Origin of the sequence: Halosimplex rubrum (genome assembly GCF_013415885.1) — an archaeon.
GTDB classification, from domain to species: Archaea; Halobacteriota; Halobacteria; order Halobacteriales; family Haloarculaceae; genus Halosimplex; species Halosimplex rubrum.
On record NZ_CP058910.1, the window covers coordinates 2064848 to 2120642 of the forward strand.

53 protein-coding genes and 2 tRNA genes (2 of these 55 cut by a window edge) are annotated in these 55795 nt (G+C 69.1%); 40 read left to right on the forward strand and 15 right to left on the reverse strand.

Features of this window, described 5'->3' with window-relative positions; genetic code table 11:
• The 8 genes from tuf to HZS55_RS10300 form a co-directional block, all read left to right on the forward strand.
• Nucleotides 1-262: the 3' end of a translation elongation factor EF-1 subunit alpha gene (gene tuf / locus HZS55_RS10265; protein WP_179911583.1), read on the forward strand. The gene continues 1007 nt to the left of window position 1, outside the view; the window shows 262 of its 1269 coding nt (coding positions 1008-1269); the start codon falls outside the window, past its left edge; the stop codon is at nt 260-262.
• A gap of 3 nt (nt 263-265) precedes the next feature.
• The gene (gene rpsJ, locus HZS55_RS10270; protein ID WP_006885248.1) at nt 266-574 is read left to right on the forward strand and encodes a 30S ribosomal protein S10; all 309 of its coding nucleotides are present in this window, start codon (nt 266-268) and stop codon (nt 572-574) included.
• A 122-nt stretch (nt 575-696) separates the two neighbouring features.
• Nucleotides 697-768 (forward strand) — tRNA-Ala (locus HZS55_RS10275).
• Between the two features lie 829 nt (nt 769-1597).
• Nucleotides 1598-4816: an adenosylcobalamin-dependent ribonucleoside-diphosphate reductase gene (locus HZS55_RS10280; RefSeq protein WP_179911584.1), complete on the forward strand. Its 3219-nt coding sequence runs from the start codon at nt 1598-1600 to the stop codon at nt 4814-4816.
• A 5-nt stretch (nt 4817-4821) separates the two neighbouring features.
• Nucleotides 4822-5502, forward strand: coding sequence for a rhomboid family intramembrane serine protease (locus tag HZS55_RS10285; protein WP_179911585.1), 681 nt, complete (start codon nt 4822-4824; stop codon nt 5500-5502).
• Nucleotides 5503-5578: 76 nt separating this feature from the next.
• Entirely contained in the window at nt 5579-6646 is a 1068-nt protein-coding gene (locus HZS55_RS10290) for a Gfo/Idh/MocA family protein (protein ID WP_179911586.1), read from the forward strand.
• Nucleotides 6647-6740: 94 nt separating this feature from the next.
• Complete coding sequence (locus HZS55_RS10295) at nt 6741-6935, forward strand: hypothetical protein (protein ID WP_179911587.1); 195 nt, start codon at nt 6741-6743, stop codon at nt 6933-6935.
• Nucleotides 6936-7007: 72 nt separating this feature from the next.
• The gene (locus HZS55_RS10300) at nt 7008-7373 is read left to right on the forward strand and encodes a DUF5658 family protein (protein WP_179911588.1); all 366 of its coding nucleotides are present in this window, start codon (nt 7008-7010) and stop codon (nt 7371-7373) included.
• Nucleotides 7374-7432: 59 nt separating this feature from the next.
• On the opposite strand, the gene trpG is transcribed toward HZS55_RS10300, so the two are convergent.
• Genes trpG through trpD form a run of 4 tightly spaced genes read right to left on the reverse strand, consistent with a single transcriptional unit; the run spans nt 7433 to nt 11431 of the window.
• Nucleotides 7433-8056: an anthranilate synthase component II gene (trpG, locus tag HZS55_RS10305; protein WP_179911589.1), complete on the reverse strand. Its 624-nt coding sequence runs from the start codon at nt 8054-8056 to the stop codon at nt 7433-7435.
• Nucleotides 8053-9723, reverse strand: a complete 1671-nt coding sequence (trpE, locus tag HZS55_RS10310; RefSeq protein WP_179911590.1) for an anthranilate synthase component I — start codon at nt 9721-9723, stop codon at nt 8053-8055. The genes trpG and trpE overlap by 4 nt, the downstream gene beginning before the upstream one ends.
• Nucleotides 9720-10409, reverse strand: coding sequence for a phosphoribosylanthranilate isomerase (locus HZS55_RS10315; RefSeq protein ID WP_179911591.1), 690 nt, complete (start codon nt 10407-10409; stop codon nt 9720-9722). Before HZS55_RS10315 ends, trpE begins: the two co-directional genes overlap by 4 nt.
• Nucleotides 10406-11431 carry an anthranilate phosphoribosyltransferase gene (gene trpD / locus HZS55_RS10320; RefSeq protein ID WP_179911592.1) on the reverse strand — a complete coding sequence of 342 codons (1026 nt, stop codon included), beginning with the start codon at nt 11429-11431 and terminating at the stop codon, nt 10406-10408. Before trpD ends, HZS55_RS10315 begins: the two co-directional genes overlap by 4 nt.
• 243 nt (nt 11432-11674) lie before the next feature.
• Between trpD and HZS55_RS10325 the strand changes: the two genes are divergently transcribed.
• Complete coding sequence (locus tag HZS55_RS10325; RefSeq protein ID WP_179911593.1) at nt 11675-13141, forward strand: methyl-accepting chemotaxis protein; 1467 nt, start codon at nt 11675-11677, stop codon at nt 13139-13141.
• A gap of 330 nt (nt 13142-13471) precedes the next feature.
• Nucleotides 13472-14563 carry a M24 family metallopeptidase gene (locus HZS55_RS10330; RefSeq protein ID WP_179911594.1) on the forward strand — a complete coding sequence of 364 codons (1092 nt, stop codon included), beginning with the start codon at nt 13472-13474 and terminating at the stop codon, nt 14561-14563.
• 102 nt (nt 14564-14665) lie between these two features.
• Here HZS55_RS10330 and HZS55_RS10335 read toward each other — a convergent pair whose 3' ends face one another.
• Nucleotides 14666-14836 carry a hypothetical protein gene (locus HZS55_RS10335; protein ID WP_179911595.1) on the reverse strand — a complete coding sequence of 57 codons (171 nt, stop codon included), beginning with the start codon at nt 14834-14836 and terminating at the stop codon, nt 14666-14668.
• Between the two features lie 202 nt (nt 14837-15038).
• Here HZS55_RS10335 and HZS55_RS10340 point away from each other — a divergent pair, with 202 nt between their 5' ends.
• Nucleotides 15039-15230, forward strand: coding sequence for a hypothetical protein (locus HZS55_RS10340; RefSeq protein ID WP_179911596.1), 192 nt, complete (start codon nt 15039-15041; stop codon nt 15228-15230).
• Between the two features lie 15 nt (nt 15231-15245).
• On the opposite strand, the gene HZS55_RS10345 is transcribed toward HZS55_RS10340, so the two are convergent.
• Nucleotides 15246-16280 carry an acetate and sugar kinases/Hsc70/actin family protein gene (locus HZS55_RS10345; RefSeq protein ID WP_179911597.1) on the reverse strand — a complete coding sequence of 345 codons (1035 nt, stop codon included), beginning with the start codon at nt 16278-16280 and terminating at the stop codon, nt 15246-15248.
• Between the two features lie 286 nt (nt 16281-16566).
• Here HZS55_RS10345 and HZS55_RS10350 point away from each other — a divergent pair, with 286 nt between their 5' ends.
• Together HZS55_RS10350 and HZS55_RS10355 are read left to right on the forward strand one after the other, a co-directional pair.
• Entirely contained in the window at nt 16567-20451 is a 3885-nt protein-coding gene (locus HZS55_RS10350; RefSeq protein WP_179911598.1) for an MMPL family transporter, read from the forward strand.
• Nucleotides 20444-21226, forward strand: a complete 783-nt coding sequence (locus HZS55_RS10355) for a TrmB family transcriptional regulator (RefSeq protein ID WP_179911599.1) — start codon at nt 20444-20446, stop codon at nt 21224-21226. Before HZS55_RS10350 ends, HZS55_RS10355 begins: the two co-directional genes overlap by 8 nt.
• A 68-nt stretch (nt 21227-21294) precedes the next feature.
• Here the strand turns inward: HZS55_RS10355 and HZS55_RS10360 are convergent, their stop codons facing one another.
• Nucleotides 21295-21822, reverse strand: a complete 528-nt coding sequence (locus tag HZS55_RS10360; protein WP_179911600.1) for a FlaD/FlaE family flagellar protein — start codon at nt 21820-21822, stop codon at nt 21295-21297.
• 227 nt (nt 21823-22049) lie between these two features.
• Here HZS55_RS10360 and HZS55_RS10365 point away from each other — a divergent pair, with 227 nt between their 5' ends.
• From HZS55_RS10365 to HZS55_RS10375, 3 genes are all read left to right on the forward strand, one after another.
• A complete protein-coding gene (locus HZS55_RS10365) occupies nt 22050-22946 on the forward strand; it encodes a ParA family protein (protein ID WP_179911601.1) in 897 nt (298 codons plus the stop codon).
• Entirely contained in the window at nt 22943-24028 is a 1086-nt protein-coding gene (locus HZS55_RS10370) for a chemotaxis protein CheW (RefSeq protein ID WP_179911602.1), read from the forward strand. The genes HZS55_RS10365 and HZS55_RS10370 overlap by 4 nt, the downstream gene beginning before the upstream one ends.
• Nucleotides 24029-24097: 69 nt before the next feature.
• Nucleotides 24098-24892, forward strand: a complete 795-nt coding sequence (locus HZS55_RS10375; RefSeq protein WP_179911603.1) for an HpcH/HpaI aldolase family protein — start codon at nt 24098-24100, stop codon at nt 24890-24892.
• A gap of 145 nt (nt 24893-25037) precedes the next feature.
• Here the strand turns inward: HZS55_RS10375 and HZS55_RS10380 are convergent, their stop codons facing one another.
• Entirely contained in the window at nt 25038-25373 is a 336-nt protein-coding gene (locus HZS55_RS10380; RefSeq protein ID WP_179911604.1) for a hypothetical protein, read from the reverse strand.
• Nucleotides 25374-25520: 147 nt separating this feature from the next.
• Here HZS55_RS10380 and HZS55_RS10385 point away from each other — a divergent pair, with 147 nt between their 5' ends.
• From HZS55_RS10385 to HZS55_RS10405, 5 genes are all read left to right on the forward strand, one after another.
• Nucleotides 25521-26009, forward strand: coding sequence for an Lrp/AsnC family transcriptional regulator (locus HZS55_RS10385; RefSeq protein WP_179911605.1), 489 nt, complete (start codon nt 25521-25523; stop codon nt 26007-26009).
• Entirely contained in the window at nt 26006-27151 is a 1146-nt protein-coding gene (locus HZS55_RS10390) for a pyridoxal phosphate-dependent aminotransferase (protein ID WP_179911606.1), read from the forward strand. Before HZS55_RS10385 ends, HZS55_RS10390 begins: the two co-directional genes overlap by 4 nt.
• Before the next feature lie 134 nt (nt 27152-27285).
• Entirely contained in the window at nt 27286-29808 is a 2523-nt protein-coding gene (locus HZS55_RS10395; RefSeq protein WP_179911607.1) for a type II/IV secretion system ATPase subunit, read from the forward strand.
• Nucleotides 29805-31898 carry a type II secretion system F family protein gene (locus HZS55_RS10400; RefSeq protein WP_179911608.1) on the forward strand — a complete coding sequence of 698 codons (2094 nt, stop codon included), beginning with the start codon at nt 29805-29807 and terminating at the stop codon, nt 31896-31898. Before HZS55_RS10395 ends, HZS55_RS10400 begins: the two co-directional genes overlap by 4 nt.
• Before the next feature lie 91 nt (nt 31899-31989).
• Nucleotides 31990-32232: a hypothetical protein gene (locus HZS55_RS10405; protein ID WP_179911609.1), complete on the forward strand. Its 243-nt coding sequence runs from the start codon at nt 31990-31992 to the stop codon at nt 32230-32232.
• A gap of 46 nt (nt 32233-32278) precedes the next feature.
• On the opposite strand, the gene HZS55_RS10410 is transcribed toward HZS55_RS10405, so the two are convergent.
• On the reverse strand, nt 32279-33202 hold the full coding sequence (locus HZS55_RS10410; protein WP_179911610.1) for a hypothetical protein: 924 nt from the start codon (nt 33200-33202) through the stop codon (nt 32279-32281).
• Nucleotides 33203-33289: 87 nt separating this feature from the next.
• On the opposite strand from HZS55_RS10410, the gene HZS55_RS10415 reads away from it, so the two are divergent.
• Entirely contained in the window at nt 33290-33538 is a 249-nt protein-coding gene (locus HZS55_RS10415; RefSeq protein WP_179911611.1) for a hypothetical protein, read from the forward strand.
• A 200-nt stretch (nt 33539-33738) separates the two neighbouring features.
• Here HZS55_RS10415 and HZS55_RS10420 read toward each other — a convergent pair.
• A tRNA-Ala gene (locus tag HZS55_RS10420) sits at nt 33739-33810 on the reverse strand.
• 232 nt (nt 33811-34042) lie between these two features.
• On the opposite strand from HZS55_RS10420, the gene HZS55_RS10425 reads away from it, so the two are divergent.
• From HZS55_RS10425 to HZS55_RS10445, 5 genes are all read left to right on the forward strand, one after another.
• Nucleotides 34043-34642, forward strand: coding sequence for a DUF7287 family protein (locus tag HZS55_RS10425; RefSeq protein ID WP_246308407.1), 600 nt, complete (start codon nt 34043-34045; stop codon nt 34640-34642).
• Between the two features lie 83 nt (nt 34643-34725).
• The gene (locus HZS55_RS10430) at nt 34726-35289 is read left to right on the forward strand and encodes a DUF7288 family protein (protein WP_179911844.1); all 564 of its coding nucleotides are present in this window, start codon (nt 34726-34728) and stop codon (nt 35287-35289) included.
• Entirely contained in the window at nt 35277-36179 is a 903-nt protein-coding gene (locus HZS55_RS10435; RefSeq protein ID WP_179911612.1) for a DUF7261 family protein, read from the forward strand. Before HZS55_RS10430 ends, HZS55_RS10435 begins: the two co-directional genes overlap by 13 nt.
• Before the next feature lie 64 nt (nt 36180-36243).
• Complete coding sequence (locus HZS55_RS10440; RefSeq protein ID WP_179911613.1) at nt 36244-36750, forward strand: DUF7266 family protein; 507 nt, start codon at nt 36244-36246, stop codon at nt 36748-36750.
• A complete protein-coding gene (locus tag HZS55_RS10445; protein ID WP_179911614.1) occupies nt 36747-37523 on the forward strand; it encodes a DUF7289 family protein in 777 nt (258 codons plus the stop codon). Before HZS55_RS10440 ends, HZS55_RS10445 begins: the two co-directional genes overlap by 4 nt.
• A 51-nt stretch (nt 37524-37574) precedes the next feature.
• On the opposite strand, the gene HZS55_RS10450 is transcribed toward HZS55_RS10445, so the two are convergent.
• The gene (locus HZS55_RS10450) at nt 37575-38993 is read right to left on the reverse strand and encodes a DUF7289 family protein (RefSeq protein WP_179911615.1); all 1419 of its coding nucleotides are present in this window, start codon (nt 38991-38993) and stop codon (nt 37575-37577) included.
• Nucleotides 38994-39420: 427 nt separating this feature from the next.
• On the opposite strand from HZS55_RS10450, the gene HZS55_RS10455 reads away from it, so the two are divergent.
• From HZS55_RS10455 to HZS55_RS10470, 4 genes are read left to right on the forward strand one after another with little or no spacing between them, the layout of a single operon-like run.
• Nucleotides 39421-39885, forward strand: a complete 465-nt coding sequence (locus tag HZS55_RS10455; RefSeq protein ID WP_179911616.1) for a 30S ribosomal protein S15 — start codon at nt 39421-39423, stop codon at nt 39883-39885.
• Nucleotides 39886-41055 carry a hypothetical protein gene (locus HZS55_RS10460; RefSeq protein ID WP_179911617.1) on the forward strand — a complete coding sequence of 390 codons (1170 nt, stop codon included), beginning with the start codon at nt 39886-39888 and terminating at the stop codon, nt 41053-41055.
• The gene (locus HZS55_RS10465; protein WP_179911618.1) at nt 41052-41339 is read left to right on the forward strand and encodes a KEOPS complex subunit Pcc1; all 288 of its coding nucleotides are present in this window, start codon (nt 41052-41054) and stop codon (nt 41337-41339) included. Before HZS55_RS10460 ends, HZS55_RS10465 begins: the two co-directional genes overlap by 4 nt.
• Nucleotides 41336-41986: a 30S ribosomal protein S3ae gene (locus HZS55_RS10470; protein ID WP_179911619.1), complete on the forward strand. Its 651-nt coding sequence runs from the start codon at nt 41336-41338 to the stop codon at nt 41984-41986. The genes HZS55_RS10465 and HZS55_RS10470 overlap by 4 nt, the downstream gene beginning before the upstream one ends.
• A 43-nt stretch (nt 41987-42029) precedes the next feature.
• Here the strand turns inward: HZS55_RS10470 and HZS55_RS10475 are convergent, their stop codons facing one another.
• The gene (locus tag HZS55_RS10475) at nt 42030-42488 is read right to left on the reverse strand and encodes a plastocyanin/azurin family copper-binding protein (RefSeq protein WP_179911620.1); all 459 of its coding nucleotides are present in this window, start codon (nt 42486-42488) and stop codon (nt 42030-42032) included.
• A 108-nt stretch (nt 42489-42596) separates the two neighbouring features.
• Between HZS55_RS10475 and HZS55_RS10480 the strand changes: the two genes are divergently transcribed.
• The 3 genes from HZS55_RS10480 to HZS55_RS10490 all read left to right on the forward strand — a co-directional run bounded on the left by HZS55_RS10480 (nt 42597) and on the right by HZS55_RS10490 (nt 46610).
• Nucleotides 42597-43508 carry a M48 family metalloprotease gene (locus tag HZS55_RS10480; protein WP_179911621.1) on the forward strand — a complete coding sequence of 304 codons (912 nt, stop codon included), beginning with the start codon at nt 42597-42599 and terminating at the stop codon, nt 43506-43508.
• An 84-nt stretch (nt 43509-43592) separates the two neighbouring features.
• On the forward strand, nt 43593-44876 hold the full coding sequence (locus HZS55_RS10485) for a HEAT repeat domain-containing protein (RefSeq protein ID WP_179911622.1): 1284 nt from the start codon (nt 43593-43595) through the stop codon (nt 44874-44876).
• Nucleotides 44877-44945: 69 nt separating this feature from the next.
• On the forward strand, nt 44946-46610 hold the full coding sequence (locus HZS55_RS10490) for a phospholipase D-like domain-containing protein (protein ID WP_179911623.1): 1665 nt from the start codon (nt 44946-44948) through the stop codon (nt 46608-46610).
• 57 nt (nt 46611-46667) lie between these two features.
• On the opposite strand, the gene HZS55_RS10495 is transcribed toward HZS55_RS10490, so the two are convergent.
• The gene (locus HZS55_RS10495) at nt 46668-48578 is read right to left on the reverse strand and encodes a DHH family phosphoesterase (RefSeq protein WP_179911624.1); all 1911 of its coding nucleotides are present in this window, start codon (nt 48576-48578) and stop codon (nt 46668-46670) included.
• A gap of 422 nt (nt 48579-49000) precedes the next feature.
• On the opposite strand from HZS55_RS10495, the gene HZS55_RS10500 reads away from it, so the two are divergent.
• The 4 genes from HZS55_RS10500 to HZS55_RS10515 all read left to right on the forward strand — a co-directional run bounded on the left by HZS55_RS10500 (nt 49001) and on the right by HZS55_RS10515 (nt 52316).
• The gene (locus HZS55_RS10500; RefSeq protein ID WP_179911625.1) at nt 49001-50176 is read left to right on the forward strand and encodes a Fic family protein; all 1176 of its coding nucleotides are present in this window, start codon (nt 49001-49003) and stop codon (nt 50174-50176) included.
• A gap of 317 nt (nt 50177-50493) precedes the next feature.
• Nucleotides 50494-51039 carry a Mov34/MPN/PAD-1 family protein gene (locus HZS55_RS10505; protein ID WP_179911626.1) on the forward strand — a complete coding sequence of 182 codons (546 nt, stop codon included), beginning with the start codon at nt 50494-50496 and terminating at the stop codon, nt 51037-51039.
• Nucleotides 51036-51497, forward strand: coding sequence for an adenylyltransferase/cytidyltransferase family protein (locus tag HZS55_RS10510; RefSeq protein WP_179911627.1), 462 nt, complete (start codon nt 51036-51038; stop codon nt 51495-51497). The genes HZS55_RS10505 and HZS55_RS10510 overlap by 4 nt, the downstream gene beginning before the upstream one ends.
• A 96-nt stretch (nt 51498-51593) precedes the next feature.
• Nucleotides 51594-52316 (forward strand): hypothetical protein, encoded by a 723-nt coding sequence (locus HZS55_RS10515; RefSeq protein ID WP_179911628.1) that lies wholly within the window; start codon nt 51594-51596, stop codon nt 52314-52316.
• Nucleotides 52317-52367: 51 nt separating this feature from the next.
• On the opposite strand, the gene HZS55_RS10520 is transcribed toward HZS55_RS10515, so the two are convergent.
• Both HZS55_RS10520 and ribH read right to left on the reverse strand, forming a co-directional pair.
• Nucleotides 52368-53555: a pyridoxal phosphate-dependent aminotransferase gene (locus HZS55_RS10520; RefSeq protein ID WP_179911629.1), complete on the reverse strand. Its 1188-nt coding sequence runs from the start codon at nt 53553-53555 to the stop codon at nt 52368-52370.
• 41 nt (nt 53556-53596) lie between these two features.
• A complete protein-coding gene (gene ribH, locus HZS55_RS10525) occupies nt 53597-54007 on the reverse strand; it encodes a 6,7-dimethyl-8-ribityllumazine synthase (RefSeq protein WP_179911630.1) in 411 nt (136 codons plus the stop codon).
• A 121-nt stretch (nt 54008-54128) separates the two neighbouring features.
• Here ribH and HZS55_RS10530 point away from each other — a divergent pair, with 121 nt between their 5' ends.
• Together HZS55_RS10530 and purE are read left to right on the forward strand one after the other, a co-directional pair.
• Entirely contained in the window at nt 54129-55346 is a 1218-nt protein-coding gene (locus HZS55_RS10530; RefSeq protein ID WP_179911631.1) for a 5-(carboxyamino)imidazole ribonucleotide synthase, read from the forward strand.
• A 63-nt stretch (nt 55347-55409) separates the two neighbouring features.
• On the forward strand, nt 55410-55795 hold the 5' portion of the coding sequence (gene purE / locus HZS55_RS10535; RefSeq protein WP_179911632.1) for a 5-(carboxyamino)imidazole ribonucleotide mutase. The gene runs 268 nt beyond the window's last position; only the first 386 of its 654 coding nucleotides appear in the window; the start codon lies at nt 55410-55412; its stop codon lies off the right edge, out of view.

Genomic DNA, 55795 nt, shown 5'->3' on the forward strand with positions numbered 1-55795 from the left:
GGTCTTCCACGCCCACACGTCGCAGGTCGCGTGTACCATCGAGTCCATCGACCAGAAGATCGACCCCGCGACGGGCGAGGCCGAGGAGGAGAACCCGGACTTCATCCAGAACGGCGACGCCGCCGTCGTCACCATCCGCCCGCAGAAGCCGCTCAGCATCGAGTCGGCCAACGAGATTCCCGAGCTGGGGAGCTTCGCCATCCGCGACATGGGTCAGACCATCGCGGCCGGGCAGGTCATGTCCGTCAACGAGCGCGAGTAACTCATGCAGCAAGCACGCGTCAGGCTGGCCGGCACCAGTCCCGAAGACCTCGACTCGATCTGCGGCGAGGTCAACGACATCGCCAACAAGACCGGCGTCGAGCTGTCGGGGCCGATCCCGCTCCCGACCAAGACGCTCGAGGTCCCCACGCGCAAGTCCCCCGACGGCGAGGGAACGGCGACGTGGGAGCACTGGGAGATGCGCGTCCACAAGCGGCTCATCGACATCGACGCCGACGAACGCGCGCTGCGCCAGCTGATGCGGATCCAGGTCCCGAACGACGTCTCCATCGAGATCGTCCTCGAGGACTAGAGGGGACGGTGGCGCCGGCCACCGCCGTCGCCCGGTCGCCCGACGGCGCGACCGTGTGACCGATTGCCGAAGCCGCTCTCACGCGCAGGACTTATCCCCTCCGCGCTGCGAGCGATATACGCGGGCTCGTAGATCAGTGGCAGATCGCTTCCTTCGCAAGGAAGAGGCCCGGGGTTCAAATCCCCGCGAGTCCATAATTGCTGTCGCTCGCAAACTCGCGAGCGACGCAATTTTGTTTGTCTGAGCGGGGATTTGAGCCTGGAAGTCGCAGCGCCGAGCGAAGCGAGGCGACCGTCTTCCTTCGTTCAAATCCCCGCGAGTCCATCCCGGTTTCTCGTCTCTGCGAACTATCCAGTCGTCGGTCGAAGACGAGAGTCGTACGGTAGTCTGATCTGGGTGGTCAATAGTTGTCGTCGATCCACTCGCACCACGCGCGGAAGTCTTCGGTACCGCGCTGGCTAGCTTGACTGGAGCGTCCCCGTCGGAATCTCGTCTCCCGATCTCATCGGAACGGTCACCACCCGTACCTCGTCTCACGACGCCAAAACCACCACAATTATTATATAAAAGATCGGCCTGTTCGCAGACTCCCGAAGTCGGGTGACTACAACCCCGCCCAATCAATTGTATAAGATCAATTATACACATAGATCGTGTGTCGTGGTATTTCGTCACGGAGGGGCCCCGAGGTAGTCCCGCAGTCGAAACCCCCGATCGCTTCCACTGCAGATCCGGCCGCTATCACTCGATCTCCGGGGATTCGAAACTACTTTCGCCGCGGTCCACCCATGTTTAAGAGGGAGTCACCGTATGAAACGTAACGCACGGATACATAGCGAGGGACGCCTGTAGCGGCGCGATTGCTCGGCGATCGGACACTTGAAGCGCGCGACAAATTCCCGCAACCAAAGGGTTATTTGGGACCGATACAAACAGAAATTCCGTCACAAATGATAGGTATGAGGCCACAGCGGACACGCTCTCGATCCGGCGCTGGAACCGCCAGTGGGAGGGGTACGACACATGAGTAGCGGCGATCTCGGGGTCGGCGACATCGACCTGCCGATCAAGCGCACCGAGGGGAACACGCTCGAAGACCGCTTGACGGGCAATGCGTACCACAACATTCTGCCCGCGCGCTATCTCCGCAAGGACGCCGACGGGGAACTCGTCGAGGAGCAGGAGGACCTGTTCGTCCGCGTCGCGAAGAACATCGCGCTGGCCGAGGCCGTCTACGAGGCCGACGAGCGCGGTGTCGAGGTCACGGTCACGCCCGACCAGCTCAAGCCCGACCACCCGCGCCGCGACGAGCTCGCCGCGGAGGTCTTCGGCACGGGGACGACGGCCGACGACGACGCCGAGACGACCCTCGACCAGTACAACGTCAACAAGTTCGCCTACGAGACGGTCGTCCCGGAGCTGCCCGACGAGGTCCGGAGCCACGTCGAGGAGACCGCCGAGGAGTTCCAGCGGCTGATGGCGGATCTCTCCTTCATGCCGAACTCGCCGACGCTGATGAACGCCGGCGACGAGCTCCAGCAGCTGTCGGCCTGTTTCGTCGACTCGCCCGAGGACGACATCACGAACATCCACCAGACCGCCAAGGAGGCCGCCGAAGTCTTCCAGTCCGGCGGCGGCATGGGCTACGCCTTCTGGCGGCTGCGACCGTACGGGGACGCCGTCGGGTCGACCGGCGGTATCGCGTCCGGCCCGATCACGTTCATGCGCACGTTCGACCAGATGTGCGAGACCATCGCCCAGGGCGGCGCCCGTCGGGGCGCCCAGATGGGGGTCATGCGCGTCTCCCATCCGGACGTGATCCAGTTCATCCACGCGAAGAACAAGGACGTCTCCCTGGCGCACACCCTGCGCCTGAACGACCCGGACGACTTCACGCACAACTCGTTCGCCGACGCGCTGGAGGAGGCCCGGGAGCTCATCGACGACGACGGCAAGGTGCCCAAACACCTCCGCAACGCCGTTGAGGGCCACCTCTCTAACTTCAACATCTCCGTCGGGATCACCGACGACTTCATGGACGCGGTCAAGGCCGACGAGGAGTTCACCTTCACCAACCCGCGGACCGAGGAACCCCACGTCGCGACCGCGGAGACGAAGGAGCTGTACGAGATGTTCGACCTCGGCGACCACGTCGAGGTCGGCGAGGTCCTGTCGGTGCCGGCCCGGAAGGTCTGGGAGCGCATCGTCGACGGCGCCCACGAGAACGGCGAACCGGGCGTCGTCTATCTCGAACGGATCAACAAGGAGCACTCGTTCGACGTCGAGGAACACCCGGACCACCGCATCCTCGCGACGAACCCCTGCGGCGAGCAGCCCCTCGAGGAGTACGAGGCGTGTAACCTCGGCCACATCAACCTCTCGACGCTCGCAGCGACGGACGCGCCGGACTGGCGCGTCTGGTCGGAGGCGCACGCCGACGAGTACGACTCGCTGGAGGACGCGGTCGACGCGTTCCTGCAGGAGGCCATCGACTTCGAGGCGTTCGACCACCGCATCGAGATGGGGACCCGGTTCCTCGAGAACGTGGTCACGATGTCGGACTTCCCGGTACCGAAGATCGAGGAGACCGTCCGGGAGATGCGCAAGATCGGCCTGGGCGTCATGGGCCTGGCGCAGCTGTACATCCAGCTGGGCATGCGCTACGGCGACGACGTGTCCAACGAGGTCGCCCGCCAGCTGATGCGCCACATCAACCACGGCTCGAAGCGGGCCAGCCACGATCTCGCCGCCGAGCGGGGGAGCTTCGAGGAGTGGGACAACTCCAAGTACGCGAACCCCACCGAGTACCGCGAGTGGTTCGAGAAGCAGACCGGTCTCGACGCCGACGAGTGGGCCGAGGGCTTCGCGCTTCGCAACCACAACACGACGACCATCGCGCCGACGGGCACGACTTCGATGGTCGGCAACACCACCGGCGGCTGCGAGCCCATCTACAACGTCGCCTACTACAAGAACGTCTCCGACGACGTGCAGGGCGACGAGATGCTCGTCGAGTTCGACGACTACTTCCTGCGCGTGCTGGAGGAGAACGACATCGACGTCGACGCCGTCAAGCAGGAGGCCCAGGACCAGATGGCCAACAACGAGTTCGACGGCGTCACCGGTCTCTCGACGGTTCCGGACGCGGTCGGTGAGCTGTTCGTCACCACCGGCGACCTCTCCGCCAAGCAGCACGCTGGCATCCAGGTCGCCTGCCAGGAGGGCGTCGACTCCGCAATCTCCAAAACCGTGAACGCCCCCAACGACTCCACCGTCGAGGACGCCGCCGATGTCTTCGAGTACATCTACGACCACGGCGGCAAGGGCGTCACCTACTACCGCGACGGCACCCGTTCGAAGCAGGTGCTGACGACGCGCGCCCAGAACGCGGAGTTCGCCGACATGGACGCCGACGAGGTCATCGCCCAGATCGAGGAGGTCTTCGGCGGCTTCGACGCGTTCCTCGAAGAAGATGCGGTTCAGGCGGCAATCGACACCGAGGTATCGGGCATCCTCTCGGCCGCCGACGGCGAGCGCCCCGACTACGCCCAGAAGCGCTCCCGTCCCGACGTCCTCCACGGCGTCACCCAGCGCATCGACACCGGCTACGGGAAGCTCTACGTCAACATCAACGAGGACCCCGAGGCCGAGCGCCCGTTCGAGCTGTTCGCCAACATCGGCAACTCCGGCGGGTTCACGGCTTCGTTCACCGAGGCGCTCGCCAAGACCATCTCGACGGCGCTGCGCGCGGGCGTCGACCCCCACGAGATCGCCGACGAGCTGCAGGGCATCCGCAGCCCGAAGGTCGCCTGGGACAAGGGCGAGCAGATCCAGTCCATCCCGGACGCCATCGGCACCGCCCTGCGTCGCTATCTCGACGACGAGATCGACAAGGGCTACCCCCAGCAGGCGACGCTGGAGGAGACCGCCGAGGAGCGCGAGGCGCGACGCGCCTCGGACGGCGCGAGCGGTGAAACCGCGAGCGAGGACGGCAGTAACCCGAACCAGGACGTCGGCGCCACCGAACCGGAGACGGATGGCGGGGCGTCCGTCTCGATGGGCGCCGCGCCCGGCGGCGACGCGGGCGAGCCCGGTCCCGAGGCGGGACAGGCCGCCGAGGGCGACCAGCAGGAGCTGATCGACGCCGGCGAGAGCCCGGAGTGTCCGGAGTGCTCGTCGCTGTCGCTGTACTACTCCGAAGGCTGCAAGACCTGCGAGTCCTGCGGCTGGTCGGAGTGCTGAGGTAGATGGACGAGGCCCCCGCGCCGACGCCGTTGCGGGGGCTCGCGTGGCTCCGCACCGTGCCGGCCACCCTCTTTCTCTGCGGTCTCTTCGTTCTCGTCTTCGCCGCCGAGTGGTACGTCTGGCGCCGTTTCGGCTACGCGACGTTCGTCACGCTGTTCATCGCGACGCCCGACCCATCGGTCGGCTGGCTGCTCGCCTCGCTCGCGCACTTGCCGACGGACCCCCGGCATCTCGTTTCGAGCGTCGTGCAACTGCTCCTGTTCGGCGGCGTCGTCGAGCGTCGGCTGGGTCGGCGGCGCTTTCTCGCGCTGGCCGCGGTGGCCGGACTGGCGACGACGGGCGCGCAGGTCGCCTGGTACGTGTCGCTCGGCGTCTCCGGCGGGGCGGCGGGGACGCTCGGCGCCAGCGGGGTCGTCCTCGCGATGACGGCGCTCGTGGTCGTCGACAGCGTCCGGTACCGGGTCGCGACGGGCGACTGGCACGGCGAGGTCACCTGGCTGTGGGTCTTCTTCGGCAGCGTGATCGCCGGGCAGGCCGTCTTCGGGCTGGTCGCGCTCGCCGCCGGAACCGCGGAGGTCGGCGTGGTCGGCCACCTGACCGGCGTGGCGATCGGGCTCGGCGTCGGACTCGCTCGACCGACCGGTGCGGTGTTGCGCTCGGGCGACGCCCGCTACCGGTCGTAGGCGTCGTCCACTCGCCGAGTCGGTCCGCGCTTCCGGGAGGCGTGGACTTTTACCCCACCGCCGTAACGCGGAGGGTATGACGTACGACATCGCGTTTATCGGCACGGGGCCGGAGCCGGAGAACCCGGTGTGGGGCGAGAGCGCGGCGATGGCCTACCGCCACGCCGAGGGGTACCGCGAGCGCGACGACTGCCGGATCGTCGCCGCCGCCGACATCGTCCGCGAGAACGTCGTCGCCTTCGCCGACGAGTTCGATATCGCCGAGTCGGGGATCTTCGAAGACTACGAGGCGATGCTCGACGCCGCCGAGCCGGACATCGTCTCGGTCTCGACGCCGGTGCCGACCCACGCCGATATCGTCCTCGACTGCATCGAAAGCGGCGTCCCCGACGCCGTCCACTGCGAGAAGCCCATGGCGACGACGTGGGGCGACGCGCGCCTGATGGCCCAGGAGGCCGGTCGCCGGGACGTGCAACTCACCTTCAACCACCAGCGGCGCTTCTCGCCGGTCTGGCGCGAGCCCAAGCGCGCGCTGGACGAGGGAGCCATCGGCGACCTCCAGCGGGTCGAGGTCGGCACGAGCACCCTGCTGGACAACGGTACCCACCACGTCGACCTGGCGCACATGTACACCGGCGAGGCGCCCGTCGAGTGGGTGATCGGGCAGGTCGACTACCGCGAGGAACACGTCAAGTACGGCGCCCACAACGAGAACCAGGGGCTCGTCCAGTGGGCCTACGAGAGCGGCGTCCAGGGCATCGCGACGACGGGCTTCGGCGAGGACGGCGTCGGCGTCCACCACCGCCTACGGGGCACCGACGGCGTCATCGAGGTGACGCCGTGGAACGAGACCCAGGCGCGGGTCCGCCGTGACGGCGAGGGCTGGGAGACGCTGGTCGCCGGCGTCGAGAACGCGGCGGCGGTCCCGCCGGCTATCGACCACGTCGTCGACTGTCTGCACGAGGGCGTCGAGCCGGAGTTCTCGGCGCGGCGGGCGCTGTCGGTGACGGAAGTCATCTTCGGCGCCTGGGAGTCCGCGCGGCGCCGCGGGCGGGTGGACCTGCCGCTCCGTATCGAGGACAACCCGCTCGAAGCGATGGTCGACTCCGGCGAGTTGTCGCCGGAACCCACCGGCGAGGACTGACGGCGGGGCCCGGGTATCCGCGGGCCGCCGTTCGCCCGTCGACCGCGGCCGGACGGCCCGGAAGCTTATGGTCACGGGCCGGCCTGTATCCGGTATGCTCAGCGCAGTGGCACTCCAGTTGGACGTTCTCACGCAACCCGTCGGGATCCTCGGCGTCCTCATCCTGCTGGCGGCGATCATCCTGATCGGGCGGTTCCTGCTGTCGATGGCCTGGCGGCTGGTGATCATCGGCATCATCGTCGTCGGCACGCTGTACATCCTCAGCGTCCTCGGGTTCAACTTCCTGTAGCGGCGCTCGCTCGGCCCGGGCGAGGTCGGACCCCGCCCGTGGCTTTTTCACCGCTCGACCGAAGCGCCAGTCGTGACGCAGTCGTCCGTCCCCGACGGCCGCGAGCAGGAACGACTGTTCGTCCGCCGACGCGAGCGACGGCTGACCCGGACCCACGCCGCGCTGTGGGTCGTGATCCTCGCGACCACGGCCGCGGACATCGTCCTGACGATGGCCGGGCTGGCCGCCGGGCTCCCCGAGGGGAACCCCGTCGTCCGGGCGATGGTCGCGTCGTTCGGTCCCGCCGGCCTCTGGACGGTGAAGTTCGCCGCGATGTGCTGGCTGGTCGCCGGGTGGTCGCTGTTGTCCGACCGGAACGCTTCGGTCTTTCTCGGGCTGTTCGCCGCGGTCACGTCGCTGGTCGTGGCGAACAACGCGTTTGCGGTCTTCGGTGCGTGAGTGCCGGTTCCCGGATATCCGACTACGCGCCGGAGCCGAGGAAGAAGCTGTCCGACCGCTCAGACGCCGTCGAGGAAGTTGGCGATCACGTCGTGGCCGACGGCGGTCAGCACGGACTCGGGGTGGAACTGGACGGCCTCGATGGGGTGGTCGCGGTGGCGGATCCCCATCACGAGGTCCACGGTGTCGCCGTCCTCGGTCTCGGCCGCCGTCGTGGCCGTCACCTCGAAGCAGTCGGGGACTTCGGTGGCGACCAGCGAGTGATAGCGCCCGCCGCGGATCCCCTGGTCCAGTCCCGAGAACACGCCCTCGGCGTCGTGACTGATGGGGAAGGCCTTGCCGTGGATGGGTTCGGGCGCGCGTCCGACCGTCCCGCCGTAGGCGTAGACGGCGGCCTCCAGCCCGAGACAGACGCCGAGCGTCGGCACGTCCGGACTGACCTCGGTCAGCACGTCGTTCGTGACGCCGATGTCGCGGTCGTTCTTCGGGTGGCCCGGCCCGGGGCTGATCACGATGGCGTCGGGGTCGGCGTCGCGCACGTCGTCCAGCGAGGCGGTGTTGCGGACGACCTCGGTGTCGGCGTGCTCGCTGACGTACTCGACGAGGTTGTAGGTGAACGAATCGAAGTTGTCGACGAACAGCACCCGCCGCTCGTCGGAACGCTCGCGCTGGCCGGCGCTCATCGGGACACCTCCTCGGCCTCGGCGGGAGCGCTCCCCTCCTCGTCCGCGGCCTCGGACTCCGAGACCTCGATGGCTTCGAGCGCGTCGAGGACGCCGCGCATCTTCTGCTCGGTCTCCTCGTACTCGCTGGTCGGGTCGCTGTCGGCGACGATACCGGCGCCGGCCTGGACGGTGACGCGGTCGGCGCTGTCGGCCGCTTCGTCGGGGATCTCGACGCCGTAGCGGCTGTCGAGGTCCTCGACGGTCGCGGTGCGGATGACGATGGCGAGTTCGGCGTCGCCAGTCCAGGTGAAGTAACCGACGCCGCCGCCGTAGGGGCCTCTGGGAGTCCGCTCCAGGTCGTCGATGATCTCCATCGCGCGGATCTTCGGCGCGCCCGAGAGCGTCCCGGCGGGGAAGGAAGCGCGGGCCGCGTCGAAGGCGTCGGCGTCGTCGGCCAGGGTCCCGGTCACCGTCGACTCGATGTGCTGGACGTGGCTGTACTTGAGGACGCTCATGAACTCCTCGACGCGGACGCTTCCGGGTTCGGCGACGCGGCGCACGTCGTTGCGCGCCAGGTCGACGAGCATCGTGTGTTCGGCGCGTTCCTTCCCGTCGGCGAGCATCTCCCCGGCCAGCCGTCGGTCCTCGACCGGGCTGGTCCCGCGGGAACAGGTGCCGGCGATGGGGTTCGAGAGCACGCGGTCCCCGCGCACCGCGACCAGCGTCTCCGGGCTGGCGCCGACGACCGAGAGGCCGTCGTAGTCGAGGACGTACATGTACGGCGAGGGGTTGACCGAGCGCAGCGACTCGTACAGTCCCAGCGGGTCCACGTCGCCGTACAGCTCGCGCGTCCGCGAGATGACGCCCTGGTAGATGTCGCCCGCGAGGACGTGTTCCTTGGCTTTCTCGACGGCGTCCTCGTACTCGTCCTGCGGGCCGGCCGTCTCGCCGTCGCGGACGAATCCGCCCGTCTCCAGGTCGGTGGCGCCGTCGAGCAGGTCGGCGACGCGCTCGGCCTCCCGCTCCAGCTCGTCGTAGCGGGCGGCGGCGTCGTCGCCGGGTTCGAGGATCGGCGTGTGTACCAGCGAGACGCTGTCCTCGACCTCGTCGAAGACCAACGTGGTCGTCGTGAGGACGAACTGGGCGTCGGGGTACCGGGAGTCCGGATGCTCCAGGCCGACCTCGTCGAGCCAGCAGTCGTAGACGGCGTCGTAGCCGAGGAAGCCGACGAGCCCGCCTTCGAAGTGCTCGCGGTCCATGTCGGGGAACCCGCGGCGCTGTACGTCGGGCATCGCGCCGCGGACGCTGTCGAGCGTGTCGCCGCCGTCGGCGTCGAAGAGGGTGTCGTAGCGGTCGTCGAACGTCTCGACGGTCGCGCCGTCGGCGTCGACGGTGACGACGCCCTTCGGGTCGTAACCGACGAACGAGTAGCGGGCGTGTCGGTCCTCCGTCGTGGGCGCGAACGCGCCGTCGGGGTCGCTGGAGGCGACCTTCTCGGCGCTCTCCAGCAGGAACGTGTAGTCGGCGCCCTCGATGTCGGTGGTCCGGCCCGAGAGCGCGGCGTAGGCGTCCAGCGGCCCCAGGTCGGTGTCGAGCTCGACCGCGGCACGGACGACCACCGGCTCGTCGGCGTCGGCCAGCTCGACGAACTCGTCTTTCGACGGTTCGAGCGCGCGGTCGCTCACGCGGCCACCTCCCGCCGCCGCGCCGCGGCGACGAACGAGCGGACCGTCTCCGGGTCCTTCTCGCCGCCGACGCGGCTCCCGTCGCCGTCGACCCGTTCGACGCCCGTCGCCACGTCGACACCGAACGGTCGAACGGTTTCGACGGCCGCGGCGACGTTCTCGGGGGTGAGTCCGCCGGCGAGGATCACGGGCACGTCCAGGTCGGCGACGACCTCGCGGGTACGCTCCCAGTCGTGGGTCTCGCCGGTGCCGCCGCCACCCTCGGCGTCGACCGAATCGACCAGCAGGGCGTCCGCGGCGTCGGCGTAGTCGGCGATATCGTCGGCCTCGGCGTCGACCGCGACGACCAGGTCCTGACTCAGACGGTGGCCGAGCGCGCCGAGTTCGCCCGGCGAGAGCCCGCCGTGGACCTGCACGGCGTCCGGTTCGACGGTCGCCGCGAGGTCGACCGCGGCCTCGACGGTCGTCGGCATCGTCACCAGCACACCGGTCACCAGCGGCGGGACGCCAGCGAGGAGGTCGCCAGCGGTATCGGCGTCGACCTCCCGGGGGGTGTCGACGGGCACGTCGCTGATGACGCCCACCGCGTCGGCGCCCGCGGCGACGACGGCCTCGCGGTCGGTCTCGCGGGTGACCCCGCAGACCTTGACGCGGGCGTCCGGGCGGTCGTCGGTGGCGTCGCTCATTGGCCCCCGTCGGCGGCGACGCGGCTGGTGACCTCCCGAAGGTCGTCGAGCTTCGCGGCGGCGTCGCCGGCGTCGATGGCGTCGGCGGCGGCCTCGACGCCGCCCTCCAGCGAGTCGGCCATGCCGGCGACGTAGACGGCCGCGCCGGCGTTCGCGAGGATGATGTCGCGCTTTGCGCCGGTGACCGTGCCGTCGACGATACCCTGCAGGTCCGCGGCGTTCTCCGCGGGCGTGCCGCCCGAGACGGCCTCGATGTCGTGGGTCTCCAGCCCGAGGTCCTCGGGGGTGATCGTGTACTCGGTGACCTCACCGGCTTTCACTTCGGCGACGGCGGTCTCGTCGTGGATCGTGATCTCGTCCATCCCGGAGCCGTGGACGATCAGGGCGTGGTCGACCGGCATCTCGGCGACCGCGCGGCCGATCAGGCCGACGAGATCCGCGTCGTAGACGCCCATGACCTGCGCGTCGGCGCCGGCGGGGTTCGTGAGGGGGCCGAGCACGTTGAAGATGGTCCGCATCCCCACCTCGCGGCGCGGGCCGATGACGGCCTTCATCGCCGGGTGGAACGCGGGGGCGTGCATGTAGCCGATGCCGGCCTCCTCGACGGTCGCCTCGACGGCCTCGGGGTGGGTGTCCATGTCGAGGCCGACCTCCTCCAGCACGTCCGAGCTCCCCGACGACGAGGAGACGGAGTAGTTGCCGTGTTTGGCGATCGGGACGCCGGCGCCGGCGGCGACGATGGCGCTGGTCGTCGAGACGTTGATCGTGTCGTAGTCGTCGCCCCCGGTGCCGCAGGTGTCGACCAGCGGCGCCCGGTCGGGGTCGATGGTTCTGGCGGCCTCGCGCATCCCCTGGGCGAAGCCGGCGATCTCGGCCTCGGTCTCGCCCTTCGCGCGCAGCCCCGCCAGCAGCGCGCCGATCTGTGCCTCTGTCGCGTCCTCGAAGACGGCCGTCGCCGCCTCGCGAGCCTCCGCGAGCGTCAGGTCCTCGCCGTCCGTGACGGATTCGATGTATGCTTTCATGTGTGTCTTCGATGGACTGTTTCGTTCTACGATGTACGAATCAGTACATCAACTTAAGCGTATCGGGCGCGGTTCGCCCGGTCACCGGCGGGGCGGTAGTGCCCGCCGGGCGGCGAGGCGAGCGGCGAGACCGGGGGCGGTCGCGGCGGCCTCCCGGCGGTCGCTCGGCCGCTCGGCACCTTATTCTCAAAGTTTGTACCGCGGCAGAAGGGACTATATGAGTGTTCGGTATATTCTGGTGACATGCGACCGACCCTCAAGCGACGGATCGGGCTCGCGCTGGGTGGGCAGTTCGCTCACGCGTGCTATCAGGTGGTGGTCTTCCTGGTCGCGCCGGGGCTGTGGCCGGTGCTCGGCGGGATGGGCGTTCTCGCGGCCGCGGCGGGGTTCGCGTACGCCTACCGCGACATCGACCGGGCGCTCGACGAGCGAGCGAGCGAGCGCCGGGAACTGCAGACCGCGCTGACCGAGGCCGAGCGCGAGCGCGACGACCTCCGCTCGCGGCTGGACGACGCGGAGGCCGAACTGGTGGACCGCCGGGCGGGACCGGACGCCGGACCCACCGGGCCGGTCGTCGCGGCTCCGGACGGCGGTGTCCAGACCGCCGACGACGCCGCGCTGGCCGACTACGAGGGCAGCGTCCGAACGGCCGGGACGGCGCTGGGCGCGTTCGGCGACGGCGATCTGACCCAGCGGCTCGACGCCGACGACGACTCCGAGGCGCTCGCGGCCCTCGCGGCGGAGTTCAACGAGATGGCCGCGACCTTCGAGCAGACGTTCGAGGCGGCCGCCGGCTTCAGCGACGAGGTCGTCGGCTCCTCGGAGCAGGTGACGACCGCGACCCAGGCGGTGACCGACTCCAGCGAGAAGGTCGCCCAGCGCGTCGCCGAGATCGCCGACGTGTTCCACGATCAACACCAGCAGATCAGCGGGATCTCCGACGAGATGTCAGACATGTCGGCGACCGTCGAGGAGATCGCCGCCTCCTCCGACGAGGTCAAGGAGATGGCCGACCGGACCGAGCGCTCGACGGTCGAGGGGATCGAGGCCGGCCGCTCGGCGCGAGACACCATGGACGAGGCCCAGGACCAGATCGAGGGCGTCGTCGAGACGGTCACCGAACTCGACGAGCGGATGGACGAGGTCGGCCAGATCGTCGACCTCATCGACGACATCGCCGAGCAGACCAACATCCTCGCGCTGAACGCCTCGATCGAGGCGGCCCACGCCTCGGCGGGCGCGAACGACAACGGCTTCGGCGTCGTCGCCGACGAGGTCAAGAGCCTCGCCGAGGAGACCAAAGACGCCACCGACGAGATCGCGGGGCTCATCGGCGAGATCCAGGACCAGACCGACGAGACCGTCGAGGAGATCACCGACATGCAGTCGACCATCGACGAGGGCAAAGACACGGTCGGCGAGGGCCTGGACGCCCTCGAATCGATCCTCGAACACGTCCAGCAGACCGCCTCGGGCGTCACCGAGATCTCCAACGCCACCGACGACCAGGCCGCCTCCTCGGAGGAGGTCGCCGCCATCGCCGACGAGGCCGCCGAGACCAGCAAAGAGAACGTCGAGGTGGCCGAGGAGGTCGCCGCCATCGCCGAGGAGCAGAACCTCGCGCTCTCGGAGATGTACGTCAACGCGAAGATGCTCACGATGCGCGCCGAGCAGCTCTCGGCGCTGTTCGAGGGCTACGAGACCGAGTAGGGTCGAGCGCTCCCGGATCGGGTCGGGTCGGGTCGGGTCGGGTCGGGTCGGGTCGGGTCGGGTCGGGTCGGGTCGGGTCGGGTCGGGTCGGGTCGGGTCGGGTCGGGTCGGGTCGGGTCGGGTCGGGTCGGGTCGGGTCGGGTCGGGTCGGGTCGGGTCGGGTCGGGTCGGGTCGGGTCGGGTCGGGTCGGGTCGGGTCGGGTCGGGTCGGGTCGGGTCGGGTCGGGTCGGGTCGGGTCGGTCCCGGTCGCTGCGGTCCGTTTGCTCCCACCGCGCCGTTCGGCGCCGTCTCGCGACGCCTTTAACTCCCGCTGCCGAGCAGTACCGACCATGTCCCACACCGACGCGGTCCGCGAGCGACTCGACGCGTATCTCGCAGCGAACGGTCTGGAAGCCGTCTGGTTCGCCCGCCCGCCCTCGTTCGCGTGGCTGACCGGCGGGAACAACGTCGTCGACCGCGCCGCGGACGTCGGCGTCGCCGCCGCCGGCTACGACGGCGACGGCCTCACCGTCGTCACCGACAACATCGAAGCGAAGCGCCTCGTCGACGAGGAACTCCCCGCCGACGCGACCGTCGAGACCGTCGACTGGCACGAGGCGGACCTCCCCGAAGCCGTCGAACGGTACAGCCCGACGCCGGCGGCCGCCGACTTCGACGTGCCGGGCTTCGAGTCGGTCGACCCGACCGACCTGCGCCAGCCGCTGACCGACGCCGACGTCGAGCGGTTCCGCGCGCTCGGCGCGGACGCGGCCGAGGTCGTCGAGGGCGTCGTGCGCGAGGCCAGCGCCGACGACACCGAGCGCGAGGTCGGCGGGCGCCTGCGCGACCGGCTGTTCGCCCGCGGCATCGACTCGCCGGTGGTCCTCGTCGGGAGCGGCGAGCGTACCCGGAAGTACCGCCACTACACGACCCGTGACAACGAACTCGGCGACTACGCGCTGGTCTCCGTGACGGCGGTCCGCGACGGCCTCCACGCGAGTATCACCCGCTCGGTCGCTTTCGACGCGCCGGAGTGGCTCGACGAGCGCACCGAGGCCGCCATGCGCGTCGAGGCGAGCGCCCTCGCCGCCACGCAGCGGGTCGGGCGCGACGACGGTACCGCCGGCGACGTGTTCGACGGCATCGAAGACGCCTACGCCGCGGTCGGCTACGAGGGCGAGTGGCGCAACCACCATCAGGGCGGCGCCGCGGCCTACGCCGGCCGCGAGTGGTTCGGGACGCCCGACTCGGCGGCGTCGGTCCACCTGCCGATGACCTACGCCTACAACCCCACGGTCCAGGGCGCGAAAAGCGAGGACACCCACCTCGTCACCGACGACGGGATCGAACTGCTGACGGGCACCGGCGACTGGCCGACCGAGACCGTCGAACCCGTCGGCGACGGCCCCGCGATGGACCGCCACGCCGTCCTCCACCGCTGAACGCCGCGCCGTTCACTATCGCGACCCTCGCGCCCCTCCCGTTTTCGAGACGTTCACGCGCCGCTCGCGAGCGTCGCGAGTCGGAAAACGGCCCGAGCCCGATCAGTCGTCGTCGGCGACTGCGCCGGCCGCCGCCGTCTCGCCGGCCGTCACGCGATACGCGGGCTTTCGAACGATCTCCGTCCGGTGGCAGCGAGCGCAGACGTACTCCGTCAGCTTCGTCGTCTCGTCGTTGTGGCTCATGCGCTCGCCGCAGTTCGGGCACTCGGGCATTATATTCCTAATATGGTTCGGCATACTATAAATAGTTACGTTCCCGACTCTCGTCGGCGTGGATCGCGCGGTCGGCCCAGATGGACGGGCGTCGTCGGTCGGGGCAGTCGGGGTGGTCGGGGCAGTCAGGGCGGTCGGGGCGCCGTCGGCAGACGCGCGTCTGACTGAGCTTTACGTGTGATCTTTCGAAAGCAAGCCGTGGATGGCACGATTCACGATACAGTTGCCCGCCGGTCTCGCGGGCGACGGAACGGGCGCGGGCGAGCGGACTGTCACGGACGATCGGACGGGCGCGAACGGCGCGGCTCGCGGCGAGACGCGAACGGACGGCGGCGAGGTCGACGCGGCGACCCGCGGGTTCGTCTCCTGGGTCGAGTGCTGGGCCGACGCGTAGGTCGGCCGGCGATTCTCAGGCGTTGTCGACGAGGCGGCCGGCGATGCGCTGGGCGCCCAGCGACGGCGAGATGTCGGGGTGGTCGGCGGCGACGGCCTCGACCTCGCGGTCGAGTTCCTCGCTGACCCGCTTTTCGAACTCCTCGACGATGCCGGGGATGCAGGCCATGCCCCCGGTGAGGACGATGCGGTTGTCCAGCGCCAGCTGGTAGACCTTCATGTAGTCGTTGGCCAGTTCCGGGAGGAACGTGTTGCAGAACTCCTCGACGGCGTCGTCGAGGTACTCGTTGCAGGCGTCCATGACGCTGCGCTCGATGGTGAACTCGTGGGCGCCGCCGCCGGGCTGCTGGATGATGTCCGTGAACGGCTCGAACTCGTCGAAGTCGGCGTGTTCCTCCTTGTACTCCCGGGCGGTCTGGGTGTCGATGTTGACCCGGCCCTGGGTCTCCTCCTCGACGTAGTTGGCGATCATCCGGTCGACTTCGTTGCCGGTGACGGCGCCGGTCGTGAACGGCGCGAGCTGTTCGCCGCGGCGGTAGCCCGACGCCTCGAGGTTCGTCGACCCCATGTTGACGGCGACGAAGATATCCTCGATCGCTTCGAGGTCGTCGCCGCGGGCGGGGATGGCGCCACAGAGCGACTCGGGGTAGCTCTCGACCAGCGCCTGCCCGATGGACGACTCCTCGATGACCTCCTCTAGGTTCTCCAGGCCCTCGGGGTTGTCGATGGTCGGGATGGCGTAGACGACGCCGCTGTTCTCGGGCACGTCGTTGGCGTCGATGACCTCCTCGAAGAACGTCTTCGTCAGCTCCGCGCGCTCCTCGTCCTCGGGCAGACCCGACCGGAGCATGAACTGGACCTCGTCGGGGTACTCCGTGGCCGCCTCCTCGCCGTAGAGGACCCGTTCCTCGCCCGTGAGAGCGTCCTCGTAGGTCGCCAGACAGGTCAGCGTCCGGATCGTCTGGATCTCGCCGTCGTCGTCGGGATAGGCGATCACCGTGCGGGTACTGCCGAGTTTCACGCCGATGGGCACCGGCTCGTCGTCGCTCATGTCCCCGGCTTTACGGTCACCCCGGATAAATGTACCCCGTACATTATCGTTTCTGCGAACGTCGAACTCCTCGGAAATTAGGGACGGGCCGCCCGGAAATTAGCGGACAGGAGCCGTTCGGCATCCGTCCGCCCGAGACGAGCCGCGGCTCGAGCCGCGAGCCCGCCGCCCCGGGTTCGTCCGACCGCCGCTTCGGTACGTTTATGCCGAGGCGTTAGTAGGATTCTACCAACAGAGTTGTCGTGATGGACGCATACATATCGGGAGACCGGCGGAGGGGTCGCTGATGGTCGGGATGGACGACGTGGCCGACGCCGTCGTCGACCACCGGCGGCTGGTGGTCGTGACCCTGCTCGTGGTGATCGGCGCGGTCGGCGCCGGCGCGGCGCAGGTCGAGGACTCGGCGTCGCTGTCGCAGTTCGAGACGAGCTCCGACGAGGCCGAGAAGCTCGAGTACGTCGACTCGAACTTCGGGTCGAGCGGGAACACGACGACCGTCCAGGTGATCGTCCGCGAGGACAACGTCCTCGCCCGCGAGTCGCTGCTCGAACAGTTGCGCTTCGAGCGCGCGCTCGTCGAGGACGACTCGATCAACCGAACGCTCGACGGGTCACAGGCTCCGGCGGGGATCGCCAACGTCGTCGCGACCGCGGCGATCCGGGAGGGGCAGGCGGCGAACCTGACCGAGCGCGGCCGGGCGCTGGGGGCCGAGCGCCAGCGGCTCAACGAGACCGGCGCGCGGCTGAGCGACGCCCTCAACCGGACGCGAGGGCTGCAACGGGACTACGTCGCGCTCAACCGCTCGCACGCCGCCGGCGAGGTCGACGACGCGACCTACCGTCAGCGGTCGGCGGCCATCGAGCGGAACCTGACCGCCGTCCGGACCGACGCGACCGCGGGGCTGTCGGCCAACCAGAGCGAGACGTTCGGGAATCTCACCTCGCAGGCGCGGACGCTCCAGTCGCGGCTGGCCGCGCTGAACGCCTCCTACGAGCGGGGCGAGATCAACGAGTCGACCTATCGCCAGCGCTCCGGCGAGATCCAGGCGCAGTTCGGCGAGGTGTACGCCGGCATCGAACGCGTCCTCGCGCCGGACGCCCGCGCGCTGGAGGAGCGGGCCGCCGCCCTGCAGGCCGACCGGGCCGCGCTCCAGGAGCGCGCCGAGAACGGTTCGACGCCGCCGCTCGCCGACCAGATCGACCGGATCGAGTCGATGAACGCCTCGGCGGTCGAGGCGAGCGTCGAGCGGGTGCTGAGCGAGGGGAGCGGGACGCAGGCGTTCGCGCTGATGCCGACCAGCTACGACCTCGGCTCGACGAGCGCCGACGCGACGATGATCGTCGTCACGCAGACGACGGAGTCGGCGGTCGCCCAGGGGTCGGCGAGCGCGCGCCTCCAGAACAGCCAGACCGAGATTCAGGACGTCGCCCGTGACCGGCTGAGCGGCGACGCGATGGTCTTCGGCGCGGGCATCATCGCCGACGAGACCAACCGGTCGATGCAGGACAGCCTCACCGTCGTCGGTCCGTTCGCGATCCTATTCGTCCTCGTGGTGCTGACGGTCGCCTACCGGGACCTGCTGGACATCCTGCTGGGCGTCTTCGGGCTGGCGCTCACGTTGCTCCTGACGTTCGGCTACATGGGCTGGACGGGCGTGGCGTTCAACCAGCTGTTCGTCGCCATCCCGGTCCTGCTGATCGGGCTGTCGATCGACTACGCGATACACGTGTTCATGCGCCACCGGGAGGCACGCGAGGCGCGAAGCGCCTCGGACGGCCGAGCGGGGAGCGACGCGACCCGCGAGGCGCGCGGCACGGAGGGAGACGGGGGCGACCCCGCGGCGGTCGCGGGGTCGATGCGGACGGCGCTGGCCGGCGTCGGCACGGCGCTGGTGCTGGTGACCGCGACGACCGTGATCGGGTTCCTCTCGAATCTCACCAGCCCCGTCGGTCCGATCCGCGAGTTCGGGATCGTCAGCGCGGTCGGCATCGTCGGCGCGCTCGTCGTCTTCGGCGCGCTGATCCCGGCGATCAAGGTCGAGGTCGACGCCGTCCTCGAAGGCCGCGGGTTCGACCGACGCAAGCGGGCGTTCGGTACCGGCGGCGGGGCGTTCGGCCGCCTGCTCGAAGCCGGCGCGACGGCGGCCGACCGGGCGCCGTGGGCGGTCATTCTCGCCACGCTGCTGATCAGCGCCGGCGGTGCCTACGGCGCGACCGAGGTCGACACCTCCTTCGCGCAGACGGACTTCATCGCCGAGGAGCCGCCCGAGTGGATGGATAACCTACCCGAGGAGATGCGACCCGGCGAGTACTCGATGCGGGCGACCTTCGAGTACGTCAACGACAACTTCCTGCGGGAGGACGCGACCGCGGAGTTCCTCTTCGAGGGCGAGGTGGCGACCGGCGACGCCCTCCAGCGGGTGAACCGGACCGGTGAACTCGCCGCCGAGAAGGGGGTGACCGTCGAGCTCTCGAACGGCGAGGCGGACGTGCGGAGCCCGCTGACGGTCATGCGGTCGGTCGCGGCGACCAACGAGACGTTCAACGCGACGCTGGCCGCCAGCGACACCGACGGCGACGGCGTCCCCGACCGCGACGTGGCGGGCGTCTTCGACGCCCTGTACGAGACGGCGCCCGACCAGGCCCGCCAGTACGTCCAGCGCGAGGACGGCGAGTACGAGGCCCTGCTGCTCACGGCGTCGCTGCGCGGCGGCGCCTCGGGGTCGGCGGTCACGACCCAGATGGACGCCGTCGAGTCGGCCGTCTCCGGCGGCGACGTGACCGTCACCGCGACCGGTCGGCCGATCGTCAACGAGATCGTCCAGTCGGACCTGCTCACCACCGTCGTCGAGAGCCTGATCATCACGCTCGTCGTCTCGTTCGTCTTCCTGATGGTCGTCTATCGCGTCGCGGAGGGGTCGGCGACGCTCGGGCTCGTGACGCTGTTGCCGGTCGTCTTCAACGTCTCGTGGATCCTCGGGACGATGTACCTGCTGGAGATCCCCTTCAACGTGTTGACGGGGATGATCACGAGCCTGACCATCGGCCTCGGGGTGGCCTACTCGATCCACCTCAGCGAGCGGTTCAGTCTCGAACTGGATCGACGGGAGTCGGGCAGCGAGGCGATGCATACCGCCGTCACCGGCACCGGCGGTGCGCTGCTGGGGTCGGCGGCGACGACCGTCGGCGGCTTCGGCGTCCTCGTGTTCGCCATCCTGCCGCCGCTCCAGCAGTTCGGCTTCATCACCGGGCTCACGATCGTCTACGCGTTCCTCGCGAGCGTGTTCGTCCTCCCGAGCCTGCTCGCGGTGTGGAGCCGCCACTTCGGGCCCGCCGGCGCGTTCGACGCCGACGGCACCGGTGACGACGGGTCCGACGGCGGCGCGCCGACGGCGGACCCGATCGCCGGCGGCGCGGACGGTCGGTCCCCGGCGGTCGACGAACCCGCGGGGGCCGCCGATGGTGTCTCGTCGGGCGTCGGTTCGGCGGGATCGTCGGGTGCGGCGACCGCCGCGACCCCGACGGCCGGCGCGCGGACGAACGGCGACGCGGTGCCGTACGCCACCCGATCCGTCGAACCGACTCGCGTCTATCCCGGCGGGACCGCGCGCGTGACGGTCGCGCTCCCGTCGGCTTCGGGCCGGGTCGTCCTCCGCGAGACGCCGTCGGTCGGGTCGGTTTCGATCGACCGCGTCTCGCCCGAACCCGTCGAGCGGGTCGCCGCCGACGGGCGGGTGTACGCCGTCTGGGAGCTCGACGCCGAGGACGGCGAGCGAGCGGAACTCGAGTACACGCTCGCGGTCCCGGCGGGGCTGGCCGACGGCGAGACCGTCGCGTTCGACGGCGAGTTGCTCCTGCCGGACCACGCCGTGCCGGTCGCCGGCCCGGACGCGGCACCGGTCACGACGGACGTGGCCGGGGCCGTCATCGCCGACGGTCCCGTCGACGAGCGCGGCATCGCGGACGCGGGTCGGCACCTCGCGGCCGGACGGCTGTCGCCCGAGGCGTTCGAGCGCGTCACCCACGCGTGGCTCGACGAGCACGCCAGCGACGCGCCGACCGGCGAGTCGCCCCCGGGCGCGAACGGCTCGGGCGCGAACGGCTCGGGCGCGAGCGACTCGCGTGGGGACGCCCGCGCCGACGAGCGGCGGACGGAGGGGGACGATGACTGACGACGGCGAGGCCGAGGCGGTCGAGGCGCTCCAGCGGCTCGGGCTCTCGAAGTACGAGGCGGGGGTGTTCGTCGCCCTCGAACGGCTCGGGACCGGGACCGCCCGCGACGTGGACCGGATGACCGACGTGCCCCGCTCGCAGGTGTACGGCGCCGCCGAGAACCTCGAAGAGCGCGGCCTCGTCGAGGTCCAGCAGTCCAACCCGATCCAGTACCGCGCGGTCCCGCTGGCGGAGGCCCGCGAGACGCTCGCCGAGCGCTTCGAGCGCGAGCAGGACCGCGCGTTCGAGTACCTCGAGGCGGCCAGGCGGGGCGCCGACCACGAGGACGAACACCAGGAGGGCGTCTGGACCGTTCACGGCCGCGACAACGTCTCCTCGCGGGTCCGGCAGATCGTCGCCGACGCCGAGGAGAGCGTCCTCTACGCGGGCGGGACGGACCTGCTCGACGACGAGGTCGCCGCGGCCCTGCGCGAGCGGGCCGAGGAGGTCGACGTGTGGGTCTGCAGCGCGCACGTCGACGACCCGGAACTCGCCGAGGCGTTCGCCGATTCGGCGGTCACGCTCGCGCCGTTCCCGGACGACCCGACCGACGACGCCGCCGGGCGGCTGCTCGCCGTCGACGGCCACACGATCCTGCTCAGCGTCCTCGGCGGCGAGGAACTGCCGGGCGTCCGCAAGGAGACCGCCATCTGGAGCGCCGACACCGGGATCGCGACGGTCCTGCTGGAGCTGTTGCGAAGTCACGTCGTCGACGACATCGACGCAGAACTGTAGCGCCGGTCACCCCCGCGACCGGTGTGGTTCGAGCCCGTGGGCGGTGCGATTCGGTCTCCGCGGCCGGTCTACTGCATCCCGGTGAGCTTGGCGACGTAGACGAGACTGAGCATGTGGTCGTCCACGTCGAGGTCGTTGCCGTCGTTCGACCCGCTCTCGTCGATCCCCAGGAGGTAGTCGTTGAGCTGGCCGGCCACGTCCTCGGTGATCCAGTCGATCGACTCGTAGTAGCTCAGCGCGTCGGCGGCGCCCTTGTAGCCGGCGTGCATCAGCAGGAACTCCAGCCACTCGAAGACGACGAACTCGGCGGCGTACGTGTCGGGCACGGCCCGCAGATACGGCTTTTCGAGGTCCTCGGAGCCGCCGACCAGCGGGAGGAGTTCGCGGTAGAGCCCCGCGCGGAACGAGTCACCGGCGGACATGCTCGCGTCGCCCACGTCGTCGAGGGGCCCCCACTCCGCCTCGCTCGGGTCGTCCGGCCGCGGGTCCTCCGGTCGGCCGTCGCTCGGTCGCGGGTCCTCGGCGTCGAGGTCGTCGCGCTTGCGCGCCATCTCGCGCAGCTCGTTTAAGTCGTAGTCCCGGGGGTTGATCGTCATCGATACTGAGTCTATTCCGCCCCGTCCTGATAAATCTTGCACACGGTCAGACGCCCGTCTGACGGCGTCTCGGCCGTGTTCGGTCCGCTCGCCGCCCGTCGCGGGCTGGCGATCTCGGAACGGCATCGGTCGCCGGCGGCCCGGCGGCCGGTCGCCGTCGACCGATTTCAACGTTTGATATCCCGGCGCGTAATTTTATACGCCGGTAGGGCCGACTCCGGGACAACGTGGCGAGAAGCACCGGATCGGCGCGCATCTGCGTGACCAACGCGAAGGGCGGGACCGGCAAGACGACCGTCGCGATCAACGTCGCGGGGGCACTCTCAGAGCGCGGTCGCGACGTGCTGTTCGTCGACCTGGACCCGCAGGGTAACGCGACCGAGGGGCTCGGCCTGCTCGAGGAGTACGACGCGGCGCCGCCGACGCTGTTCGACGTGCTGACCGACGGCGACCAGCGCGACCGGATGGGCGAGCTGGTGGTCGAGCACCCCGAGATGGACGTGGTCCCGAGCAACATCGACATGCTCCAGGCCGAGCGCGAGCTGACCATCGCGGATCTGGTGGCCCGCGCGACCGAGGGCGACGCGGACATCGACCCGGCGGCGCTGTCGGCGCTGGCGGTCAACGTCACGCCCGACACGGTCGCGGGCGGCCACGCGCTGGACACGCTCGACGACGCGCTCGCGGCCGTCGAGGACGACTACGACTACGTCGTCGTCGACTCGCCGCCGTTCTACGGCAAACTGACCGACACCGGCATCTACGCGACCCGGAACATCCTCGTTCCGGCGCTGACGGAGGCCACCTCCGAGCGGGCCATCGAGCTGCTCATCGACCAGATGACCGCGCTGGAGGGCCAGACGGGCATCGCCGTCGACACGCTCGGCGTCGTGGCGAATCGGGTCGAGACCACGGGCGAGGACGAGACGATGCTGGAGTGGTTCGAGGCGGTCTTCTCCGACGACGCCGTCTGGGAGGTCCGCAAGCGCGTGGCGCTCCAGCGGGCGTTCTCGGCGGGCGAGTCGATCTTCGCCTACGACCCGTCGGTCGACATGGCCGACGTGTTCCTCGATATCGCGGCGGATCTGGACCGGCAGTTCGACTACGCGGAGGTAACAGCATGACCGACGACGACGAACGCATGGACCGGGCCCGCCGCATCCGCGAGATGCGCGAGGGATCCCGGCCGGACGACGAGGCACAGGACGACGACCGAACCGACGCGGACGACGACTCCGCCGACGCGACGGCCGACGAATCGGCGGCCGCCGAGCCCGACGAGGTGCCGGAAGGCGACGCCGGGTCCGACGAGGTGCCGGAAGGCGACGCCGGGTCCGACGAGGTGCCGGAAGGCGACGCCGAGTCCGGCGAACCGGCGGTCGACGAACCGGGCGAGCCGGACGGAGCGGCGGAGACGGAGGCCGACGGCGGCCCCGACGCGACCGACGACGGCGGCGACTCGACCGAGGGAGGCGCCGACCCCGCGGCGGACGACGAGCCGTCCGAGACCGGACCGTCCGCCGACGAGGCCGCCGAGGCCGTGGCGAACCTGGACATCGACGAGGAAGCGGTCGGCGGTGGCGGCGGCGACGACGGCGACGGCACTATCCACATCCCCGGCGCCGACGTGGGCGACGTGGACGTCGACGTGGCAGAGATGGCCCGTCAGGCCGGCCTGAGCTCCGGCGGCTCGGCGTCGGGAGACGGCGAACCGGCCGACGGCACCGAGGCCGCCGAGATGGGCATCGGCGCGGCGGGCCGGGCGGCGGCGGAACAGGAGACGGGCGAGGAGACCCGCGTGCTGGAGTTCGCGCTGGGCGACGAGCAGTACTGTCTCGACATCGAGTACGTCGAGGAGATCGTCAAGCGCGAGACGGTCACGCGCGTGCCGAACACGCCCGACTGCGTCGAGGGCGTCGTCGACCTGCGCGGGCAGATCACGACCATCCTCGATCCGAAGGTCCTGCTCGACATCGACCAGGCGGGGAGCAAGGACCTCATCGTCGTCTTCGACCCCGAGGCGTTCGACGACCAGGGCGCCGTCGGCTGGGTCGTCGACGACGTGAACCAGGTGACGCCGATCACCGAGGAGGAGGTCAACGACTCGCCCGTCGACCAGGACCACATCAACGGCGTCGTCGACCGCGACGGCGATTTCGTCATCTGGACGACCCCCGAACTCGACCTCGACGAAGTGGCCGGGTAGCCCCCGACCGGATACCCTCGTGGCCGTCGCCGGCACCACGCTTACGGCCGCGGCGGCCGATTCCCGCGCATGGTCGACGACCACCGCGGAAACGCAGTCAGGGACCGGATCGTGGCGGACGAGGTCGCGCTGGGCGTCCTCGACAACACGTACAGTCCGACGCTCGTCGAGTTCTACGGCGAACTCGGGATGGACTTCGTCTGGCTCGACTTCGAACACGGCGGCCCGAGCCCCTGGGACGCGACCGCGATGGAGGACCTGCTGCGAGCGGCCGAGTGTACCGGAACGGAAGTCCTCGCGCGGGTGCCGACCACCGAGCCCGCGCTGGTCCGGAAGACGCTGGACGCCGGCGTCCGGAACCTCTTCCTCTCGCGGGTCGGCGGCGTCGACGAAGTGGAGCGAGCCGCGCGAGCGGCCCGTTTCGAGTACGACGGCGAACCGGGCGACCGCGGGCTCGCCAACCCCCGGGCCCGCCGCTGGGGACAGGCCGACGACTACGTCGCGACGGAGGACGAGGAGGTCTTCTTCGGCGTGACCGTCGAGAACCGCGAGGCCGTCGAGGTGATCGACGATATCGTCGCCGTCCCCGAGCTCGACTTCGTCTTCGCCGGTCCGCTCGACCTGTCAGTGTCGCTGGGTCACCCCGGCGAACTCGACCACCCCGAGGTCCGGGAAGGGATCGAGACGATCCGCTCGACCGCGGTCGAGTCGGACGTGGCACTGGGCGGGCTCGGCTTCGGGACCGAGGACGTGAACGAGAAGGCCGCCAACGGCTACCAGTTGCTCCACGTCGGGAGCACGACCGGCGCGGTGCAGTCGGCGGTCGAGGGGTGGCTGGACGGGTTCGAGGGCCGGGAGGCGTGAGCGAAGCGAGCGCCTCCGGACGGCGAGCGGGGAGGCACGACCCGCGAACAGCGAGGGCCCAACGGAGTGAGCGTCTCCGATAGCCGAGCGCAGCGACTGACGCCGGTCAGTCCGGGACCGTCCGGTGGGTCCGAGACCGGCGCGCTCAGTCCGGGTCGTAGGCGTCGTCGAACGCGCGGGCGGCGTCGAGCAGGTCGCTGTCGGCGGCGACGCGATACTGCGGTTCGGTCTCGTCGTCGCCTTCGTCGTCGGCCCGGACGAGCAGCCCAAGGTCGACGAACTCGTCGAGCAGGCCGTTCAGGTACAGCGTCTTCAGCGGGACGCCGGACCGCTCGGAGAGGTCCGAGCGCGTGTACGCCCGCTCGGCGTTGAGTTCGGTGAGCGTCCCGAGGAGGTTCGCGGCGCCGTCGCTCGTGGCGACGAACGCCCAGCCGCCGTCGGGCTGTCCGTCCGACCCGTCCGACGGGTCCGTGTCCAACATGGCGCGGTCTATGCGAGAGGGCCGCATAAAACCGCCCGTCTCGACAATTACCGCGCGGTCGCGGGCGAGCGGTCGCGGGGACGGCGGTGTGGCAGTCCCTGCCGCGATGGAGAAACCCTTTTGGTCGCAGTGGGCCGGAGGGTAGGTATGAGCGACCGCGAGGAGATACTGGCGTTGCTCCGCGAGAACGCGCGGTACTCGACGGAAGACCTGGCCCGACAGACCGGCCTCGACGCCGAGGCGGTCGAAGCCGTCGTCGAGGACCTCGAGTCCGAGGGCGTCATCAAGGGGTACCAGGCCGTCGTAAACTGGGAGAAAGTCGAGCCCGAGCGCGTGCGCGCGGCCGTCGAGCTGAACGTCACGCTGGACCGCGAGACGGGCTACGACGACATCGCAGAGCGCCTCGCGAAGTTCCCCGAGGTGCAGGGGCTGCGACTGGTCAGCGGCGACTACGACTTCGCCATGGAGGTCGAGGGCGACTCGATGAGTCAGGTGTCGCGGTTCATCAGCGAGAAGGTCGCGCCCGTCCCCGAGATCACCCAGACGGTGACCCACTACATCATGGAGAGCTACAAGGAGCGCGGCGTCGAGTTCGGGGACGGCCACGACGACGACCGGCTGTCGATATCGCCATGACGTTCGAGGCGAGCGAGCGCGTCGCGGGCGTGCCGCCCTCGGGCATCCGTCGCTTCTTCGAGATCGCCGAGGAGTACGACGACATCATCTCGCTCGGGGTCGGCGAACCCGACTTCGCGCCGCCGTGGGCGGCCCGCGACGCCGCCATCGCGTCGCTGGAGCGGGGGCAGACCTCCTACACCGCCAACCGGGGAATGGCCGAACTGCGCGAGCGGATCGCCTCGTTCGCGGACCGCCGGTACGGCCTGCGCTACGACCCCGACGAGGAGATCCTCGTCACGTCGGGCGCCAGCGAGGCCGTCGATCTGGCCTTCCGGGCGTTCCTCGACCCCGGCGACACGGTCGCGGTCGCCCAGCCCTGTTACATCTCCTACGCGCCGGGCGTGCAGTTCGCCGGCGCGGACGTGCTGGACGTGCCCACGCGCGCGGCCGACGAGTTCAAGCTCACCCGCGAGGCGCTGGAATCTTCGGGCGCGGCCGACGCCGACGTGCTCGTCATGTGTTACCCGAACAACCCGACCGGCGCGACGATGACCCGCGAGGAGCTGAAGCCGGTCGCCGAGTTCGCCCGCGAACACGACCTGCTGGTGTTCTCCGACGAGATCTACTCGGAGCTCAGCTACGAACACGACCACGCCTCGATCGCGACGCTGCCGGGGATGCGCGAGCGGACGGTCGTCTTCAACGGCTTCTCGAAGGCCTACGCGATGACCGGGCTCCGGCTCGGATACGCGCTCGCGCCGCCGGAGGCCATCGAGACGATGAACCGGATCCACCAGTACACGATGCTGTCGGCGCCGACGACCGCCCAGCACGCGGCCGTCGAGGCGCTCGAATCCTGTGACGACGAGGTCCGGGAGATGCGCGACCAGTACGACCGCCGCCGGAACTTCGTCCTCTCGCGGTTCGAGGAGATGGGGATCGACTGCTTCCCCGCCGCAGGGGCGTTCTACGCGTTCCCCGAGTGTCCCTGGGACGACAGCGACGAGTTCGCGGAGGCGCTGATCGAGGACCAGCGCGTCGCCGTCGTTCCGGGGAACGTCTTCGGTGCGGGCGGCGAGGGCCACCTCCGGGTCTCCTACGCGACGAGTCTCGGCGACCTCAAGGAGGCGATGGATCGGATAGAATCATTTATCGGATAGCATTTACCGATTACACGTTTCGGAACAACGGCGATACAGCCGCCCTACCGCCGTCGATCGGCGGTCGACGGTGATTATCGGTTGGCTACCTTTGGGCGTAAAGCTTTTTCCGTCTTACTAGCAGTTAGCCTGTAATGGCAATTGATGGCACGGGGGGCAACGAATCTGACCAGGTCGCGTCGGGGGGCGAGCGGCTCTCGGGGGACGGTGCGACCGTGGGCGAGTACACGTGGAACGACCTGCGCCGGGACGTGCATACGGGCGGGCGCTTCGACCGCAGCGAGTACCTCGGATTCGATCCGATCGACGTCGAAGACCGGCTCCGGTCGGCCGCGAGCGCCGCCAAGACGCTCGAACGAGCGTGGGACGAGCGCATCGAGGCCGAGCGGTCGTTCGTCGTCAAGGACCGCTACACCTGGGAGCACTTCAAACAGGAGTACTACTACGACGAGGACGGCGAGATCCCTCGGGACGGCGACGGCGAGAAGGTGCCGTTCGAGCCCGAGGAGTATCTGGGGTTCGACCCCGAGGAGACGGAGGGCCGACTGAGCCGGGGCGGGGACGCGGCCGAACGGCTCGCGTCGGTCGTCGACGAGCGCACGATCGACGTCAACCCCGACCTCGACGAGGACGCCTTCTTCTCGACGGTCGACGGCCACTCGACGGTCGTCAACCGCTACGACCTCGAGAAGGCGGTCCCGCTGGAGAAGAAGGCCCACTTCGTCGAGGTCGAGCGCTACTGGGTGAACAAACCGTACGCCTGCGTGATCATCTTCCACTCGCGCAAGGAGAACGAGAAGAAGTACTACGCCATCGAGCCCTACGAGAACGACATCGAGTCCCAGCTGGTCGACTTTCTCTCGGGCAAGCTCAAATCGGCGATCAAGTACTCCGAGGACGAGGTCGTCGTCGAGGGGTCCGACGCCGACCGCGCCGGCGTCATCCAGCGCGAGACCGAGCGCCTGCTCGAACGGTACGACCTGTACACGCCGGGTCAACAGGGCGATCTCGGGATGATGGACCAGCTCAAGGGGGCGCTTGGCATGGAGATCGAGGTCGAGACTCAGGGAGGTGAACTCGACGGCATCCGGGCCCGCCCCGAGCCAGCGGTCGTCGGCGACGACCCGAAGACGCTCAACGAGTATCAGGTCGAAAAGCTGCTCTACCGCCTGAAGCGGGACTTCATCGGCTACGCGCGTATCGACCCGATCAAACACGACATCAACGTCGAGGACATCTCCTGCGACGGCTACAACTCCCGGGTGTTCGTCTACCACACCGAGTACGAGAACATCATCACGAACGTCGAACACGGGAAACAGGAGCTCGACGACTTCGTCGTCAAGCTGGCCCAGCGCTCCGGGAAGGGGATCAGCAAGCGCCAGCCGCAGGTCGACGCCACCCTGCCCGACGGCTCGCGCTCGCAGCTGACGCTCGGCGAGGAAGTGTCGGACCACGGGACCAACTACACCATCCGCCAGTTCAAAGACGTCCCGTTCACGCCGGTGGACCTCATCAACTGGAACACCTTCTCGCTCGACGAGATGGCCTTCCTCTGGCTCTGTATCGAGAACAACAAGTCGATGATCTTCGCGGGCGGGACGGCGTCGGGGAAGACCACCTCGCTGAACGCCATCTCCCTGTTCATCCCGTCCAACGCGAAGATCGTCTCCATCGAGGACACCCGCGAGGTCGAACTCCCCCAGCGCAACTGGGTCGCCTCGGTGACTCGCCCCTCCTTCGGCGAGGACGACAAGGGCGACGTGGACGAGTTCGACCTGCTGGAGGCCGCGCTCCGACAACGGCCCGACTACATCGTGATGGGGGAGGTCCGTGGTGAGGAAGGTCGGGACCTCTTCCAGGTCATGTCGACCGGGCACACCGCCTACTCCACCTTCCACGCCGACACCGTCGGAGAGGTTATCAAGCGGTTCACGACCGAGCCGATCAACGTCTCGAAGACCCTCTTCACGGCGCTGGACCTGGTCTCCATCCAGACCCAGACCCGCGTCGACGGCAACAAGGTCCGCCGGAACAAGAACCTCACCGAGATCAACGAGTACTCGGCGGAACACGACGAGATCAACGTCCGCGACGTCTACGAGTGGCAGGCCGAGACCGACGAGTTCCTCCAGATGGGCAACTCCAACACCCTGGAGGAGCTGAAGTTCGACCGCGGGTGGACCCAGGAACGGCTCGACGAGGAGCTGTTCATGCGGAAGGTCGTCCTCGCCTACCTCATCGAGCAGAACCTCAACACCTACACGGAGGTCGCGGCGGCCGTCCAGGCGTTCATCAACGACCCGGACACGATCATGGCGCTCATCGCCGAGGATAAGCTGGAGCGGTCGCTGGAGGACCTCCGGGAGATGGAGTCGGTCAAGATCAACATCGACCCCGAGAAAGAGGAGATGGTCCCGCGGCCGGACCCGCCGGCGGAGATGCTCGACGAGGCCGAGGGCATCCTGGAAAACGCCCAGCCGCTGCTCCAGCGCTTCCGCGAGAAGGAGACCTCCGACATCGTCAGCGCCCTGACGGGCTCGGGCGTCGACGAGGAGGAGACCGACATCACGCCGGTCGAGAGCGAGGACGAGGACGACGACATCGACTTCAGCGAGTTCGTCCCGGCGGCCGGTGCGGAGGCTGACGAGGCATGAGTCTCGGGCGCTCCTCGAAGCAACTCGGCGGCGCCAACACGGTGGGGGACACGTTCTACCCCCTCTACCAGGCGCTGTTCGACGAGGAGGGCGACTTCGTCTCCGGCATCGAGGCCAAACTCGCCGAGGCGCGGATGGGCGACAACGTCGAGATGTACATCTCGCGGGCGCTCGCGGTCGGCACCGTCGCCGGGCTGACGCTCTGGTTGCTCGGCATGCTGCTCGGGTTCCTCGTCGTCCAGATGCTCGGGCTCGCCGAGGGGCCGCTGCTCGGCCTGCGGATCCCCGACGCCATCGAGCCGGTCGTGCTGGCGCTGAAAGTGCCGGCGATCGTGTTCGTCTCCGGCCTCGTCTTCGGCGCCGTCGGCTTCGGTATCGGGTTCGGCTCGCTGCTGTCGATCCCCTACTTCCGGTCGAACGCGCGCAAACGCGAGATCAACGTTCTCCTGTCGGACTCGGTCGCGTTCATGTACGCCCTCTCGGTGGGGGGGCTGAACCAGCTCGAAATTCTGCAGGCGATGGCCCAGGCCGACGACACCTACGGGGAGGTCGCCAAGGAGTTCCAGTCGCTGGTGCTCGAGACGGAGTACTTCGACACCGACTACCGGACGGCGATCCGCAATCAGGCCATCGAGACGCCGAGCGACGAGCTCGGCCAGTTCCTCACGGACATGCTGTCGATCGTCGACTCCGGCGGGGACATGACCTCGTTCCTCGAGGACCAGAAGGACAAGCAGATGCGGACGGCCAGACAGGAGCAGGAGAAGATGCTGGACACCCTGGAGCTGTTCGGCGAGATGTACATGACCCTCTCGCTGTTCCCGCTCCTGCTCATCATCATCACCGTCATCATGAGCATGATGTCCTCGGGGTCGAAGATGAACCTGATGGTCGGGACGGTGTACGGACTCATCCCGCTGACGGGCGTGGGCTTCCTCGTGCTCACGTCGACGGTCACGCAGGACTCCATCGGTGACGGCTACCTCCACCCCGACCGCGGCGACGAGACCTACTCCGAGGCCGACGACGGGCTGTTGAACCTCGGCCTCGTCGAGGGGTACACCGGGAGCTACGGCGTCTTCGACCGGGTCAAGAGCCGCGAGGGGACCTACCGCGCGACCCAGATCCTCAAACAGCCCCACATCTTCTTCCGCGACAATCCGCTGTACGTCCTCGGCGTGACGATCCCGATCACGATCGCCTTCTTCGCCGTCGTGGTCATCTTCCACATGGCGCCGATGACGATCTCGGAACTGGTCGTCCCACAGGGCGGGGACGTGCCGGAAGGGCTCAACGACCCGACGAAGCGCTGGGTGTACCCCGTCATCACGGGGACGTTCATGTGGGTGTACGTCCCGATCTACCTCAACCTCCTCCCGCTGGCGGTCTTCTACGAGTGGAACCTCCGGACGCGCCGCAGCGTCATCGGCAACCTCTCGGAGAACCTCCGCAAGCTCGCCAGCGCGAACGACACCGGGATGACCCTGCTGGAGTCGATTCGGGTCGTCGCCGACACCTCCTCGGGGCGGATGGCCGACGAGCTGGAGACGATGCACGCCAAGGTCAACTACGGGACCAGCCTCAAGGACGCGCTCCGGGAGTTCAACAACCGCTATCACATCCCCAGACTCGCCCGGACGGTCAAGCTCATCAGCGAGGCCCAGGAAGCCTCCAGCCAGATCCAGGACGTGCTCTCGACGGCCGCCCAGGCCTCCGAGAACCAGGACGACATCGACCTCGAACGCAAGTCCCGCGCCCGGATGCAGATGGTCATCATCATCATGACCTACCTCACGCTGCTGGGCGTGATGGCGCTGCTGAAGGTCCGATTCCTGACTGTCATGGCCGACCTCGCGACCCAGACGACCTCTAGCGGGTCGTCCGGCGGCGTCCCCGGCGGTAGCTTCAGCGGCGTCAACACGCAGATCCTCTCGGTCCTCTTCTTCCACGCCGTCGTCCTCCAGGCGCTGCTGTCGTCGTTCATCGCCGGCTACATCCGCGACGTGAACCTGCTGTCGGGCGTCAAGTTCGCCGTCATCCTCCCGACGATCGCGCTCGTCGTCTGGTACGCCGTCACGCTGATGTCCTGACCGCGACCGCTTTCCACTTCCGCCCACGGCGCGCACCGCCGCCTGCAGCGTCCGGCACAGCGCTTAGGCGCGCGCGGGCGCAACCGCGCTCGTGGACGCACCCAGCACACTCCGTTCGGCGGCGGCCAACGACGAGGGCATCGCGATCACACGGCGCGAGTCCGGCGGCGAGACGACGCTCGTCGTCGACTTCGGCGAGGGCGCCGACGCGAAACTCGACACGGTCGGCGAGACCGCGATCGTCGTCGCCGGCGACCGCCAGTTCGAGTTCGAGATCCCGCCCGAGGTGACCGACCTGTCCGTCAACGACGGGATGCTGACGCTCCGGTCCTGAACGCGGCGGTCGCGCTCTCCGGGGCCGCGCCCGTCGAATCCGCCGGTCAGCCGCCGGCGGTGGCCGCGGTGGCCGCCCCGTCGTGTTCGTCGGTGACCGTGCCGGTGCCGTTCGGCGTCCCCGGTCGTTCGGCGGTCGCGGTCCGCTCGGGCGTCGCGTCGGGGTCGACGGGCGCCGGCGTCGACCGCCGGGTGACGTTCCCGACCCAGTCGGGCGCGGACGGCGCCGACTCGCCGAGGCGACTGTAGTCGTAGCGTATCGAGACGTGCGAGGGGTCGCCGTCGACGACGCGGTCGTACTCGGCGGCCAGCGACCGGACGAACCCCTCCCGGGTCACGTAGGCGGTGGCGCTGAAGTGGCGGATCGTCGCCTCCGCGGGCCCCAGCGCCCTCGGCGCGGGCCCGCCGGCGGCGTGGAGTCGGTAGTAGGTGCGACCGCGTCGGTCGACCGTCGACACCGCGACCGTCCGGTCGCCGAGGAACTGCCGGATCGACACGGTCGCGAAGACGTAGTCGGCGGGCCGCCCGGGTAGTCTGAGCAGGTCGTACCGGGTCCCCTCCGGTTCGGCTACCCGCAGGAACCCGCCGCTCTCGTTGACGTACAGCGAGGCGTTCCGCCGGAGTTCGCCCTGGACCTGCGAGAGGGAGAACGTCTCGTTGCCGACGACGACCCGGCGAACGAACCCAGCGCCGGGACCGCTGGCGTCCTCTCTCATCGACCAGGTGTAGGTCCGGTCGGCCAGATACTCGGTGTGCGCGCGAGCGAGCGCCTCGGCGTCGACCGTCCCGTTGACACTCACGCCCGGCGGGCGCTCCCCCACGCCCGTCCGCGTCGGCGGCGGGCTGTCGGTGACGGGGACGGGCGTCACGGTACTCGTCGGATCGGATCCCGGCCCGTCGCCGCCGAACGAGACCGCGCTACAGCCGGCTACGAGGACGGCTACCGCGACGGCCACCAGACCCCAGCGCATCACTTCCACTACGGAGTTGCGACACAATACGCCTTCGGCGGGAGATACGAGGGGTGAAGCCGATCCGACCCGTACCGCCATCGAACGATGCCCGACGACCTCGACTTGCGAGTGTACAGACGCGCGCCCGACCGCTACGTGCTCTGGTCGACGCGAGTCTCGGACGCCCTGCTCGACGACGCGAGCCGCGAAGAGCTCGTGGAGTGGTACCTGTACAGGCGACCGGACGGGACGCGCGCCGAGATCGAGGCGCTCGTCGACGCCGCCGACGAGCGCGCCGCCACCGACGCCAGCGACACCTACGAGGAGTCGCCCGACTGGCTGGCCGGGAACTGACTCGCCGCCACCGAGCGAGAGTCAGAGACCAGCGGCGCCGTGCTGGGCTGTTGCAGTCCGAGCGGCCGCAGATTGCGGGCGCTCGGGGTACTCTCCACCGCAATAGCGGTGGACTCGCCGGGACCGAGCGAACGCGAAGCGTTCGCGAGGGTCGGCGAGTTTACGAACGACTGACGGAGCGAAGCGACGGAAGGAGTGAGTGGACTCGCCGGGATTTGAACCCGGGGCCTTCCCCGTGCCAGGGGGATGATCTACCACTGATCTACGAGCCCGCACGCAAATACCGGTAGCCGGGACTGTTTCATAAACCCATCGAAGCGTCGAAGCTCCGTCAGCGACTACCACGCGCGTGGTGTCAGTCGCCGAACCAGCGCAGTATCAGAATAGATAACGAGGAGCTAACGGATATAACCGGGAGTGTTCTCTCCCACGACAGGCACGGTCGGGTTCGGGCGTCGTTCGGGGGACAATGGCGGCGTCCGTGGCTCGCGCCGGAGGCACACGATGACAGCATTCGGGGATAGCCACAGGTCCGCGACACACGGCGCGGGCTCACGAGGAGTCGAGAGCGGCGAGCAGCGCGACCGACGCGGGCAGACGACGCTGGATTTCGCGATCGGGATGAGCATCTTCCTGCTGGCGCTGACGTTCGCGCTGGCGTTCGTGCCGGGGATGCTGGGCCCGTTTTCGGACGGCGGCCAGTCGGAGACGCCGGCGACCAACCGCGTCGCCGACGACCTCACCCAGCGGTCGCTGGGCAACGCGACCGCGCCGTACGTGCTCGACGGCGAGTGTACCCGGGCGTTCTTCGACGAGGGGTACTCGCGGTGCGGCTTCGACGGCGGCCCCATTCAGCAGCGGGTCGGCGTCCTCGACCGGACGCCGGTGAACGTGACGATCAGCGGCGACGTGGGGTCGAGCGAGGACGCGATCCTCTGCTGGGACGACAGCGCCTCGGCGCTCGTCGAGTGTTCGGGCGCGGGCGGCGAGACGGTTCTCGCCGACGGGTCGAACCCCGCGGGCAGCGGGGGGAAGACGGTCAGCGCGCAGCGGGTCGCACTGCTCGACGGGCGCGACGTCACGGTGCGGGTGGTGATGTGGTGACCGTTCGTCGACCGCCGGACGGTCGGCGACCGGGCGGGTCGCCGTGCGACCGGAAGCGGCGCGACCGGGGACAGGCCCACACGCTGGAAGGCGTGGTCGCGGCCCTGATCGTGCTGTCGGCGGTCGTGTTCGCACTGGAGATGACGGCGGTGACCCCGCTGTCGGCGAGCACGTCGAGCCAGCACATCGAGAACCAGCAGGAAGGGACGGCCCGGGGCCTGCTCGCCTCGGCCGCGGAGACCGGCGCGCTCGAACGGGCGGTGCTCTCGTGGAACGCGACGAGCGAGCAGTTCTACCACGCGCCGGACGTGGGCCGCTTCACGACCGGGGCGCCGCCGAACCGCTTCGGCGAGATGCTCGAACGGTCGTTCGACCGACAGGGGATCGCCTACAACGTCTACCTGCGCTATCGGGGCGCGGACGGGCGGCTCCGGACCCAGAAGTACGTCGACCAGGGCGAGCCGAGCGACCACGCGGTCCGGGCGACGTGGCCGCTGTCGCTGATGGCGGACGACGCGATCCGCGACGGGAACGGCGACCCGACGGGGACGACGGTCAGCGACGAGTCGACGTACTTCGCGCCGCGCCAGTCGAGCGCCGGCGTCTACAGCGTGATCGACGTGGAGGTGGTGGTGTGGCGGATCTGATGCCGGGCGCCGACCGCCGGGACGGCCGCGGCCAGATACTCCTGATCGGGGCGTTCGCGCTGGCCGTCGCGTTCGTCGCGCTGGCGCTGGTGATGAACGCCGCCATCTACACGGAGAACCTGGCGACGCGCAGCGAGTCCGCCGAGACCGCGAACGCCCACGTGTTCCACCGAGCGACGGCGACGATGGCGTCCGACTCGTTCCGGTACGCCCACGACGCACACAGCGGCGACCACGACGCGCTGGATCGGAGCGTCCGGGACGCCGTCGAGGTGTACTACAACGCGACGCGGCGCCAGCAGGCGGTCCACGGGCAGATCACCAACGTCAGCGTCGCGCGGACGAACCCGGGCGTCAACGTCACCAACACGGACGGTACGTTCGGATCCGACGGCGGCCTCGACGACTGGACCGTCGCCTCCGGGGTGCGGCAGTTTCACACGTTCCGCCTCGACGTGGCGGGGTGGTCCGGCCCCGACAGCGAGGAACTCCGGGTCGTCGCCGACGACACCGAGACCTGGTACGTGAACGTCTCGCACGACGGGTCGTCGTACACGGTCGGTGTCAACGATTCGGGGACGTACTCGGAGTGCGAACCGTCGATATCCGGCGACTTCACGGTCGACTTCGCGGCGGGCACGGTCGCGGGGGACGACTGCGACGCGCTCGACCTGAAGGGGGTGTCCGGCCCGTACGACCTCCGGTTCGAGAACGGGTCGGTCGCGAGCGGCGACTACACGATGGTCGTCGACGGGGCCGCCGGATCCGAGGTGGCAGCCGCCCAGAAGACCGAGATACTCTACTCGATGGAGGTCGACCTCGTCTACTGGTCGCCGGATCTGCGCTATCGGTCGACGATACGGGTCGGGCCGGGTGAGAGACGTGGGTAGCCCTCCGCCGCGGCCCCGCCGGCGCCCGGGGAGTGGTGACGACGACAGTCTGTCCGACAGCGGCTTGGACGAAAGCGGCCCGGACGACGGCGGTCTCCTGAGTGGGAACCGCGGCCAGTCGACGGCGCTCGAGTACACGCTCGCGCTGGCGGTCGCGTCGCTGGTCGTCACCGGACTGTTGGTGACGGCGGGGGACTTCGTGACCCAGCAGCGGTCCGAGGTCGTCAGGACGGAACTCGGCGTCGTCGGTCAGCAACTCGCCGGCGACGTCGTCGCGGCGGACAGGCTCGCACGGGCCGGCGCGAGGACGGAGACCGTCGCGGTCAACGCGTCGCTCCCGCGGACCGTCGCCGGCGCGGGCTACACCGTCGAAGTCGCCGACTCCGGCTCGGGCCAGTGGCTGCACCTCTCGACGGCCGACCCGTCGGTCGGCGTGTCGGTCCGCTTCGAGACCGAGACCGTGGTGGCGACCGGTTCGGTTTCCGGCGGCGACGTCAGCGTGGTCTACGACGAGGGCGACCCCGGCGACCCCGACGAGCCCGACGACCCGCATCTGGAGGTGCGCGGATGAACGGTCCCGTCGCGGGCGGCGAGCGCGGCGTGAGCGACATCGTCGGCTTCGTGATGGTCTTCGGGATGATCGCCAGCGTCGTCGCGATCGTCGCCCTGTCCGGGCTCGCCGGGCTCGAATCCGCCCGCGACGCCCAGCAGACCGACAACGCCGTGCGCGCGATGGAGGTCCTCTCGGACAACATGGGAGACATCGCCGAGCGCGGGGCGCCCAGTCGCGCCACCGAGATCAGCCTCGAGGACGCCTCGCTCTCGCTCGGCGCGGAGACGGTCGTCACCGTCCGCGACCCGAACGAGAGCGCGAGCGACCCGTCGTTCCTCGAGAACCGGACCCACAAGATCCGTCCGATCGTCTACGACGACGGCGACACGGAACTCGTCTACGCGATGGGCGCCGTCTTCCGCGACGACCCGCAGGGCGGCACCGTCGTCCAGCCGTGGTCGCCGGTGTTCGACGAGGAGCGGACCATGATCCCGGTCGTCACGACCGTCTCGGCGACCGACACCGGCCAGCAGATCCAGAGTTCGACGGTCCTCGTCCGCGCGCGGGCGAACGACCGCCTCGTCCCCGTGGCAGACGACGAGGGGATCTACGACGACATCTGGATCAACGTCACCTCCTCCCGGAGCGACCTCTGGTTGACCATGCTCGGCCGGGACCCCGCGCTGACCTGTTTCCAGTCGGGGACCGACAGGGTCTCCTGCCAGCTCGACGAGACGCCGGAACAGCTCTACGTCACCGAAGTCCGGGTCGCGGTCGAACTGAAGCCCTGACGCGACCGGGCGGTGCTCTTCCGCCGCGGTCGCCCGCCGGGTGCCCTCGCGTCACTTGCTGGTGACGTTGACGGGGTTCTCGGTCACGTGGAGGTAGGTGACCGGCGTGATATCCCCGGTCAGTTCGAGGTCGGTGTTGTCGACGCTGGGGTCGTAGTCGAAGTCGTTGGGGTTGCCGTTGACCGTGACGCTCTCGCAGACGACGCCGCCGACGATGTTCGGTTCGACCGCTCCACCGCCGTTCATGTTGCAGTCCGACCCGGGCGCGTACAGCAGGCCGACGAGTCTGAAGTTCCCGTTGCCGTTGACCGCGCCGTCCGAGTGCACGACTACCGAGAAGTCGCCCGCGGCCCCACCGTCGTTGAGGAGATCGTTCGACCCCATGTCGAAGGAGTTCCGGACGAGGACCGTCGTGTTGTGGCTGCTGGTGACCGTCACACCGTCGGGGCTGAAGTTCTCGTCGACGACGACCGTGACGTCGTCGCCGGGGCTGTCGATGTCGAGCGTCCCGGAGAAGTACGAGTCCGTGAAGTAGGTGCCCCCGCTCGTTATCTCGTTGTCCGCAGGCATCGCTTCGCAGGCGTCGTCGTCGTTCTCGCACTCGTCGATGCGGTCCTCGATCCGGTCGTCGACGAGCGGGTAGTTGACGCCGGTCGCCGACCGCGTCGGCGGGTCGTCGTCGCCGTTCATCCGGATCGCGCCGGGCTGGGTCGTCGCGATGACCTGGTCGTAGCCCTCGTCGAACGGGACGACCAGTTTCGCGCGGGCGGTCCCTCCGGCGTGGTCGTAGCTGACGTTCCCCTCGGTCCGCTGGGCGAAAAAGCGCCCCCACGCCTCGTAGTACTCGCTGTGGACGGTGACGTTCACGTGGCCCGACTCCAGCGGGTTGGTGAAGTGGGGGTCGGCAGTCGCGTTCGGATAGCGGACCCGGGTTGGCTCGGCCTTGCTGACCGTCGCGCCCGACCCGAGAGTCGGAGTGCCGCTCACGGTGATGATCGGGAGCGTCAGGGTGGCCTTCCGGAAGTGAAACTCCGGCGGCGAGAGCATGGTCGCTCCGGCTTCGGTCCCCTTCCAGACCCCGCCGCCCTGATACGCGATCGTCCGGTCGCCGTTCTCGTAGCGGACGGCGCCGAGGGTCACGTTGGTGAGCGTCTTCCGCTCGTCGGCGGTCCGGTTGTAGATGGTGACGTTCATCCAGCCCATCGAGTCGTCGACCCCGTAGGCGGCACCGGGGACGGTCGACAGATCGACGCCCTGGCGGCTCGTCCCGCCGAGCGCGACCATCGCGCTCCGGGAGTCGAACTGCGTCAGTGCCTTCTCCGCGCGGCCCGTGTCCAGTTGCTGGCGCGTGTCGTCCAGCGCCGTCGCCCCGACCGTGACGACGACCGCCGTCCCCCCGAGGACGACGGCGAGCAGCAACACGATCCCCAGTACGCTGCTCACCCCCCGACCGTCGTGACTCGTCGGCATCTGCCCACCGTTCCACTCCCCCCTCAATAAGCGCGCGGACCTTGGTATCAAAAATGAAAATAGATTGGGGGTCGAAGTCGACGTTCGGCCGTACGTTCGGCCGTACGTCCGGCTCCGGTGGCCGTTTCGGGCTAGGAGTGCGGACGTCGGGGACCCGCGGCGGGCGGTCCGTGACGGTCGCGACGGCCGCCGCGGTCGATAGTAACCGTTTAGTGTCGCAAGCGGGACTCTCCGGTGGGAACGCACGACCGCAAATCTGACTCGCTGTGCGCTTGCACAGCTCGGGATTGCGGCCGTGTTCGCGCCGATCGCCGCTTCGCCTCGCGGAGCGCGCGGCGCACACACGCACCGTGCGGGCCGGGACCGCGGTCGATGTCCGGTCGCCGCCCGCCGACCAGCGGTCAGTCGCGTTCCAACAATCAGACACATGGCACGAATGCACACCCGCCGTCGCGGCTCGTCCAGTTCGGACAAGCCGGCGGCAGACGAACCCCCGGAGTGGAGTGACGTAGACGAATCGGCGATCGAGGAGCGCGTCGTCGAGCTGGCCGACCAGGGCCACAGCCCGAGCCAGATCGGCCTGAAGCTGCGCGACGAGGGCGTCAACGGGACTCCCGTCCCGGACGTCTCCCTCGCGACCGGCAAGAAGATCACCGAGATCTTAGAGGAGAACGACGCCGACCCCGAGCTGCCCGAGGACCTGCGCAACCTCTTCGAGCGGGCCGTCCGCCTGCACGAGCACATGGACGAGAACCCGACCGACCACCAGAACAAGCGCGCGCTCCAGAACACCGAGTCGAAGATCCGCCGCCTGATCGACTACTACCGCGGCGACGAACTCGACGAGGAGTTCACCTACAGCTACGACGAAGTCGCCGAACTCCTCGAATAGATGTCCGCCACCGCCCGCTCCGAGGACGCCCCCGCCGCCGGCGAGATCGCCGGACGGCTCCGCGAGGCCGGCTTCGTCCGCCTCGTCGGCGCCGCGACCGGCGACGCGCTGGCCGCCAGCGGCGTCCTCGCGCGGGCGCTGGCCGACCGCGACCGACCGTTTCAGGTCTCGGTCGCCGACCTCCCCGCCGACACCGAGCGCTCGACCGACGCCGACCTGACCGTCGCCGTCGGCCGGAGCGACCCCGTCGCCGACTGCTCGATCGCCGCCGGTGCGGAACCCGCCAGCGAGACGGCCTTCGCGGTCGCGCGCGAACTCGACGCCGACCCGGACGTAGCGCTCGCGCTCGCCGGTTGCGTCGCCGACGGTCGCGCGCTCGGCGGATCGGTCGCCGAGGCCGCCGAGGCCGCGGGGGTCGAACGCCGACCCGGCGTGGCCGTCCCGACGACCGACCTGGTCGACGGACTGGCCCACTCGACGCTCGTCCACGCGCCGTTCTCGGGCGACCCCGACGCGGTCGCCGCGGCGCTCGACGGAGCGGGGCTCGTTGCCGAGGAATCGACCGACGGCTCCGGTCCCGTCGTCGACGCGACGACGCTCGACGAGGCGGCTCGTCGCCGCGCGGCCTCGCTGGTCGCGCTGCGGACCGTCGGCGACGATTCGGTCCCGCCGCGGGGCGGTCACGCCGTCGAGCGGGCGCTGCGCCCCTTCGACGGCGGCCCGTTCGAGACGGTCGGCGGCTACGCCGACGTGCTCGACGCCGTCGCCCGGGAGCGACCGGGGACCGGCGTCGCGCTCGCGCTCGGGCACGACGTGAGCGAGGCCGCGCTCGACGCGTGGCGCTCGCACGCCCGACGCGCCCACGGCGCGGTCGCCGACGCGACGACCGGTCGCTACGACGGGCTGTTCGTCGCACGCGCGGAGACGGACGCCGCACCGGTCGCCACGCTGGCGCGGTTCGTCCACGCCTACCGCTCGCCCGAGCCGGTGACCCTCGCGGTCACCGAGGGCGCGGCGGCGGTCGTCGCCGACGACCGGGACCTCGAGTCGGTCCTGACGACGGCCGCGGAGGGCGTCGACGGGACCGCGGCGGCGACCCGGACGACGGGCCGCGCCCGCTTCGACGTGGAGACGGGCGCCTTCATCACCGCGTTCAGGGAGGCGCTATGAGACGGGCGACGATCACGACGACCCACGGCGACGACGCCGCACGACGCGTCGCGGCCGCGCTCGCCCCCGACAACACCGCGGAGATGGAGACGCGGACCGAGGGTGAGGCGGTCGTGACGACGGTCACCCGAGCGGGGACGAGCGGCCTGCGGTCGACGGTCGACGACTACGTCGTCAACTGCCGGGTCGCGGACCGACTCGGCGGGGACGGCGGAGCGGTCACCGAGACGGACGACAGCACAGCGCGGACAGACGAACCCGACGACACAGACACCAACACATGAGCGAACGATCAGTTTCACGACGCAAGCAAGAGAAGCGGTGGTACACCCTGATAGCGCCCGAGCAGTTCGACCGGGAGGAGCTGGGTGAGACCGTCGCGGACGAACCGGACAAGGTGCTCGGCCGCACCATCGAGACCACGCTGGGCGACCTGCGCAACGAGGCCAGCGAGAACAACACCAAACTGACCTTCAAGGTCAACGAGGTCGCGTCGGACTCGGCGTACACCGAGTTCATCAAACACGAGCTGACGCGGGACTACCTGCGCTCGCTCGTCCGACGGGGCTCCTCGAAGATCGCGGCCTACATCACCGTCCTCACCGAGGACGACTACCGCGTCCAGATCCAGCCCGTCGCGCTCACCACCAAGAGCGCCGACGAGAGCCAGGAGAAGGCCATCCGCCGTCAGATGATCGACCTCGTCGAGGAGAGCGCCCGCGAGCGCACCTACGCGGAACTCGTCGACAGCATCGTCGAGGGACGGCTCTCCTCGGCGATCTACAACGAGGCCAAGACGATCTACCCGCTGCGCCGCGTGGAGATCCAGAAGCTGACCCTCGAGGCCCGCCCCGAGGAAGTCGCCGCCGAAGAGGAGACCTCCGTCGACGTCGACGAAGAGGAAGTCGCCGTCGACGAGTCCGCCGACTGACGGCGCGCGCGTTTCGACTTCTTTCGCCGACCTGGCCCGTCAGCTACGCGTCGGTCGCCGCGTCCGTTCCGGCGGCGGTCGCGTCCTCGCTGACGACGACGTTGCCGACCATGCCGCTGGCCTCGTGGGGGATGCAGAAGTAGGCGTGCGTGCCGACGGTCTCGAACGTGCGCTCGTACGTTTCCCCCTCGTAGATCCCGCCCTCCCTGTCGCCGAGCCAGCCGTCCTCGGCGGCGGTCTGGGAGTCGAAGTCGCCGGTCGCCCAGAACCCGGCCTCGTCGGGAACGCTGTCCTCGTAGGCGGTGACGGTGTGGGCGTGCGAGCTGGTGTTCTTCCAGCGGACGGTCGTCCCCGGCGGCACCTCGACCGTCGCCGGGTCGAACTTCCGGGTGGTCATCCCCACGTCGTAGTTCCCGGTGTCGCCGCTGGTCTGCCCGCAGCCGGCCAGCCCGACCGCGACGGCGACGCCGCCCAGGCTCCCGAGGAACGCCCGTCTGTCCATGTCTCGGTCTCGGAACTCCGTGCAAATAGAGGGCTCGATATCGAGCGAGGCGCCGCCGTCGCCCGGTGCGGAGAAACGTCTTTCAGGAGACGGCCCGTACGGCCGGATATGCAGCCCAAGCCCGACTGGTCTCTCCGGGTCCGCATGCTCGCGGCGATGGCCGGGATGGCCGCCCTCTACGCCGCGTTCGTCGGCGTCGCCGCGTGGTGGGCGACCGACGCCTTCGGAAGCACCGGACTGGTCCTCGCCGTCGGCGTCGCGGGCGTGCTCGTCGCCCTCCAGTACAAGTACGCACCGGACGCCGCGCTCAGGGCACTCGACGCCGACCGCGTGAGCCGGTCGGCGTATCCCGACTTGCACGCTCGCGTGAGCCGCCTCGCCAACCAGGCCGGCGTGCCCGAGCCCGACGTGGCGGTCGCGCCCCAGGCCCAGCCCAACGCCTTCGCCACCGCGACGGGCCGAGACGACGCCGTCGTCGCGGTCACCGAGGGACTGCTCGAACGGCTCCAGGGCGACGAACTCGACGCCGTGCTGGCCCACGAGATCGCCCACATCAAACACCGCGACGCGTTGGTCATGTCCGTGGTCACGTTCCTCGTGACCGTCGCCGCGATGGTCGTGCGGAACTTCTGGTGGTTCGGCGACGGCGGCGGCGACGGTGGGGGCGGCGACGGCGGGATGCCCTGGCTGTGGGCGTTCGTCGCCGTCTCGGCGGTCGCGTGGCTCGGCGGCTACCTCGTCTCGCGAGCCATCTCCCGCCACCGCGAGTACGCCGCCGACCGCGGCGCCGCCGTCATCACCGGCAAGCCCGCCGCGATGGCCGCCGCCATCGAGACGATCACCGCCGAGATGGCCGCGACCCCCGAGCGGGACCTGCGCGACCACGCCGAGATGAACGCTCTCTTCATCGTCCCGGCCGACGCGAAATCGCGACTCGTCAGGGCGATGGAGACCCATCCCGACCCCGAGAAGCGCGTCGAGCGACTCTCCGAGTTGGCCGGCGAGTTCGAGGGTCGCTGACCGGGGCCACCCGCGACCGAGCGGGCGGACGGTCCGAGTCGCCGAATGGAAACGCCTTTGGCCCGGACAGTCGCATTTCGGGGTATGAGCAACGGGGACGACGAAGCGGCCGACGAGGAGGCCGCGAACGAGGAAGCCGACGCGGGCGAGGCCGAAGAGACGGCGCTGTCGGCCGACACGCTCGACCAGCGCCTCGACGACGCCGAGGAGGCCCTCGACGGCGCGGAGACCGAGGCCGACCTCGACGAGGTCGAGGAGGACCTCAACGAGATCGAGGCCGACCTCGACGCCGCGGACCTGCCCGAGCCCGACGAGGACGACGAGGACGCGGAGGACCCGGCGGCGGAACTCGAGGACCGCATCACCGACCTGCGCGACCAGCTGGAGGACCAGCGCGGTCCCTACGCCGAGGACGTGGTCACCACCCTCGAAGCGGCCCAGTCGACGATCACCGACACACGCTGGACCGAGGACGGCCGCCCCGACGTGGTCGCGGCCGTCGACTCGTACCTGAAGACCGTCGAGTCGGAGATCGACACCGCCATCTCGGCCGAGAGCGGGGACAGCGAGGACCTGGCCGACGCCGTCGACCAGGTCGCGCAGGTGATCGAGGGCAGCGCCCTCGACCCCGACGAGGACGAGGAGACCATCGCGGCGCTGCTGGAGGCCGCCGAGACCCTGCAGGACGACCTGGAGGCCGCCGAGGAGTGGGACGACCTCACCGTTCGCCAGCAGCTCGACGCCGAGGGCTTTTACGACGTGCTCGAATCGGAGAACCGCAAGGACTTCCCCGCCGAGTGGAACGCGGTGAAGGTCTACGAGGAGCTCGGCGAGGTCGAACCCATCGTCAAGGCGCTGGAGACGTTCGATTCGGACTTCATGGAGGAGAACGTCCTCGACACGCTCTGGCGGATGGGTCCCGAGGAGGCCTACGACGCCGTCGAACAGCGCGCCCAGAAGCGCAACGTGCGACCCGTCCAGATCCTCGGGAAGATCGGTAACGCCGACGCCACCGAGACGCTCCACGACTTCATCGACGGCGACGGCGACGCCGCCCTCCAGAAGGTCACGCTGCGCGCGCTCGGCGAGATCGGCAGCGAGGAGTCGGTTCAGCCGGTCGCTCAACGGCTCGACGCCGACAACTACGAGATCCGCTCGGCCGCGGCCCGCTCGCTCGGCCTGCTCGGCGACACCCGCGCCATCGAGCCGCTCGCCGACGTGCTCGAAGACGACGAGGCCAACGAAGTCCGCGCCAGCGCCGCCTGGGCGCTCAACCAGATCGGCACCCAGCGCGCGCTCGACGTGGTCGCCGAGTACGCCGACGACCGCGCCTACCTCGTCCAGTCCGAAGCCGAGAAGGCGGTCTAGAAGAGCCGAACACGGATTCTCGCTGTCGCGTCCGCACCTTTATATCCGAGAGCGCGACCAGCCACTCGCGTGTCCGAAGTGGCCCGAATCGCGGTGGCCTGTCTGCTGGTGGCGGGAGCCGTCGGTCCGGCGGTCGGAGCGGTCACCCACGGCGCGGCTCCGTCGGACGCCGGGGACGCGAGCCAGCCGTCCCAACCGCGGATCGCGGCGGTCTACCCGAACCCCGTCGCCGACGGCGACCGCGGCGAGTTCGTGGTCCTCGACGTGCCGAACCGGACCGACCTCGGCGACTACCGGCTCTCGGACGGTGACGGAGAACTCGCCCTGCCGGATCGAACGCTCGGGGGCCGCGTCGCCGTCACGGCGGCACCCGTTGCGGTCCGAAACCTCACGCGCCGCCCGGTCCTCGCGGCGAACGGGAGCGTCGCGCTCGCCAACGGCGGGGAGCGCCTCCGGCTCCGGCGCGGCAACGCGACCGTCGCACGGGCCCGATACCGCGAGGCACCGGAGGGGAAGATCGGTCGCTTCGACGACCGCGGCGCGGTCACGTGGCGGCCGCTCGGTCGGACGAACCGCTCGGTCGCCGCGGCGACCGGCGGCCAAGTGCGGGCGTTCACGCTCCCGGACGCACCGGGCGTCCCGCTCGAGGCGATCCGCGGCTCCGACCGCCGAATCTTGCTCGCGGGCTACACGTTCACCTCCGAGCGCGTCGCGCGGGCGCTCGAACGCGCGGAGCGCCGCGGCGTCGACGTTCGCGTTCTCCTCGAGGGCGAGCCCGTCGACGGGATCACTCGGCGACAGGCGCGACTGCTCGATTCGCTCGTCGACGCCGGCGTCACCGTGAAACTCCTCGGCGGCCCCCACGGACGATACGCGTTCCACCACCCCAAATACGCCGTCGCGGACGGACGCGCGGTCGTGCTGACCGAGAACTGGAAACCGGCGGGGACCGGCGGCCACGGTAGTCGCGGCTGGGGCGCGGTCGTCTCACAGCCACGGATCGTCGGCGGGCTCGCCGAGACCTTCCGCGCCGACGCCGGGTGGCGCGGCGCCCGACCCTGGACCGAGGTCCGACGCGGGCGCTCGTTCGAGCGGGCGGGCGTCGCGAACGGCTCCTATCCGAGCCACCGGCCGCCCGAGACGGTCCCCGTGAACCGCACCCGGCTGCTCGTCGCGCCGGACAACGCCGGCGAAGCGGTCACCGCCGCGCTCGACGGGGCCGACGAGTCGATCGGCGTGCTCCAGATGAGCATCGACGGGCCGGACCAGCGCTTTCTCCGCGCCACCGTCCGGGCCGCTCGCCGCGGCGTGGACGTGCGCGTCCTGCTGAGCGGCGCGTGGTACGTCGAAGAGGAGAACCGGCGGCTGGTCGAACACCTCCGCGAAGTGGCCGAACGGGAGGACCTGTCCCTCGCCGCGAAACTCGCCGAACCCGGGGACGACTTCGAGAAGATACACGCCAAGGGCGTCGTGATCGACGGCGACCGGGTGCTCGTGGGCAGTCTCAACTGGAACGGCGAGTCCATCCGGCAGAATCGCGAAGTCGTCCTCTCGCTGGAGGGGGAAGCCGTCGGCGAGTACTATCGGGGTGCGTTCGAGGCCGACTGGGGCGGCGCGAGCGGCGACCGGTCGCTCCCGGTCGGAATCGTCGCCGGGGTCGCCGGCTGTCTGGTGCTCGCGACACTCGTCGCTCGGCGGATCGACTTCGGAGAGAACGTCGGAGTCCGTGGGTGAGCGGCGGGTCGTGACGAGCGGCGAATCGCGGCGACGAGTGGCGCCCGGCGGGACCGGTCAGTCCTCGGCGAACGCGGCGGAGCTACCGAGTTCCTCGTCGATCTCGGCGTCGGCCATCTTCTCGACGAGCGCGTCGATGACCGTCTCGCGCATGCCGCGGACGAACTTGATCGAGCCGACGACGAGGTGGCCGCCGCCGCTGACGCCGCCGCCGGCGACCTCCTCTTTGAGCTCCTCGACCATGTTCGGGATGTCGAGGCGAACGCCGTCCGAGCGGAGGACGGCGAAGTCGGGGCCGTAGCCGATGGTGATGACGGGGTCGCCGGTCTCGGCGACCTTGGAGTCGTGGACCTTGCCCGTGGTCTTCCCGGGGGCGGGGTAGGTGAACCGGTGGGCGTGGTTCTCCACGTCGAGGCGGTAGAGGTGGGCGTCGTTGTCGAGGCGCTCGTGGTCGACGTGGGGCATCGCGGCGTCGAGCTGGCGCTCCACGTCGCGCTCGGCCCGGGTCGCGAGGAACGAGACGAGCTCGCGGTGGCGTTCCTCGTCGTCGCAGTCGACGTTGAGCGCGTCGGTGACGAGCTGGCCGCCGTCGTCGTACTTCAGCCAGAAGGTGGCGTAGTCGAGCGCCTCGCCCACGTCGCGGAGCTCGGCCTCGTCGTAGCCCTCCTCGCGGGCGAGCGCGAGGTAGTCGTCCATCGCGTCGGCCTCGGACCGGTCCGAGAGACCGGCGACGGCGGGGACGTGCCGGAGCTCCTCGGTGATGCCGGGGTCGATCATCCGCGCGAGTTCGACGCACATCATGCCCGTCGTGATGCGGTAGTCCTCGTCGTGGAGGTAGGGGTTGACGTGCTCGTCGAGCAGGTCCTCGACCGCGTCGGGGTCGGGATGGTGGTGGTCGACGACGACGATGGGCACGTCGTAGTGGGCGAGGTTGCGGTAGGCGGGGGTGTCCTCCTCGGTCGACCCGTTGTCGAGCATCAGGAGGAGCGGGAGGCGCTGCCCGTGGCGCTTGCGGTCTTCGAGCGCGAAGTTCAGGTCGCGGGTCACGTCCTCCATCTCGTAGTAGGGCGCCTTGCTCGGCAGGCGCTTGAGGAGGTGTTGAGCGGCGTCGGGGTCCTCGTACGTGTCCTCGATGAACCGTTCGAGGGCGACCTGCAGCGGGACGCTGGCGCAGATGCCGTCCCCGTCGGCGTGGTGACGCATCCGGATGGGCCTGCCTTCGAGGATCTCCCGGCGGAGCCGCGCTGCGACGGCGCGCAGGTCGTCGCGCAGCTTCTCGAAGGCCTCCCACTCGACGAGCGGGTCGGGGTCGTGCGGTTCGGCCAGCTCGTCGAGGTCGTCGGCCTGTTCGGTGCGGACGGTCTCTGCGTCCTCACCCTCGAGAACTCGGAGGTCGTCGATCTCGACCTGGACGGCGCCCTCGCGGGTCTCGACGTAGCCGTCGACGCGGACCACGTCGTCGAGTTCGACGTCCTCGTAGGCGCGGACGCCGGCCTCCTCGAAGGCCGTACAGGGCGCGATACCGGTCGCGTCGCGGACCTGGAAGACGGTCGGGCCGCCGGTCTGTTTGATCTGGACGACGACGCCCTCCAGCGTGACCGACTCGCCGACGACGTCGCCCAGATCGGCGACGGCGTGGCTGTCTCGGGCGATCTCTTCGATGTCGTAGTCGGGCAGGTCGACCTCGTTGAACGCGATGTCGCCGTTTTCCCGCACTTCTTCGAGTTCGACGACGAGTTCGTCGCCGACCTCGTAGGTGCCGATGAGATTCGAGGCGTGAACGAGGCCGGACACGTCGTCGGAGAGGTCGACGAAGACGCCGTACTCGACGACGCCGTTGACTTCCGCGAGGTACAGGTCGCCCTCGGAGACGTACTCGAAGTCGCAGTTCGAATCGAGGTCGTAGACGGTCGTCCCACCGTCGGGGACGGCGACGCCGGAATCCCCGGCGTCAGATACAGGAGCCATTTGTACTCGATACCGCTCCGCCGGCAGTTTAACCTTCGGAAACGCTTCGACGGCCATCTTTTCGCGGCGGAGTGAGCAAATCGCGCCTGCCCTCCGTGGAGACGGGCGTCTCCGAGGGATAACGTTGCAAGTGGTTGTCGACCACAACCAGGTCGCTGAAGCTAACCGGGTCTCCGAGCATTGGTTCTCTCCTCAACTCGCTATCAACGGAACTCCGTGAGTTCGAGTCAGTCTGTTTCTGAAATGGGGCGTTCAGCGTGACCGATTATTCGGCTATCCCTGAGAGTTGTATCTACCAACACCATACGACTCCTTAAAATTCATATACGGTAGTGTATGTATCTATAGTCAATATTCTCCCTCTAACTATTCATTTGCTTCCGACAGATTAATTCGTCGGAGGGTATACTGGTCGAGTATGTATGCAACGGTCAGAACTCGATTCTAACGCCCCTGGCGAACTCATCTCGTACGGCCGGAGGTCGTACTATAAGCCTGATCCGCTGCCACCGTCCCGGGACCTCGCTCTCGGGAACGATTTCTACGAGACGCTCTCAGACGCGACGTTCTGGCTCGGGAAACTCGGTGGAGTGAGTCTCGAACTCGATTTCCCGCCGGTCCTCTACACTTCTCTCCTCCGTAAGGAGGCCATGGAATCCGCTGAAATCGAAGGCGCTGACATCGACTACGACGCTCTCTACAGCCTCGAAACACGCTCGTTCGACGCCGGCGAAGACGAGGTCAGCGTCGAATCCGCGACGGGCCAGACGAAGGACATGCAGGAGGTCCTCAACTACGAAGACGCTATCGAGGACGGTATCGAGGCGCTCGACCGAGGCGAAGACCTGACCGTCGAACGACTGCACGAATTCCACGAGACGCTTCTCACGGGCGTTCCAGACGACCGCGTCGACACCGATACTCTCGGCGCGTACAAGACGAAACCGAACCATATCGGTGACTTTCTCCCACCCGTTCCAGACCAGGTCGACGGCCTGATGGATGCGCTGTTCACCTACTACAGAACTGGCGGGAGCTACCACCCGCTCGTAGACGTCGCGCTCTTCCACTACCAGTTCGAGACCATCCACCCGTATGGCGACGGGAACGGTCGTCTCGGCCGGCTCCTCATCATACTCCAGCTGTACGACGCGGGCTATCTCGAACATCCGAATCTCTACCTCAGCGAATACTTCAATCGAAACAAGCCGACGTACGTCGACCGGTTGGAGGCCGTTCGATACGATGGCGATTGGGAAGCGTGGCTCTCGTTCTTCGTCGAGGGCATCGCTCGACAGGCCCACGAGTCCGTCGACCGAACACTCTCGCTGGCCCATCTCAGGCGTCAGTACGACGCCGAGTACGGGGAAAAGTCGTACACGAAGAACCGACTCGCAGTGAAACTCTTCGAACAGCCCTACGTCACGAGCAAGACAGTTCAACGACTCTTCGACGTCGAGCAACCGACGGCGTCGCGAGCGATCAACGACCTCGTCGACGAAGGGGTCCTCGAGGAAGTGACCGGAAAGGGGCGGAACAAGGAATATCGTGCCCGCGAGATCTTCGAGATTCTCGAGCAGCCACCGCAGACCTACTGACCACGGTGGTGACGTGCCGGATAGTTTCGTGTGTTGCTCAAACTCGCCCCCGTGGAAACATTACCCGTGTGACTGCTCGTATCAACCCTTCTCTGCGTCGTTTCCTCGCTCCCCTCGATCGCTGCGGGACTCGTTCTTGGCAAAAGGTTGGAGCCAACGGGACGACGGCTTGACCGTTGGTGAACTGCGCCTGCTCCGCTCGCGCGGATGCCGGTGATCTGTGGAGCCCCTGTACCGAGCGTTCGCGCGCCGAGGAAATCCCTGACGGAAAACGGCGGTTCGGAAGGCTTGTTACGCGGGCTACCCGACGGATGGACATGGGAATCTTCCGCTCGGGCGAGGTGGTCGGTATCGCCGAGGCCGCTCTGGAGTTCGCGCTGGAGGCCTCGGAGGACGCCCACCCCGACGAGTACATGGGGTTTCTGCGCGGCGAGGACGCCCGGAAGTTCGACCTGGACTACGAGGGCACCGTCCTGACCGACATCCTCGTCATCCCGGGGACGGAGTCGAACCCGGTCAGCGCGACCGTCGACTCGAACATGATCCCCAACAGCTCCAGGGCCGCCGGGTCGATCCACTCCCACCCCAACGGCGTGCTCCGGCCGAGCGACGCCGACCTCCAGACGTTCGGCAAGGGGAAGGTCCACGTCATCGTCGGCGCGCCCTACCGGAAGTCGGACTGGCAGGCGTTCGACCGGGAGGGCAACCCGGTGGATCTGCCGGTACTGGACGTCGAGATGCCGGAAGACGAGTTCTTCGACTTCTCCCAGGAGGACATCGACGCCGAGCTCATGGAGGAGTCCGACTACGGCGCCGACGGCACGGACTTCCGCTCGGAACCCGACGAGCGGGGCGAGCGATGACCGGCGACCGGTCGGGTGCGGCCCCCGGTTCGGAAGCCGTCGTCGTCGCACAGGGCACCTTCGACATCCTCCACCCCGGCCACCTCCACTACCTCCGGGACGCGAAAGCGATGGGCGACCGGCTGGTCGTCATCGTCGCCCGCTCGACGAACGTGACCCACAAGGCCTCGCCCGTCGTCCCCGGCCCCCAGCGCCGGGAGATGGTCGCCGGACTCGACCCGGTCGACGAGGCCCGTCTGGGCCACCCCGAGGACATCTTCGCGCCCATCGAGGAACTCGACCCCGCGGTCATCGCGCTGGGCTACGACCAGCACCACGACGCCGAGGCCATTCGCGCGGCGCTGGCCGACCGCGGCATCGACTGTGCGGTCCGCCGGGCCACCGCCCACGAACCCGACTACGAGGGACTGCTCTCGTCCGGGCAGATCATCGACCGGGTCCTCGACGAACGCGGGTAACCGCCGTAGTCACGCTGGCGGACGGTCCGCTCCCGATGTCGACGGCTCGTATCATCTTCCCAAAGTTTAATTCACAGCGGTGCGCCCCGAGCGGGTATGAAACGGGTTACGGTGGAGGACGTGCCGTCGTGGTCGTATCGGGGGCTGGAGGCGTTCCTGTATATCCCGGCGATGATCGCCGCGCTGCTGGGGTTGGGGACGGCGCTGGCGTTCGTCTTCGGGTTCGGAGGTGGGTCGACGGCGGGGGCGGCCGGCGGTGCGGGAGCGACGGGCGTCGGTACTCCCGGAGGTGAGGTCGCCGCCCTGATCGGTGGGATCGCCGCGGTGTGGCTACTCGGCCTGCTGCTGGGGCTCGCGTCGGCGGTCGCGATCCCGCTGTTCCTCTACTTCGACGCCGGGAAGATCGCCTCGCAGAACCTCGACTGGGAACCGAACCGGGGGCTGTACGCCGTCGGTGGCTTCTTCCTCAGCGGCCTCGTCGTCTGGCACTACCTCTACAGACGCCACCAGCACGTCGTCGACTGGGTCGGCTCTCAGGCGTGGTGGTACCTCGCGCTCATCGGCGTCGCCATCGGCGCCCTCGCCGCCGTCGGGAGCGCGATCGGACCGGGACTCCTGTTCCTCGGGTTCGTGGGGCTCCCCCTGTTCGCGATCGGGGTCTACAAGGACGCCACGTACGCCCGCCTCAACAGCGACTGGCGTCCCAACCCCGTGAATCACTTCCTCGCCGCCTTCTTCACCGGGCTCTTCGCGTTCCCCGCCGTCTTCTACTTCGGCTACTACGTGTACAAGCGACACGCGCATCTCGGGTTGCTCTGAACGCTCGCGAAACCGGGTCTGGACGGCCCGGTGGGCGAAACGGAACCGTGTCTACAGCAGGTCGTGCTCGGCGAGACGCTCGACGCCCTCGCGGAGCCGCTCCTCGTCGTTGGCGTAGGCCAGCCGGACCCAGCCGGGGGTGCCGAACGCGCTGCCCGGGACGGTCGCGACGTGGGCTGTCTCGATGGCTTCCTCGGCCCAGGCCACGTCCTGTGCCTGGTCGCCGTCGCCGTCGACGCGGGTGTCGGCGACAGGGAGCATGATGTAGAACGCGCCCTCGGGCGTCGGAACGTCCTTGCCGTGCTCGGCGAACAGGTCGACGAGCATGTCCCGGCGCTCTTCGAAGGCGGCGCGCATCTCCTCGACGGCCTCGTCGGTGTTCGCCAGGGCCTCGACGCCGGCGTGCTGAACGAAGTTGACGGCGCAGGTCACGGAGTGGCCGTGGATCTTGCCGGCCTGGTCGACGACCGACTCGGGCGCGGCGTAGTAGCCCAGCCGCCAGCCCGTCATCGCGTAGGCCTTCGAGAAGCCGTTGAGCGTGATCGTCCGGTCTTCCATGCCCTCCAGCGTGCCGATGCTGGTGGCTTCGGCGCCGTCGTAGGTGATCTCCTTGTAGATCTCGTCGGAGATGACGGTCACGTCGTGCTCGACGGCGATGTCGCGAACCCCTTCGAGGGCCTCGTCGGAGTAGACGGCGCCGTGGGGGTTGCCCGGGGAGTTGACGACGAGGATCTCCGTGTCGTCGGAGACCGCGTCGGCCAGGTCGTCGAGCGCGGGTTCGAGCTGGAAGTCGTACTGTGCGGTGTCGACGCGGGTGAGCGAGCCGTCCGAGAGCTTGACCATCGCCTCGTAGGAGACCCACGCCGGGTCGACGAGTGCGACCTCGTCGCCGTCGTCGATCAGGGTCTGGAACACCTCGAACAGGCCCTGCTTGCCGCCGGGGGTGACGACGACGTTCTCGGTGCCGTACTGGGAGAGGCCGTCGCCGTGCAGTTTGTCGACGATGGCGTCTTTGAGTTCGGGGATGCCGTTGGAGGGGGTGTAGCCGGTGTGGCCGGCGTCCATCGCGTCCTTGGCGGCCTGCTTGACGTTCTCGGGGGTGTCGAAGTCGACGATGTCGCCGACCGAGAGGTCGACGACGTCGACGCCCTCGCCCTCCAGCTCGGAGGCCTTGTTGCTGATCGCGACGGTCGCGCTCGGTTCGATCCTGTCGACGCGTGCTGCGAAGTCCGGGTCCATAGTTTGTGGTGTGTGTTCGGTGTCGGTCGGTATCGGTGCGCTCAGGGAAGGTCTTCGACGAGGTCGACGGCGCTGTCGACGACGGTCGTGCCGTAGTCGGTGCGCGCCTTCGCCTCGGCCGCGCTCATGCCGGGACCGATGACTCCGAACGCGACCGGGGTGTCACGGTCGAGGCTCACGTCGGTGAGTCCCTGGGCGGCGGCGTCGGCGATGACGTCGTCGTGGTCGGTGTCGCCCTCGACGATAGCGCCGAGGACGGCGACGGCGTCGATATCGTCTCGACGGGCCAGTCGGTCGGCGGCCAGCGGCGTGTCGTAGGAGCCGGGCACCTCGACGGTCGCGACGATATCGGCGTCGCGCTCGGCCGCCGCCTCCCGCGCCGCGGCCTCCATCCCGTCGATGACCGACCCCTCCTTGTCGAACTGGGCGACCACCAGACCGAGCTGTACCATATCCGGGGCGAAGCGAGCGCGCATAAAAGAACTACCGAACCGGACCCGACGCGGCCGTCCGGTCCCCGCTGCCGACCCCAGAGAGACACGCTTATTCCGTCAGGTAGGCAACCTGGCGGCAATGACACTCACCTCGCCCGGACCCACGCTCGGCGTCGTCGGCGGCGGCCAGCTCGGCCGGATGCTCGCCGAGGCGGCCGCGCCGCTCGGCGTTGAGGTCGTCGTCAGCGACCCCACCCCGGACGCGCCGGCCGCGCTCGTCGCTCGCGACCAGGTCGTCGGCGACTTCGACGACGCCGAGACGGTCCGCGAGCTCGCCGAACGCGCGGACTATCTCACCTTCGAGATCGAACTCGCCGACCCGGACCTCCTCGAAGAAGTCGCCGCGGAGACCGACACGCCCGTCCACCCCGACCCCGAGACGCTGCGGATCATCGAGGACAAGCTCGTCCAGAAGCGCCGCCTCGCCGACGCGGGCGTCCCGGTCCCCGACTTTTGCGAGGTGGACTCCGCCGACGAACTCCGGGAGGCGCTCGACGACCTGGGCTACCCGGCGATGCTCAAAGCGCGGAAGGGCGGCTACGACGGCCGCGGGAACGTCCCCGTCGAGTCGCCCGACGACGTGGACGAGGCGTTCGCCGAGATCGTCGACGCCGCCCAGGGCGGCAGCCCCGAGGACCCCAGCGGCGTCGCGATGGTCGAGGAGATGGTCGACTTCAAGCGCGAACTGGCGGTGATGGGGTGTCTCGGGAGCGAACGGTGGGGTGACGGCGGCGAGCCCGAGCGCGACACGTTCCCGGTCACCGAGACGATCCACCGCGAGGAGATCCTGCGCGAGACCCGCTCGCCGCCCGAGGCCGACGAGGACGTTCGCGAGCGCGCCCGCGAAGTCGCGCTCGACGTCCTCGACGTGATGGAGGGACGCGGCGTCTACGGCATCGAACTGTTTCAGACGAGCGACGGGGAGATCCTGCTCAACGAGATCGCGCCCCGGCCGCACAACTCCGGCCACTGGACCATCGAGGGGTGTCACACCTCGCAGTTCGAACAGCACGTCCGCGCCGTGACGGGGCGGCCGCTCGGCGACACGGGCCGACGCGCGCCGACGGTCTCGACCAACATTCTGGGCGATGTCGACGATCGACAGGGCGCGACGCTCTCGGGCGAGGACGCGATTTTCGAGGCGCCGCGCGCCCACCTCCACTGGTACGGGAAAGAGGAGGTGTACCCGCTGCGGAAGATGGGGCACATTGCGCTGGTCGGCCGCACGGATGCAGCCGTCGACGACCTCCTCGCGGATGTCCGTGAAGTTCGCGACGGACTGACGTTCGAGCAGTAGCTTCCGAGGGCCGCGCCGGTCCGAACCGCACAGATTACGGCCCCCGCCCGCGCAGACTCGCCCATGACCGCCGACTCCGTCCAGTCGATAATCGACCAGCTACACGACCAGGCCGAGATGGACCTGCCGAACGAAGAGACGCCCGACGTGGGCATCGTCATGGGGTCGGACTCGGACCTGCCGACGATGGCCGGCGGGCAGGGCAAGCGCCCGGGCGCCTACGCCGCGCTCGCCGACGAACTCGGCTTCGCCGAACAGACCGACTACGAGGACGCCCCGGAGAGCCGGTTCACCTTCGAGACGTTCGTCGTCTCAGCCCACCGGACGCCCGACCTGATGTACGCCTATGCGGAGACCGCCGAGCCCCGCGGGCTCGATGTGATCATCGCCGGCGCGGGCGGGAAGTCCGCAGACCTGCCGAACATGACCGCCTCCATCGCCTATCCACT

Bases quoted from the DNA above. Each gene is read 5' to 3' on its own strand.
- HZS55_RS10510 (WP_179911627.1), top strand. From the start codon at position 51,036: ATGACCGGCGACCGGTCGGGTGCGGCCCCCGGTTCGGAAGCCGTCGTC.
- HZS55_RS10455 (WP_179911616.1), top strand. From the start codon at position 39,421: ATGGCACGAATGCACACCCGCCGTCGCGGCTCGTCCAGTTCGGACAAG.
- HZS55_RS10475 (WP_179911620.1), bottom strand. From the start codon at position 42,488: ATGGACAGACGGGCGTTCCTCGGGAGCCTGGGCGGCGTCGCCGTCGCG.
- ribH (WP_179911630.1), bottom strand. From the start codon at position 54,007: ATGGTACAGCTCGGTCTGGTGGTCGCCCAGTTCGACAAGGAGGGGTCG.
- HZS55_RS10410 (WP_179911610.1), bottom strand. From the start codon at position 33,202: ATGCGCTGGGGTCTGGTGGCCGTCGCGGTAGCCGTCCTCGTAGCCGGC.
- HZS55_RS10295 (WP_179911587.1), top strand. From the start codon at position 6,741: ATGCTCAGCGCAGTGGCACTCCAGTTGGACGTTCTCACGCAACCCGTC.
- HZS55_RS10330 (WP_179911594.1), top strand. From the start codon at position 13,472: ATGTCCCACACCGACGCGGTCCGCGAGCGACTCGACGCGTATCTCGCA.
- HZS55_RS10385 (WP_179911605.1), top strand. From the start codon at position 25,521: ATGAGCGACCGCGAGGAGATACTGGCGTTGCTCCGCGAGAACGCGCGG.
- rpsJ (WP_006885248.1), top strand. From the start codon at position 266: ATGCAGCAAGCACGCGTCAGGCTGGCCGGCACCAGTCCCGAAGACCTC.
- HZS55_RS10290 (WP_179911586.1), top strand. From the start codon at position 5,579: ATGACGTACGACATCGCGTTTATCGGCACGGGGCCGGAGCCGGAGAAC.
- HZS55_RS10480 (WP_179911621.1), top strand. From the start codon at position 42,597: ATGCAGCCCAAGCCCGACTGGTCTCTCCGGGTCCGCATGCTCGCGGCG.
- HZS55_RS10340 (WP_179911596.1), top strand. From the start codon at position 15,039: ATGGCACGATTCACGATACAGTTGCCCGCCGGTCTCGCGGGCGACGGA.
- HZS55_RS10470 (WP_179911619.1), top strand. From the start codon at position 41,336: ATGAGCGAACGATCAGTTTCACGACGCAAGCAAGAGAAGCGGTGGTAC.
- HZS55_RS10445 (WP_179911614.1), top strand. From the start codon at position 36,747: ATGAACGGTCCCGTCGCGGGCGGCGAGCGCGGCGTGAGCGACATCGTC.
- HZS55_RS10375 (WP_179911603.1), top strand. From the start codon at position 24,098: ATGGTCGACGACCACCGCGGAAACGCAGTCAGGGACCGGATCGTGGCG.
- HZS55_RS10530 (WP_179911631.1), top strand. From the start codon at position 54,129: ATGACACTCACCTCGCCCGGACCCACGCTCGGCGTCGTCGGCGGCGGC.
- HZS55_RS10395 (WP_179911607.1), top strand. From the start codon at position 27,286: ATGGCAATTGATGGCACGGGGGGCAACGAATCTGACCAGGTCGCGTCG.
- HZS55_RS10415 (WP_179911611.1), top strand. From the start codon at position 33,290: ATGCCCGACGACCTCGACTTGCGAGTGTACAGACGCGCGCCCGACCGC.
- HZS55_RS10485 (WP_179911622.1), top strand. From the start codon at position 43,593: ATGAGCAACGGGGACGACGAAGCGGCCGACGAGGAGGCCGCGAACGAG.
- HZS55_RS10345 (WP_179911597.1), bottom strand. From the start codon at position 16,280: ATGAGCGACGACGAGCCGGTGCCCATCGGCGTGAAACTCGGCAGTACC.
- HZS55_RS10285 (WP_179911585.1), top strand. From the start codon at position 4,822: ATGGACGAGGCCCCCGCGCCGACGCCGTTGCGGGGGCTCGCGTGGCTC.
- HZS55_RS10465 (WP_179911618.1), top strand. From the start codon at position 41,052: ATGAGACGGGCGACGATCACGACGACCCACGGCGACGACGCCGCACGA.
- HZS55_RS10400 (WP_179911608.1), top strand. From the start codon at position 29,805: ATGAGTCTCGGGCGCTCCTCGAAGCAACTCGGCGGCGCCAACACGGTG.
- HZS55_RS10370 (WP_179911602.1), top strand. From the start codon at position 22,943: ATGACCGACGACGACGAACGCATGGACCGGGCCCGCCGCATCCGCGAG.
- HZS55_RS10450 (WP_179911615.1), bottom strand. From the start codon at position 38,993: ATGCCGACGAGTCACGACGGTCGGGGGGTGAGCAGCGTACTGGGGATC.
- HZS55_RS10380 (WP_179911604.1), bottom strand. From the start codon at position 25,373: ATGTTGGACACGGACCCGTCGGACGGGTCGGACGGACAGCCCGACGGC.
- HZS55_RS10520 (WP_179911629.1), bottom strand. From the start codon at position 53,555: ATGGACCCGGACTTCGCAGCACGCGTCGACAGGATCGAACCGAGCGCG.
- HZS55_RS10355 (WP_179911599.1), top strand. From the start codon at position 20,444: ATGACTGACGACGGCGAGGCCGAGGCGGTCGAGGCGCTCCAGCGGCTC.
- trpD (WP_179911592.1), bottom strand. From the start codon at position 11,431: ATGAAAGCATACATCGAATCCGTCACGGACGGCGAGGACCTGACGCTC.
- HZS55_RS10315 (WP_179911591.1), bottom strand. From the start codon at position 10,409: ATGAGCGACGCCACCGACGACCGCCCGGACGCCCGCGTCAAGGTCTGC.
- HZS55_RS10495 (WP_179911624.1), bottom strand. From the start codon at position 48,578: ATGGCTCCTGTATCTGACGCCGGGGATTCCGGCGTCGCCGTCCCCGAC.
- HZS55_RS10500 (WP_179911625.1), top strand. From the start codon at position 49,001: ATGCAACGGTCAGAACTCGATTCTAACGCCCCTGGCGAACTCATCTCG.
- HZS55_RS10335 (WP_179911595.1), bottom strand. From the start codon at position 14,836: ATGCCCGAGTGCCCGAACTGCGGCGAGCGCATGAGCCACAACGACGAG.
- HZS55_RS10360 (WP_179911600.1), bottom strand. From the start codon at position 21,822: ATGACGATCAACCCCCGGGACTACGACTTAAACGAGCTGCGCGAGATG.
- HZS55_RS10350 (WP_179911598.1), top strand. From the start codon at position 16,567: ATGGTCGGGATGGACGACGTGGCCGACGCCGTCGTCGACCACCGGCGG.
- trpG (WP_179911589.1), bottom strand. From the start codon at position 8,056: ATGAGCGCCGGCCAGCGCGAGCGTTCCGACGAGCGGCGGGTGCTGTTC.
- HZS55_RS10280 (WP_179911584.1), top strand. From the start codon at position 1,598: ATGAGTAGCGGCGATCTCGGGGTCGGCGACATCGACCTGCCGATCAAG.
- HZS55_RS10325 (WP_179911593.1), top strand. From the start codon at position 11,675: ATGCGACCGACCCTCAAGCGACGGATCGGGCTCGCGCTGGGTGGGCAG.
- HZS55_RS10460 (WP_179911617.1), top strand. From the start codon at position 39,886: ATGTCCGCCACCGCCCGCTCCGAGGACGCCCCCGCCGCCGGCGAGATC.
- HZS55_RS10425 (WP_246308407.1), top strand. From the start codon at position 34,043: ATGACAGCATTCGGGGATAGCCACAGGTCCGCGACACACGGCGCGGGC.
- HZS55_RS10505 (WP_179911626.1), top strand. From the start codon at position 50,494: ATGGGAATCTTCCGCTCGGGCGAGGTGGTCGGTATCGCCGAGGCCGCT.
- HZS55_RS10515 (WP_179911628.1), top strand. From the start codon at position 51,594: ATGAAACGGGTTACGGTGGAGGACGTGCCGTCGTGGTCGTATCGGGGG.
- HZS55_RS10390 (WP_179911606.1), top strand. From the start codon at position 26,006: ATGACGTTCGAGGCGAGCGAGCGCGTCGCGGGCGTGCCGCCCTCGGGC.